This is a genomic window from Pseudomonas sp. ChxA, assembly GCF_030263855.1.
GTDB classification, from domain to species: domain Bacteria; phylum Pseudomonadota; class Gammaproteobacteria; order Pseudomonadales; family Pseudomonadaceae; genus Aquipseudomonas; species Aquipseudomonas fluorescens_CB.
Window position 1 is genome coordinate 5,507,952 of the sequence record NZ_JARPMK010000001.1, and the last position, 54,301, is coordinate 5,562,252.

Sequence of the window (54,301 nt, forward strand, 5' to 3'; positions counted from 1 at the left end):
GTCAACCCCGAGCGGCAGATGCAATACAGCGAAAAAGCCTTTTTGCTGCCCCGCGACGACGTGGCGTGGAAAAGCTATGTCGACCAGTGGCTGCACTTGAGCGTGGCCACCGGGGTGTATGACGGCATCGTCAATCAATGGCTGGCGGCGCCCTGAGCAGGAGCCGTCTACGCTGTGCTCACATCAACAATAAAGAGGGATCGGTAATGAAGGGATTGCTCCGACTCACCTGCCTGCTGCTGTTGGGTTTCAGCCAGGTGCACGCGGCCACTCAGGATGAGGACGCCCAGGCCGCCAAGGCTCTGCTGGAAAAGGCTGTGACTTACTTCCAAAGCAACGGCGACAAAGCCTTTGCCGCGTTCAGTCGCCAGGGCGAGTTTATCGACCATGATCGCTACGTGTTCGTGGTCGATACCCAGGGTGTGCTCTTGGCCAGCGGCGGGCCTTCCTCTGCATTGATCGGACGTGATGTGTCCGAGGTGCTCGGGCCAGACCTGCAAGCCTCGTTCAAACAGGCACTGACCGTGCCCGAAGGCCAAGGTATCCAACAAGCCGACTACCGCTGGCAGAACTGGAACGACGGCAAGGTTGAGCACAAGCATGTGTTTTATCAGCGCGTGGGTGAACGCATTCTCGCGGTGGGTTACTACTTGCCACGGGCCACGCCGGAGCAGGCCCGGGCGCTGCGCAACAAGGCAGTGGAGGCGTTGAACAAGGATGAAGCGGGCACGCTCAAGGCGATCAATTCATTGCAGGGCGGGTTTCTGCAGGATGATTTGTATGTGTTTGTGGTCGATCTGAACACTGGGCGCTATGTGGCGCATGGAACAAACTTGCGACTGGTCAATACCGACTTTCGCAAGATCAAGGACCCGGATGGCAAGCCGGTGGGTGAGCCGATCCTGAAGCTGATGGCCGAGCAGGATCAGGGCGAATACAAGTACCGCTGGAAGAACCCGGTGACCGACAAGGTTGAAAACAAGCATGCGTACGTGCGCAAGGCCGGGCATTTCATGGTGGCGGTTGGGTACTACAGCCCCTGATCTAAGTTGCAATGCCATCCATTGTGGGAGCTGGCTTGCCTGCGATAGCGGTGGGTCAGCTTGCCTATATGAAACTGAGACACTGCTATCGCAGGCAAGCCAGCTCCCACAGTTTGATCATCGTTGTGTCAGTTAACGTGCTTTGTCTTCACGGCCGCGCAGCACACGATTGGGCATCGCAATCGCCGCCGCCAACCCCAGCAACGACACCGCCGCACTGATCATCAACAGATGCCGGAATGTCACCGCCAGTTCCCCGCGCAAGGCATCCTGCGCAGGCCCTGGCGCGGCGTTCAGGCCATCGAGCAACACATTGCCGGAACTGCCTTCAGCGCCCAGCGCACCGCTGGCCAAATGCGCAAAACTTGAATCTTGTAACAACGCCAGCAGCAACGCCGACATGCACGCCACACCGACCGCCCCACCCAACGAGCGGAACAGGTTAGTGGTGCTGGTCGCCACGCCAATGTCGCGCTGTTCCACCGAGTTCTGCGTGCCGACCAGGGACGTCGGAAACTGCATCCCCGCCGCAATCCCGCACAGCAGCATAAACACCGCCGTGAGTTCCACCGCCTGCGGCGCGCTGTAGGCCATGCCAAGAATCGCCAGCGGGCTCAAGAACGCGCCGGTCAGAATCATCGGTTTATAACGCCCGGTCACCGAGGTCATGCGCCCGGCGAAATAGGCGCCCATCGGCAAGCCCATAGCCAACGGCAGCAAGTGCAAGGCGGCGCTGTCAGCCCCCGAGCCGGTCACCGTCTGATAACGCAACGGCATCAACACCGTCAGGGAAATCGCCTGGAAGCTGGTGAAGAAAATCGTGCACCAGCACAGCACCGCGCTGCGATTGGCGAACAGGTGCATCGGCAACAACGGCTCGCGCGCCCGGCGTTCGTGCCACACGAACACCGTCAAGGCCACCAACGCGCAGGCCAGCAACCCCAGCACTTGCTCGTCACGCCAATGATAACCCTGGCCGATTTCGGTGATGCCCAGCAGCAAGGCGGTCAGGCCGATGATCATCAGCACGGTGCCGAGGTAATCGATAATCGGCTTGCGCTGCGGCACCGGCAGGCCCACCAGTGTGCGGTGCGCCACGTACCAGGCGCCGGCACCCAGCGGCAGGTTGATCAAAAACACCCAGCGCCACGACAGGTATTCGGTCATGTAGCCGCCCAGCACCGGCCCGGCCACGCTGGCCACCGCGTACATGCTGCTGAAATAGCCCTGGTAACGTCCACGCTCACGGGGCGGGATGATGTCGCCAATGATAGCCTGGCTGACCGAGATCATCCCGCCAGCACCGATGCCCTGAAGAATCCGCGCCAGCACCAACTGCTCCATGCTTTGCGCCATGCCGCAAAACAGCGAGGCCAGGGTGAACACACCCATGCCGATCAGCATCATTGGCCGGCGCCCGTACAGGTCGCCGAGCTTGCCGTAGATCGGCACAGCCACGGTCATCGCCACCATATAGCCGGAGATCACCCAGGCCAGCAGGTTTACATCGTGAAACTGCGCGGAAATCGCCGGCATCGACACCGCGACAATGGTCTGGTCCAGGGCGCCCAGGAAGATCGCCAGCATCAAGGCGGCGAGCACACTGCGAACGGCAGGAACGGGCTGAGCGGGTTGGTTGAGGCTGGTCACGGCAGAACCTTCGAGCAAGGCCCGCAGGCAAGGAAGGGCCTGCGGGAATGCTGGATACGATAGCAGGCTACTCGATAGCTTCGTAAGGAAGCCCGACGTAATTTTCTGCGATGGTTTTGCGCCCCGCCTGCGAGTGAATGAAATACTCCAGCTCGCTCTGCGCAATGCGCTGGCTGAAGCCGTCGGCGTCCGGGAACTGGTGCAACATCGAGGTCATCCACCAGGAAAACCGCTCGGCCTTCCACACCCGGCGCAGGCAGATGGCCGAGTATTTTTCCAGCAGGTCCACGCGGCCCTCGCGGTACACCTTGAGCATGATCCGAAACAACGTGCTCACATCACTGGCCGCCAGGTTCAAGCCTTTGGCGCCGGTGGGCGGCACGATATGCGCGGCGTCACCGAGCAGGAACAGGCGCCCGTACTGCATCGGCTCCACCACAAAACTGCGCAGCGGCGCGATGCTTTTTTCGATTGAAGGCCCAGTGACCAATTGCTCAGCCAACTGGCTGGGCAGGCGGGTTTTCAGCTCGGCCCAGAAACGCTCATCCGACCATTCTTCCAGCGGCTCATCGACCGGCACCTGCAGGTAATAGCGGCTGCGGGTCGACGAACGCATGCTGCACAACGCAAAGCCACGCGAATGTTTGGCATACACCAGCTCGTCATGTACCGGCGGCGTATCGGCGAGGATGCCCAGCCAGCCGAACGGATAGACACGCTCGAACACCTGCAATGACTGCGCGGGAATCGACTGGCGCGCCACCCCGTGAAAACCGTCGCACCCGGCGATGTAGTCGCAGTCCAGGCGCACGTGTTCGCCGTCATGTTCGAAGGTGAGCCAGGGCCGATCAGTTTTAAGGTCATGGGGCTGCACGTCGCGCGCTTCGTACAGGGTCACAGCGCCGGCAGCTTCGCGGGCGGCCATCAGGTCGCGGGTGACTTCGGTCTGGCCGTAGATCATCACCGACTGGCCGCCGGTCAAGCCTTTGAGGTCGATATGGGTCAGTTGGCCATCGAGTGCCAACTCAAAGCCGTCGTGTACCAGGCCTTCGGCATCCATGCGTCGGCTCACGCCCGCCTCGCGCAGCAGGTCGACCATGCCTTGTTCCAACACCCCGGCGCGGATGCGGCCTTGCACGTAGTCGGCGCTCTGGCGCTCTAGAATAAGGGTCTGGATACCGGCGTTGTGCAGCAGTTGACCGAGCAGCAATCCGGAGGGACCGGCGCCAATAATGGCGACTTGGGTTTTAAGCGTTTTCATTATTTTTATGGCCCGCAAGCTCCACCCGAACGGATCAGGTGAAAGAGTTGTCATTCATCTTGTTGCTGATCATTTTTCACTTGAGTGGCCGCCATAAGAAGGTGAAAACTGAGACAAAGCCTGCGCTTTTTGCCAATTGGGGCGATTACCGCACCACTATCCTGAGTATCGGATTGAAACCATGACCAAAACTGCCAGTACCGCGATTCCGGTCTTCAAGCTTTACGGAGAAAGCCAGCAATGGCCGACCCCGGATTTGTTGCACTGTGAAACCATTTCCCGACGGAGCCGGGAATACCAGTGGGAAATCCAACCCCACCGGCACGCGGATCTGTGCCAATTGCTGTACGTACACAGAGGCCAGGCGCAGCTGGAAATCGAAGGCCAGCGCACCACGCTCAGCGAAGCCACCTTGCAGGTGCTGCCGCCTTTGTGTGTGCACGGGTTTCGGTTTTCTGAAGATGTGGAAGGTTTTATCGTGACGCTGGCCGCGCCGCTGGTCAGCCATTTGCAGACACAGCTGGGCGCGACGGTGGACGGTTTGGGCAATTACCCGGCCGGCAAGGACAGCGACTACCTCAACAGCCTGTTCGCCCGCCTGCAGGATGAGTACGCCGATGAACAACCGGCCCGCGACATGATGATGCACGCCTTGGTCAGCGTGCTGCTGGTGTGGATCAGCCGCCAGGCGATCCAGCGCCGCCATCCGCGCGCGCCGCGTGGGCGTGAATATTTTCGGCGCTTTACGCAGTTGGTCGAGCAGCATTACCGCGAACACCCGAAGATTGAAGACCTGGCCCACAAGCTGGGTATCTCGGTCTCACACCTGAACGGTACGTGTCGGGAATTGGGTGGGCAGCCTGCCTTGCAGATCATGCATGACCGCCAGTTGCTGGAAGCCAAGCGCTTGCTGACCTATACCAGCATGACCATCAATGAGATGTCGGAGGTGTTAGGGTTTTCCGACCCGACCAACTTCTCCCGGCTGTTCCGTCGCCGGGTGGGGTTTTCGCCCAAGGCGTTTCGCGAGCAACTGAAGGCCGATTGACGCAGGACGCAGGACGCGGAGCGTCCCGGGCTGCATTCCCACGCAGAGCGTGGGAACGATCATCCCACGCGGAGCATGGGAACGATCATCTGAGCGCGCTGAAGCTGCCGGTACGCGGCACACACAGATCCTGATGGCAACTGATCGCAAAGGTCGGTTGCATACGGGTCTGTTCGACCCGGTAGGCGGCCGTGCCGTACAGCGCGGTGGCCAACGCGGACAGGATGAAAATCATCAGGTACTTTCTAATTTTTAGGGTCATGGCACACCTCTGAATAGATCGACTCGGTGCTGTTTAAAGCATAGGTCAGTCAGGGCGAGTTGCCATTATTGGGCGTCATTCAACATCTTTATGTCGGCTTTACAGACCGATATCCCACACCGGTTCTTCCGGGAACCGCAGCACCAGAAAATCCAGCAGGCTGCGCAGCGCCAACGGCATGTGTTTGCGCGAGGCATACACGGCGTAGACATTCATTTGCTGCGGCTCGGCTTCAGGCAGCAGCCGGATCAATTCGCCACTGCGGATGTAATCCCCCGCCTGATAACTGGGCAAGCGCGCCACTCCGGCGCCCGCCAGCGTTACCCGCAACAGCGTGGTGGCCTCGTTGGCGGTGATATTGCCCTGCACCGCCACCGACACTGGCTCGCCGTTCTCGGTGAAGTGCCACAGGCTTTTGCCGAAGTAAGAATGCGTCAGGCAGTTGTGCTCTACCAGGTCGTGGACTTGCCGGGGCTGCGGATGCTCCAGCAGGTACGCCGGTGACGCGCAGATCACCGAACGACACAGCGTGAGCTTGCGCGCGATCAGGTTGGGGTCCAGCTCAAAGCTGGTGCGGATGGCCAGGTCGATACGCTCATCCACCAGGTTCACCGTGCGGTCCAGCATCTGCAGGTCGATGCTGACCAACGGGAAGCGCTTGACGTATTCGGCCACGGCGTCCGCCAGTTGCGCCTGGCCGAAAGAGCTGCTGACACTCAGGCGCAACTGCCCGCGTGGGGCTTCATCCGGCTCACTGACGGCCGCCTGCATGTCACTGCACAGTTCGAGCATTTGCCGGCAGCGCGGCAGCGTTTCACTGCCGGCGGCTGTGAGGCTGAGCTTGCGCGTGGTGCGATGCATCAAGCGCGCACCGACCCAATCCTCAAGTTCAGCCAGGTAGCGCGAGACCACCGGCCGCGACAGGTCCAACTGATCAGCGGCGGCGGACTGGCTGCCCAGGTCAACTACCGTGACAAACACCCGCATTGCTTGAAGACGATCCATGATTTGCACGCTTTTAGAAACAAACTATGTCCAAGCATCGCATTTTTTGTTGTGTTTGGTGCAACTAAGCTCTGTGCATCACTTACCTGCTGCTGGAGCTGCACATGATCTCGGTACTTAAACGATTTGCCCTGGCTTCGGCCGCTCTGGCGTTCGCCGCCCATGCTGCGGCTGCCGACCTGAAGCTGGATGCCTACAACCCTGGCAACTCGGCCATGATGCCGGTCAGCTCGGTGCTGGTCAGCGGTGAAAAAGACCTCATCCTGGTCAACGCCCAGTTCGGCAAGACCCAAGCCGAGCAACTGGTGCAGAAAATCCGCAGCAGCGGCAAACACCTCACCACCATCTACGTCAGCGACGGCGACCCGGACTTCTACTTCGGCCTCGACACCCTGACCGCCGCGTTCCCCGACGCCAAAGTGCTGGCGACCCAGCCTGTGGTGGACCATATCAAGGCCACCGTCGAGCAAAAAATCGCGTTCTGGAGCCCGAAACTCGGCGCCGACAAGCCAAGCAAAGCCGTGATCCCGCAGGTGTTGCAGGGCCATACCCTGACACTGGAAGGCAAAAGCCTGGAAGTGATCGGCCTGGACGGTCCGCAGCCGGAGCGCACCTTTGTGTGGATCCCGTCGATCAAGGCGGTCGTCGGTGGCGTCGTGGTGTTTGAAAACACCCACGTGTGGATGGCCGATACGCAAACCGCCAAATCCCACACCGATTGGCTGGCCACCTTGCAACGTATCCAGGACCTGAAACCGGCCACTGTGATCCCTGGCCACTACCTGGGCACACCGACCGTGCAGTCCGTGGCCTTTACCGCCGACTACATCAAGGCCTTCGATATCGAGACCGCCAAGGCCAAGGACTCGGCTGCGATGATCGCGGCAATGAAAAAGCGTTACCCGAACCTTGAAGACGAAAGCAGCCTGGAACTGGGTGCCAAAGTCGCCAAGGGCGAAATGAAGTGGTGATTGGTTTTAAACCCTAACGTACTGGAGAACGTCATGAGCAAGATTGCAATCATTGGTGCCACCGGCCGTGCCGGCAGCCAACTGCTGGAAGAAGCGCTGCGTCGTGGGCATACCGTTACTGCCATTGCGCGTAATACCGACAAGCTGGCTGCACGCCCAGGCCTTACCGTTAAAAAGGTCGACGCCCTTGATGCGGCTGCCTTGCAGCAAGCGGTGAGCGGCAACGACGTGGTGATCAGCGCGGCGCACTTCGCCACCCTGCCCGCCAGCGCCGTGATCGGCCCGGTGAAAAAAGCCGGCGTAAAACGCCTGCTGGTGGTAGGCGGTGCGGGTTCGTTGTTGTTGCCAGGTGGCGGTCGAGTGATCGACAGCGAGGGTTTCCCGGCTGAATACAAAGCCGAAGCCAGCGCCGGTGCTGAGTTTCTCGACGTGCTGCGTCAGGAAAAAGAACTGGATTGGACCTTTCTATCGCCGTCGGCGGAGTTTGTTGAAACCGAGCGCACCGGCAAATTCCGTCTGGGCCAGGACGATCTGCTGGTGAGCGCCGAAGGCCGTAGCTGGATCAGTTTTGCTGACTTTGCCATCGCCCTGATCGACGAAGTGGAATCGCCGAAGCACTCGCGCCAACGCTTCACCGTCGGTTACTGACTCTGAGGGAACTGGCTTGTGTGGGAGCTGGCTTGCCTGCGATGGCATCAACTCGGTTTAACCGATAGACCGAGTTGCCCGCATCGCAGGCAAGCCAGCTCCCACACAAGCCCGGTTCCCACAGTTGGATACTCAGTGTTAAGACTGGTGTGCCTCGCTCACCAGCCACGCCATCAACGCTTGCAACCCAGCCGAAGGCTCTGTCCCCGGCGGGTACACCAGGTAATAGCCCATCCCCGTCGGCACCCGCAGTTCAAACGGCGTCGCCAGCCGCCCGGCTTTCACATCCTCGCCAATCAGCGCACTGTCGCCAATCGCCACGCCCGAGCCTTGGGACGCCACCGTCATGGCTAAGTCGAGCGTTTCGAAATGATGCCCCTGGGCCAAGTTGCTCAACCGCGTATTCGCCGCTTTTAACCACAACGCCCAATCCCGCTCGTCCCGCGTGGGGTGCAGCAGCACCTGTTGCTGCAAGTCTGCCGGCGTGTGCAAACCGCCGAGTAACGCCGGTGCGCAGACCGGCGTGAGTTGCTCATCAAACAGGTGCCGTGCCTCGGCCGACTGCTCGGCGATGGGCGCATAGATCACCGCCGCGTCAAATTGCTCTCGGCGAAAGTCCACGGTATAGGCCACCGTGGTGGTGAGTTCCACCGGCACCTCCGGGCGTTCCTTTTGCCATTGCATCAGGCGCGGCAGCAGCCAGCGCATCACACAGGTGGAGGCCTTGAGTTGCAGGGTCGCGCGGCGGCTGCCGATCTGCTCCACCGCGTCACCGATCAGGCCGAATACTTGCTGCGCACGCAACGACCATTCACGGCCTTCTTCGGTCAGGCTCAAGCCCCGTGCCTGGCGTTGAAACAGGGCATAACCCAGATGGCTTTCCAGCCCCGCAATTTGACGGCTCACTGCGCCTTGGGTGATGTGCAGTTGCTCGGCGGCGCGGGTGAAGTTGCAGCACTGGGCGGTGACCCAAAACGTGTGCAGCGCGGGCAGTGGTGGAAGGCGTTTCATCGGGGTAAGCCATGACGTGGGAACATGGCTAGTATGACTTTTTATCGATTGTTGCCGCTACGGGCCAGCCGCTCCAATAGCGCCTCGAATCCATAACAAGAGCGACATGTATGGCGACCTGCGGCGAAGTATTGGTCAACCTCCTGGAAAGCTACGGCGTGGACCAGGTGTTCGGCATTCCCGGCGTACACACCGTTGAACTGTATCGCGGCCTGGCGCGTTCCAGCATTCGCCATGTCACCCCGCGCCACGAACAGGGCGCCGGTTTCATGGCCGACGGGTATGCGCGCACCAGCGGCAAACCCGGCGTGTGCTTCATCATCACCGGCCCGGGCATGACCAATATCACCACCGCCATGGGCCAGGCCTACGCCGACTCGATTCCGATGCTGGTGATTTCCAGCGTGCAGTCGCGCAGCCAATTGGGCGGCGGGCGCGGTAAATTGCATGAGCTTCCGAACCAGAGCGCGATGATCGCCGGTGTGGCGGCGTTCTCCCACACCTTGATGTCGGCGGCAGAGTTGCCTGGCGTGTTGGCGCGGGCGTTTGCGTTGTTCCAGGCCGGGCGACCGCGCCCGGTGCATATCGAAATCCCGCTGGATGTGCTGGTGGAGAATGCCGATGCATTGCTGGGCAGCGAACCGGTCAGCGTCGCCCGCGCAGGCGCGGCGCCGTCGGCGGTCAAGCAGATGAGCCAGTTGCTCGCAGCGGCCAAACGCCCGCTGATCCTGGCCGGTGGCGGTGCCATCGACGCCGCGCCGCAGCTGACGCGCCTGGCCGACACCCTCGGCGCACCGGTGGCGCTGACCATCAATGCCAAAGGCATGCTGGCATCGACCCACCCGCTGCTGATCGGCTCGACGCAAACCCTGCTCGCCACGCGTGCGCTGGTTGCTGAAGCCGACGTAGTGCTGGCCATTGGCACCGAGCTTGCGGAAACCGACTACGACGTGACCTTCGCCGGCGGCTTCGAGATCCCCGGCGCACTGCTGCGCATCGACATCGACCCCGACCAGACTGTGCGCAACTACCCGCCGCACGTGGCATTGGTGGCGGATGCGCAAATAGCCGCCGAAGCCTTGCTGGCCGAATTGGACAAAACCCCATTGCCTGCCCGCAACGGCGATTGGGGTGCTGAACGAGTCGCACGTTTGTGGGCCGAACTGGCGCCCAACTGGGACGCGGCCACGCGCGCGCAAACCCTGTTCCTCAACACCGTGCTGCAAGCGCTGCCCAACGCTGTGCTGGTGGGTGACTCCACCCAGCCGGTGTACAGCGGCAACCTGACCCTGAACCTTGACCACCCACGCCGCTGGTTCAACTCGTCCACCGGCTACGGCACCTTGGGCTACGCCCTGCCCGCTGCGATCGGTGCCTGGCTGGGCCGAGGTGACGGCCAGCCGGTGGTGTGCCTGATCGGCGACGGCGGCCTGCAATTTTCCTTGCCGGAACTGGCCAGCGCGGTAGAGGCGCAGGTGCCAGTGATTGTGCTGCTGTGGAATAACCAGGGCTATGAAGAGATCAAGAAATACATGCTCAACCGCGCCATCGAACCGGTCGGTGTGGACATCTACACCCCGGACTTTATCGGCGTAGCCAAGGCCTTGGGTTGCGCCGCAGAACGTATCCAGGGCATCGAGCCTTTGCGCAGCGCGTTGCGCGCCGCCGCGGATCGCCAAGGGCCGACACTGATTGAAATCGACCAAGGGCTGTGGATGCGGGAGGTAGCCGTATGAACGCAGTCTTGAACGGTGTGTTTATCAATGGCCAATGGCAGGCGGGCCATGCGGTGCTGGAGGTGATCAACCCGGCCACCGAAGCGACCTTGGCCCACGTCAGCGTGGGCGATGCCTCGGCAGTGCAGCTGGCGGTCGACGCGGCCAGCGTGGCCTTTATCGATTGGTCGAAAAGCAGCGGCCGTGATCGCGGCGCCCTGTTGCGCAAGGTCGCCCAAGGTGTGAGCGAGCAGCGTGAACAGCTGATGCAATTGCAGTCGAGCAACAACGGCAAGCCACTGTTTGAAGCGGGTATTGATGTGGATGACGTGATCGCCACCTTCGAATACTACGCTGGCCTTTGCGACGCGATGGACGCAGGACAAGACTGCAAGGTGACATTGCCCAGCGACGATTTCAGCGCACGCCTGCGCCGTGAACCGTGCGGCGTGGTGGGCCTGATTGTGCCGTGGAACTTCCCGATGGTGACCACCGCCTGGAAGCTTGCTCCCGCGTTGGCGGCCGGTTGCTGCGTGGTGCTTAAACCGTCGGAAATCACGCCCCTGGCGGAGCTGCAGTTGGCGCGGATTATTGCCGAGGCCGGCTTCCCGGCAGGGGTGTTTAACCTGGTATGTGGCACCGGCCTTGCGGTCGGTGCACCGCTGGCGGCGGACCGCCGTGTGGCGAAAATTTCCTTCACCGGCAGCAATGCGGTGGGCGTGCAGGTGATGCAGCGCGCCGCCGAAACCATCAAGGGTGTAAGCCTGGAACTGGGCGGCAAATCCTCGTTGCTGGTGCTGGCCGATGCCGACCTTGACCTGGCGGTGGAGCTGGCCTGTGGCGGTGGTTTTTTCAACGCGGGGCAGATCTGTTCGGCCACCAGTCGCGTGTTGGTGGCCGACAACCTCGCGGATGAATTCCTGCGGCGTTTGCAGGTGCGGGCTGAAGGGATTCGCGTGGCGGACCCGTTTGCCGAAGATGTGGAGATGGGCGCGCTGATCAACCATGCGCAGTACCAGCGGGTGCTGGGGCATATTCAGCGCGGCATCGATGAGGGCGCGCGGCTGTTGTGTGGCGGCGCCCGCCCGGCGAACCTGGAAAAAGGCTTTTTCATTCGCCCAACGGTGTTTACCGACGTGCCATTGGGCAGCGCCTTATGGAATGAAGAGATCTTTGGCCCGGTGCTGTGTGTACGACGTTTTGCCACTGAAGCCGAGGCCATCGCGTTGGCCAACGACAGCGATTTCGGCCTGGTCGCCAGTGTGGTGAGCGCCAACGCCGAAGCCGCCGAGCGCGTGGCGAATGCCTTGCAGGCAGGCCTGGTGTGGATCAACGCACCGCAGGTGATCTTCCCGCAGACGGCGTGGGGCGGTTACAAGCAAAGCAGCATCGGCCGCGAGCTGGGGCCGTGGGGGTTGGCGGCGTTTCAGGAGATCAAGCATGTGATTCGCGCCGTTTAACGATCGTAATGATCGTTCCCACGCTCCGCGTGGGAATGCCTCAATGGACGCTCCGCGTCCACTCTTGGGACGCGGAGCGTCCTGGGCTGCGTTCCCACGCGGAGCGTGGGAACGATCAGTCATGCGCAATTTTTAGATAGCCCCAGCGACTTTCTGATTTGCCCCGCTACCCCGCCCATGGCCTGATTCGCCCTTGTTCACTCAAGGCCCACCCATGGAAAACGTTCAGGCAAAACCCACCACCGCCGTGTGGCTGATGATCAGCGTGGTGCTGGTCGCGCTTAACCTGCGCCCGTCAATGGCCGCCGTCGGCCCGCTGTTGTCGTCGATTCGCGGTGATGTGCCGTTGAGTTTCAGCAGCGCGGCCTTGCTGACCATGCTGCCGGTCATGGCCATGGGCCTGGCGATGTTTTTTGGCATGGCCCTGGCCAAGCGGTTTGGCGAGCACCGCAGCATTGTGGTGTCGCTGGTGGTGATCGGCCTGGCCACTCTATCGCGGTTGTTTGTGGATTCGGCGCTGGAGCTGATCGTCAGCGCAATGGCGGCCGGTGTGGGTATCGCGCTGATCCAGGCGTTGATGCCGGCGCTGATCAAGTCGCGCTTCAGTGACAATGTTTCGCTGTTCATGGGCCTGTACGTCACCGCAATCATGGGCGGCGCAGCGCTGGCGGCGTCGTTCGCACCATTCGTGCAAGTGCAGACCGGCAGCTGGCGCATCGGGCTGGCGATCTGGGCAGTACTGGCATTGCTTGCCCTGGTGTTCTGGTACGCCCAGCGCGCGGCGCTGCCGCCATTGCCCCAAGCCGGGCCCGGCAAACAGGCGTCGTTTTTCGGCAACCGCCGCGCCTGGTTGCTGGCGGTCTTTTTTGGCCTGGGTACGGCGTCCTACACCTGTGTGTTGGCGTGGCTGGCGCCGTACTACGTGGAGCAAGGCTGGAGCGAACAGAACGCCGGTTTACTGCTCGGTTTTCTGACCGCAATGGAAGTGGTCTCCGGCCTGATTACCCCGGCCATCGCTAACCGCCGCCAGGATAAACGTGGGGTGGTCGCCGTGTTGCTGGTGTTGATCATCTTCGGCTTCTGCGGCCTCATTCTCAGCCCGCAACACCTCAGCCTGCTGTGGCCGTGCCTGCTCGGCCTGGGCATCGGCGGCCTGTTCCCGATGAGCCTGATCCTGTCCCTTGACCACCTGGACAACCCGCGCCGCGCCGGCGGCCTGACTGCCTTTGTGCAAGGCATCGGCTACCTGATTGCTGGCCCGTCGCCACTAATTGCCGGCATGATCCGCGATCAACTCGGCAGCTTCGAATGGGCCTGGTGGTCACTCACCGGTGTGATTGTGCTGATGCTGCTGATCGTTACACGCTTCAATCCAAAGCATTACAGCCGACATATTCAGTAACGTCGTGTTGCCAACATTTTATGTCCCACACCAAACATAGAAACGCCCTACGGCGCTTTCTATTGGCACGACCGTTCCGTTAAGCTTTTGCCAGTCTTGTACTGAGTTCGGTACAAAGGGTTTACGGACGAAACCGATGCTAAACAGTAACTTGCTCAGAAAGCTCGATATGCAGGACTTGATGGTGTTTATTGCCGTCTATGACCAGAGCAGCGTTACCGAGGTGTCCGAGACGCTGTTCGTCAGTCAGTCAACCGTGAGCTACAGCCTGAAGAAGCTGCGCACCAGTTTTGAGGATGAGCTGTTTATCAATACGCGGGCCGGCATGCGCCCGACGTACAAGGCCACCACCATGTACGAACACGTGCGCAAGATCCTTGAAAGCATCAACCTGTGCCATGCCGGCAGCCAGGCCTTCGACCCGACGCAGAAGGCGGTGACCTTCAACGTCTGTGCCCCGGAATACTTCGAACAACTGATTTTGCCGCGCCTGTTGAAGCACTTCGACCGGGCCGACTTGCCGGTGATCGTCAATGTGCGAAAGCTGGAAACCGAACTGCCCGCCGACGACCTGCGCGAAGGCCGCCTCGACCTGGTGATTTGTTTCGGCCCGCACTTTCACCGTGCCCACAAAGATTTCAAGACCCAGATGCTGCTGGAAGACGATTTGGTGTGTGTGTTCGATAAACGTTCGAGCCCGCGCGAGCCGGCTTTCAGCTTGCAATCGTTTGTCGAACGGCGCCACGTGTTCCCCACGCCCTGGACCTCCGACACCAACATGATCGACGGCTGGCTGGCGCGCCAAGCCCATAAGCGCCAGGTGATTGCCCGTGCCAACAGCTACAGCGCCGCCTTGAAAATGATCAGCGGCACCGACTGTATTGTCACCCTGCCCCGCCGTGTGCAAAAGCTGCTGGCACCGGCCACCGTGTTCGGCTATTGCGAAGCGCCGAACGGGTTACCGGGGTTTACGCTGGACATGCAGTGGAATGAAACCAGTGGCCAGGACAGCGCCAATACCTGGTTTCGGGAGCAGATCGTCAAGGTGTGCGCCGATCAGGGCTTGTTGTAACCCTCAGCCAATAGCAACTTTGCTGTAGGAATCACGATCCATGTCCAGCAACTGGACACTGAGCTGAACCTGCAGATCGGTCGGCCACTCGGCCGCGTCCTGCAGGGCCGCCAACAAGCTTTCCGACAACTGCTGCTTGACCTGGGGTGAGCGCCCGCTGAGCAGCGACAGCTTCACCGCAATAAAACCGCGCGGGCTGAGGGAGGTGCCCACCTGGAAACTCTCGACCTTGATTGCGCGGCTCTTGATATCGAACTCGGAACCGAACTGTCCGGACGCCATCAGCACGTTGTTCAGGCGCAGCAGGGTTTTCTCGACGGCAAGGCCAGTCAGGTTGGCGGTGTATTCCAAGTGCAGGTGCGGCATGAAAAGCTCCGAGTGGGCTTGAAAAGAAACCTACATATAGCACGCAGTTGAACGAAGTCAGATCGATTTCAATGTGAAACTTCGGTCAGCCCTCGCAACGAACGACTTTCCCAGCAGGCCACGATCACCAGCACCGCCGTGGTCAACGCCCCTAGCGCCAGCGCCGAAAACATCTGTTGCAACCCCAGCGGCAACAGCACCAGCAACATCAGCAACCCGCCAAGATGCGAGAGCGGTGGCAGCGGCCGGTCACTCATCACCCACTTGAACATCGCACTGCCCAGCAAAAACAAAAACGGCCCGGCAATCATCGCCACGATGCCCGCTTGGCTGGCGTGCCCCGGATGCACCAGCACCAACTCGTCGGCCACCGCGCTGACGATGATCCCGGCGACGATCAGCACATGCAGGTAGGTGTAGGCGATCCGCGCCTGGCGGCCAGGGTCGGCGGAGCTGGCAATCCGGTGGTGGGCGCGCTCGGCGCCGCTGTCGAAATAGATCCACCACAGCGCAATGCTGCCCACCACGGCCACCAGGAAAGCCCCCAGGCCTTCGACGCTCCAGGGCAACTCGGCGAACGTGGCACCGGTCACCAGCAAGGATTCACCGAGGGCGATAATCACAAACAGGCCGCAACGCTCGGCCATGTGGTTGCCTTCGACATTCCAGTCCGCCAGGGTCGAGCGCCCAAGCCCTGGCACCCAGAAATACACCGACGGCGATATCAGTTCTATGAGCAGCGCCAACGCCCAGAAGGCCAGGCGCTGCTCGCCTTCGACCAACGCGCCACTGATCCAGAACACCCCGGAACACAGCATCCACGCGAGGATCCGCTGAAAGTTGCGGGTCATGTTCAGCGACTCACCGCGCACGGCCCACAACGCGAACAGCGTGCGACCCACCTGCATAAAGACGTAGGCACCGGCGAACAACAGGCCGCGATCGGTGAAGGCTTTGGGGATTGATGAGGACAGCAACAGGCCGGCCACCATCAAGCCGAACAGGCCGATACGGATGGGGATTTTTTCCGGGTCGAGCCAGTTGGTGATCCATGAGGTGAAGATCCACACCCACCACACCGCGACCATCATCAGCGCCACCTGCACGGCACCGCCGAGGGTCAGGTGGGCCAGCAGCGAGTGGGACAACTGGGTCACGGCGAACACAAACACCAGGTCGAAAAACAGCTCGACCATCCCCACCTTGCCGCTGTCATGACTGCCGCGCCCACGCAGCAAAGAACGGGATAACGTCATCGGTGGATCTCCCTGAAGGCTTATCTCAAGATTTTTCTGCGAGTACCGGCAGCCTGTCGCGTTCACTCATGAACGCCTCCAAGCGTGAACGCATCCAGCGTTCGGCAGGGTCCGTGTCGACGTGGCTGAGCCAGACCATGGACAGGTCCAGGGTTGGGGTTTCGAACGGGAACGGCTCACAGAACAGGTTGCCGCCAGCGGCCATGGCATGGGCGGTGTAATCCGGCAGGCTGGCGATCATGTCGGTGCCGGCGAGCAGCGCCGGCAATGCACTGTATTGGGGTACAGACAGCACCACATGCCGTTTGCGACCGATCTCGGCCAGCCACTCATCGGCAAACCCGGACACGTTGGCGGTGTGAGACACCAGCACATGGGGACGGGCGCAATATTCGTCGAGAGTCAGCGGTGTAGCCGAGGCATCGGCACGCAACAGGCAGGGGCGGATATGCCGCAACAACTTGCGCTTGGCATTGGCTGGCAGGCCACGAGTCTGGGTGATGCCCACGGTGATATCGCCGGAAGCCAGCAGGTCGGGGATACGCCAGTAATCGACGTGCTGCACCACGAACACCACCAACGGCGCTTCCTGGCGCAAGGCCCGCAACAGCGGCGGCAGCAAGCCGAACTCGACGTCATCGGACAAGCCGATGCGAAAGGTCATGGTGCTTTGGGTCGGGTCGAAATCGTGGGTCAGGCTCAAGGCTGACGACAATGAGTCGAGGGCCGGCGACAGGTGCTGGATGATCTCCTCGGCCCGCGCAGTCGGCTCCATGCGGTGGCCGACGCGAATAAACAGTGGGTCGTTGAACAACGTGCGCAAGCGGTTGAGGGCCGAACTGATGGTCGGCTGGCCAAGAAACAGCTTCTCTGCCACCCGTGTCACATTGCGCTCGAGCATCAGTGCTTCGAAGACCACCATCAGGTTGATGTCGGCCTTGCGTAATTCATTGCGATTCATCGGCGCCTGCCCCTTTCCCCAAGACAAGCCGCAGTTTAGAAAGCCCGGCGGGCTGCGTCTATGTGAACACTGTTCATCCGGCGCCTTTGGGACTATAAATCAGCGCTTGAAGATCAAAGGATCGCTATCGTGCTGGTCATTATTGCCTTGGCCATGGTCGTGGCCGGGCTTTGCCTCTGGGTCGTCCGGTTCATTGCCAACCCCACCGTCAGGACGCTGATGCGGGTGTTTATTGGCTTATGCCTGGCGGCGGCGATCGCTTATTGGGTGCTGGCGTGGGGTTTGCCTATCTCCGTGCTGGCTTCATAAACGGTAACTTTTTCAGCAAGGACTGCTTATCTTGAAATTCGCCTACACCATTATCTATGTGCCCGACGTTGCCGCGTCGCTGGCATTCTTTGAAACAGCCTTCGGTTTCAGTCGCCGTTATTTGCATGAATCCGGCACTTATGGCGAGTTGGAAACGGGTGACACCACGCTGTCGTTCGCCGCGCATGAGTTGGGCGAACTGAACTTCGACGGCGGGCACGTCGAGGCGCACGCCTCCCGAAAGCCGCTGGGGATGGAGGTGGGGTTTGTCACTGAGGATGTATTCGTCGCCCATGCCAAGGCGCTGCTGCACGGCGCGAAGGAGCTGTCGCCACCGAGCACCAAGCCTTGGGGGCAAGTGGTGTCGTATGTGCGTTGCCCGGATGGCACGCTGGTGGAGTTGTGTACGCCGATAGTGGGCTGAACACAGAAACATTGTGGGAGGCCCCGCCACCTCTTCGATGTAGCGCTGTCGCGCATCAAACTGGTTCATCGTAAGGTTGAAGAACGCGGGCGGGGCAAAGGCCGTAACCAGCACTGGTGTGACAGCACCCGAGTGGGAGAGTGGCCTGCACGGTATCGGCGTGGAGTCATTGTCGGCACAGCTAGCTGTGACCACGTATAAGAGAGTGAATCCGCTCGCCACCGTGTACCCCGCCCGCGTCATTCAATCCTGCGAGGAATTGTCATGACGCGCAAGAACCAAAAACGGTTTGAAGTTATTCACCCTGACTGCGCTGCCGTTGATGTTGGCGGCGGTGAACATTTGGCTGCCGTTGATCCGACGAAATGCGATGACCCGGTTAAAAGGTTTTCAACCTTCACCGACGATTTGCACGCCATGGCCGATTGGTTTGAGTCCATGGGCGTCAAGATGGTGGCGATGGAGGCGACCGGCGTTTATTGGATCCCGCTTTTCGAAATATTGGATAGACGAGGCTTTGAGGTCTATCTCGTTAACTCCCGCGCGACTCGGCAAATCACCGGGCGAAAGTCCGATGTACTGGATTGCCAGTGGATTCTTCAGCTCATGACGCACGGCCTGTTGAGAGGCGCTTTTCGGCCCTCGGACGAAGTGTGCTCACTGCGCTCACTGGTCCGTCAGCGTGGCAATAAGGTGCGTGACCAAGCCAAAGCGCTTAATCGGATGCAAAAGGCGCTGGTCCAAATGAACATCCAGCTGGCTCAGGTCATCAGCAACATTGCCGGGGTGACGGGCATGAGCATTTTGCGAGCAATCGTTAAAGGCGAACGGGACCCCGAAGTACTCGCCATGCTCAGAGACAAGCGCGTCAAAGCCGACCAGGCTACTGTCGCCCGCAGCTTACGAGGTAATTGGCGAGCCGAGCATTTGCATGCTCTGGGTCAGGAGTTGGCAGCTTATGATTTTCTGGAAAAACAGATTGGCGAGTGTGATCAAGCCATTGCGCAGGCACTGGAGCGACTACCCGTTCTTCAGGCGGATGTTGTTCCGCCCAGCAAAACACTGCGCAACCCACACCGCTCAAATGAGCAGCAACTGATTTTGCATCGCGCGCTGAACAAGGTCATGGGCGTGGATTTGACCGCAATCCCAACCATCGGAATCGACACGGCGTTGGTTTTGGCCAGTGAATTGGGGGCGGATTTATCACGCTTTCCGACTTCGCAGCACTTCTGTTCGTGGCTAGGCCTTGCACCGCCGACGAGAATTTCGGGAGGAAAACCCCTTCCTGGAAAGACGGTGAAAGTGATTAATCGAGCTGCGCAAGCGCTGAAGCAAGCTGCCTCTATTGCACGCAACGATAAAAGTTTTATCGGTGCCAGCCACCGAGCGCGCCTGACCCGGATGGACACCTGTTGTGCCATCAAGGCGACAGCTCATCAACTGGCACGGCTGATCTACGCGATGCTGACCAAAGGTCAGCCTTATGTTGAGAAGGGAATGGAGGAATTTGAAGAACGTAGCCGAGACCGACAACTGCGCGCCCTGGAACGCAAGGCACGTAAGTTGGGATTGCAGCTGATTAAAGCGGCTTGATTTTTAAGAGCAAAAACAATGAGTTATTTTTTGTTTGATAAGAGCTGGCTTGCCAGCTCCCACAATTTGATCATTATCGCCTGGGAATTCACGGCTTGAGCGGGCGCTCCTGATCACGCTCGGACAGCTCGGTGCCGTCGTCCGGATGCTTCCAGGTCTGCGGCTTTTCTTCTTCGCGTTGCCGCTGGGGCTGCTCGTGCTCCGGTTTGTCCTGGCGTTCGTACTCGTTACCCATACGCACCTCCCATCCGTAAGAATTGGTCACCTGTGAAGCATAGAACAGCAGTGAGATTTTGGCGGATGCGCCGATTGATAGCCAAGACGCATTAATCTATCCAAATTACTCACTTATCATTTCTAAATGTGTCAGCCACTATCCGCGGTCTTAAGCGAAACAAGCACTTTAAAAAGAACGCTGGAGACACAAAACCATGACTAGCCCTTCCCGGCCCGACTCTGCCCGCTCGAAAGTTGGTGCGGTATTCCGCGTTACTTCGGGCAACTTCCTCGAACAGTTCGACTTCTTTCTGTTCGGTTTCTACGCCACCTACATCGCTGCCGCGTTCTTCCCCGCCGCTAATGAGTTTGCGTCATTAATGATGACCTTCGCCGTGTTCGGTGCAGGCTTCCTGATGCGACCCCTGGGCGCAATTATCCTGGGTGCCTATATCGATGATGTCGGCCGTCGCAAAGGCTTGATCGTGACCCTGTCGATCATGGCCAGCGGTACGCTGCTGATCGTGCTGGTGCCGGGTTATCAGACCATTGGCCTGTGGGCGCCGTTGTTGGTGCTGCTGGGCCGCCTGCTGCAAGGCTTCTCGGCTGGCGCAGAACTGGGCGGTGTGTCGGTTTACCTGTCTGAAATGGCTACGCCAGGCCGTAAAGGCTTCTACACCAGCTGGCAGTCGGGCAGCCAACAGATCTCCATCGTGGTGGCCGCCGCACTGGGCTACGGCCTGAATGTGTGGATGGAACCGTCGGTCGTTGCCGATTGGGGCTGGCGCATTCCGTTCGCCCTCGGCTGCGTGATCATCCCGTTCATCTTCGTGCTGCGTCGCAACTTGCAGGAAACCGAAGAGTTCGCCAACCGCAAGCATCGTCCGACCATGCGTGAAGTGCTGGCAACCCTGGTGAAAAACTGGAGCGTGGTGATCGGCGGCATGCTGATGGTGGCCATGACCACCACCGCGTTCTACCTGATCACGGTGTACGCGCCGACGTTCGGCAAGACCGTGCTGCACCTGAGCACCTCGGACGCCCTGCTGGTGACCTTGCTGGTGGCCGTGTCGAACTTTGTCTGGCTGCCGATCGGCGGCACCCTGAGTGACCGTTTCGGGCGCAAGCCGGTACTGGTAGTGATGACTGCCCTGACCGTGATCACCGCCTACCCGGCGCTGTCGTTCGTGGTCAACGCGCCGAGCTTTGCGCATATGCTCGAAACCCTGCTGTGGTTCTCGTTCCTGTACGGCATGTACAACGGCGCGATGATCCCGGCGCTGACCGAAATCATGCCGGTGGAAGTGCGCGTGGCGGGCTTCTCCCTGGCCTATAGCCTGGCAACGGCGATCTTCGGTGGCTTCACACCGGCGATCTCCACATGGTTCATTCACATCACCGAAGACAAAGCCTCGCCGGCCTATTGGATGATGTTTGCCGCGGCGTGCGCGCTGTGCTCGACCCTGGCGCTGTACCGTCGTGCCAACACGCGTGGCCAGGTCATGCAGGGGGCGGTGTAATGAAGACGCTCTTGAAAACCCTGACGGCCCTGGCCCTCGGCGCCCTGGCACTGACGGCCCAGGCCGAACAGCTCAAAGTGATGACCTCCGGCGGTTTCACCGCCGCCTATAAACTGCTCGGCCCGCAATATGCCCAGCACAGCGGTGACACCCTGGACACCATCCTCGGCCCGTCGATGGGCAAGGCGCCGGAAGCGATTCCCAACCGCCTGGCCCGTGGCGAACATGCGGACGTGGTGATCATGGTCGGCTATGCCTTGGATGACTTGATCAAACAAGGCAAGGTCGACCCGGCGTCCCGTGTGGAACTGGCGGATTCGCGCATCGGCCTGGTGGTCAAAGCGGGCGCAGCCAAACCTGCGATCGGCACCGATGCCGAGCTGAAGGCAGTGCTGAGCCAGGCCAAGTCCGTGGCGTATTCGGACAGCGCCAGCGGTGTGTATGTCGAGAAGGAGCTGTTCAAGAAGCTCGGCATGCCTGCCAAGGGCAGCATGATCGAACGCATCCCGGTGGCGTCTGTGGTTGCCAAGGGTGACTACGAGGTGGGCCTGCAGCAGGTGGCCGAATTGTTGCCGGTGCCAGGCGTAACGTACGTGGGCAAAATCCCGGAAGACGTGCAATCGGTGACGCGCTTTGCGGCGGGCATTCCGGTTAACGCCGAACACCCGGCGCAGGCCAAGGCATTGCTGCAATTCCTGGCCTCGCCCGAGGCGCAACCGGTGGTGCAATCCACCGGCCTGGACTCGGTGTCACACTGACCGAAACGGCATTTCGCGCACCAACCGCTCCAACTCCAGCGCCGCTGGCGGCAATGTCCGCCCGCGGCGTTTTATCAAGCCCACATGGCGCATCACCTGCGGCTCGACCAGCGGCACACTCACCAGAATCGGGTGTTCGCACGCCGGCATCGCAATCGACGGCACCATCGCCACGCCCAGCCCGGCCTCCACCAGCCCGATCATGGTGGTCACGTGGTGGGTCTCGCAGATACTCGGTTTTTTCACCCGTACACCCCGCAACGCCTGGTCCAGCAGGAAGCGGTTGCCCGAGGTTTTGTCCACGGTGATGTAGTCGTGCTCATAGGCCTCGGCCCAGGTCACGCTGTCGCGCTCGGCCAATAGATGGTCACGGCGGCAGGCCAGCACATAGCGCTCCTGGAACAACAACTCGAACTCCACCTCATCGGCCAGGCTGCCGCTGAAACTCACGCCGAAATCCGCCTCGCCGCTTTCCACCGCATTGCACACCTCGCCGGCGCTGGCATCCAGCACGCGCAGGCGAATCTTCGGGTACAGCTTGTGGAACTCGGAGATTACGTGGGGCATGAAGTAATACGCAGTGGACGGCACACAGGCGATGGTGACGTTGCCCATGCGCGTGGAGGCGACGTTACTGATCCCCATCAAGGCGATATCAAGGTCGTCGAGGATGCGCTCCACCTGAGGCAGGAACGCGCGCCCGACCATGGTCAGGCTGACCCGCCGTGTGGTGCGCTCGAACAGTTTGACGTCGAGGGCGGATTCGAGCTTTTCGATACGTCGGCTCAGGGCCGGCTGCGAGATGCGGATGGCCTCGGCGGCGCCGCGAAAACTGCCCTTGTCTACCACGGCGCGAAAGGCTTGGAGGTCGTTGAGGTCGAAGTTGATGATCACGGGGATGGGCCAGTGTGGTCGATTTGGGGGGCATTATCGTATGGCCGGTGGTAAGGCGCCATGCGTGCCGGGGCGGTTGGCGTTAATAACCCTGCTACAAATATGAAGTCATACATATCAGTGCGTTATTGGCTGAGCGGCGCCACGCAATCGCTAAAAAGCGTCAATACTTGCAACCTGAGTTATTCAACAGGAGAGAGAAACGCTCATGGAAACCTGCCAGAACCCCTACCTATTTTGGATCGACGATGAGATGCCGGACACCGACATCGGTCAGTTGCTCCTTGCAACACGCCAATGGTCGAGTAGGATTGAATCCTACCCACTGCCCGCGGGCTTCGACATGCGCTCAACCCAGCAAATGAGTATTACCTTGCCACTCGAAATGGCCGCCCTGGTCAAAGCCAAGGTCACCTCCGGTGAATATGCGAGCGAAAGTGAAGTGATACGCGACGGCCTCAGGGCGCTGATGGCCCGTGATCGCGCCATGGAAGACTGGTTGCGCGACCAGGTGATCCCCGCCGCCGCCGCTCTCGAGGCAGCCCCTGGCCGAGCGCTCTCCACCGAGCAGGTTCGCGAACACATGGCAGCCAAACACCAGCGAACCGGTACAGAAAAACCGTGAGCTATACGGTAGCCTTTGCGCCTGAGGCGTTAGCCCAACTGGACGCCCTTGAAGACTACATCAGCAAAACCGAAGCCCCCGATGTTGCAGCACGTTTTATCGACAACATCATCAGCTGCTGCGACAGCCTTAGCGTGTTTCCATTGCGCGGTAAATGCCGTAACGACCTGCTGCCCGCCTTGCGCATCACCCATTACCGGCACACCACCGCCATCGCATTCAGCGTGGCCGCCGAGACTGAAACCGTGTCGATCCTGGGCGTGTTTTACGGCGGCCAGGATTACGCCGCTCAATTTCAGAATCACGGGTGAGAGCAGGCCTCACGCCCACCGATGGCGTGCCCAAAAACAAGGAAGAACAAATGACTGACACCCCAAACCCGCGTCGACCTTTGCGCTGGGGGTTAAGCCTGACCGGCTTACTGGCTGTTGCGACCCTGGGCTTTTTCGCCTGGCAAAGCTTCTACCCCGTCAGCGCTGCCACTGGCTGGAGCGTGCAAACCGTGCACAGTGACGTGCCCAAAGCCGCTTCGTTGATGCCTATGCCGGATGGCTCGCTGATGATCAGCCAGGAACTCAATGACGCCAAAGGCAGCATCGTACGTATCCACCCCGACGGGCGACGTGACGTGGTGGTGGGCAGCCTGTCCAAGCCCGATGGCATGTTCGCCACCCATGGCGGCTGGGTGTTCAGCCAGGAAACCGGCGACGCCCCGGTCAGCTTTCTCAAGGACGGCGTGGTGACCGAGCTGTTTCGCGGCGAAAACGTGCAAGGCCTGTGGGTTGAGGGCGACGACCTCTACGCCATCGAGGACCGTAAGGATAACGGGCGGCTATTGCGTTATCGCTGGAGCGATCAAACGCTGACCGTGGTGCGCGACAAGCTGCACGAAGGTGAATCCATCACCCGTTGCACCGATGGCCGAATGCTCTACACCGAGAAGAAAAAAGGCGTGGTGCGCGAGCTGACCGATGACGGCAGCGATCCGGTGGTGCTGGCAGGCCTGAACAAACCCACGTTCTTGATGTGCGATGAGCGCGGGTTATGGGTCAATGAAGATTCGACGCACCGGGCAAGGTTGTTGCTGATTGATAAACAGGGGCGGCAACAGACGATTTTGTCGTTCCTGAAGGCGCCGCAGTCGGTTGTGCCAACCAATCGTGGCACCTACCTGGTAGCGGAAGGTGGCAGGAATCGGGTATTGGAGCTGACGCCTGAGACTCGCACGCTGTCGCCTTAAAAAATTTTGCAGTACGGGCCAATTTGAACGCTCGCAAACCTGTCATAAATTGAACAGGACACTTCTTTTGCAACACCACCTCTCGTCAGAGTGGGTTGGTGTTGCGAGAGCGGCAGGTCGTCACCTATGAACGGGTAAGAGGATGGAGGAACCGACGCTGAATCAGCGCTTCCAGGCCTGCGGGCTGCGAAAAAACGCCTGCGCATTACTGTCCAGCGTCTCCAGGTGATACCCACCTTCCTGCACGATCACACTCGGCAGCCCCAACGCCCGAATGCACTCGCCCAACCGCGCAAACCCTTCGCGGGTCACCGCGACTTTGCTTTGCGGGTCCAGCTCGTAAATATCAAAGCCCAGGGACAACACCAACACCTCCGCCGAAAACGCCTTCACCGCCGCCAGGGCCAGTTCGAGCTTCTCAAAAAAAACCGCTTCACTGGAACCGTGGGCCATCGGCAGGTTGAGGTTGAACCCTTCACCGGCAGCGCTGCCGCGCTCGTCGGTAAAACCTGCAACGCCAGGGTAGAAGTTGGTGGGATCACCGTGGATAGACACATACAACACGTCATCCCGCTGGTAGAAAATCTCCTGGATACCTTGGCCGTGGTGCATGTCGGTATCAAGCACCGCAACGCGCTGGAAACCTTCGCGTAACACCTGCGCCGCCACCGCTGCATTGTTGATATAGCAAAAACCACCCGCCGCATCGAAACGCGCGTGGTGACCCGGCGGGCGACACAACGCGTAGGCGGCCGGTGCGCCGTCGAGGATGTCCTTGGCGGCGGCGACAGCACTTTGCGCCGACCAATAAGCCGAGCGCCACGTGAGCTCGCCAATCGGGCAGCTGCCATCCGCCAGGTAACGCGCCGCCTGGGCAAGGATGCCGCGTAGGGCATTGGGTTCGCGCACAAAGATGTTGGACATGACCTCGTCGCCCCAGTCTTCGGGGATTTCCTTCCAGCGCTGGTGGGCTTCCTGAAGGAAGGTCAGGTAAGGCGCAGCGTGTACGGCGAGCAGTGGATCGAGGCCATGATCCGACGGTTGCTGAATTTCAAAGCCCAAAGTCTGCGCGGCCACCAGCAAGTTGCGGGCACGTTCGGGGACTTCCTGCGGTGTACGCATCTGACCACGAGAGTAATAACTGCGCGGGTGGTGCAAGAGCTGTTCGGGATGGAAAAAGGTCTTCATGCAGTACTCCTGACTGAACACGGAACCTGTGGGAGCTGGCTTGCCTGCGATGGCAATTTATCAGTACCAGAGATGTCGGCTGATAGTCCGCTATCGCAGGCAAGCCAGCTCCCACTTTTGTATCCGGTGTGGCTAGTAAATGTGAGTCGTCAATTGGTGCGGCCAGCGCGTTGCAGCACGGCGTTAAGCAATACGGAACCTGTGGGAGCTGGCTTGCCTGCGATGGCAATTTATAAGTGCCAGAGATGTCGGCTGATAGTCCGCTATCGCAGGCAGCCAGCTCCCACTTTTGTATCCGGTGTGGCTAGTAAATGTGAGTCGTCAATTGGTGCGGCCCGCGCGTTGCAGCACGGCGTTAAGCAATACATCGGTGCCTTGGCGCACGTCCTCAGGCAATACGTCTTCGGCTTCATTGTGGCTAAGGCCACCGACACACGGGATGAAAATCATCGCCGTCGGGCAATAACGCGCCAGGTGAATTGCATCGTGACCGGCGCCACTGACAATGCGTTGCTGGCTGTAACCCAAGGCATCCACCGACGACTGCACACAGGCGACACACTCGGTATCGAATGGTGTGGCCGGGCTGATCCAGTGAGGGCTGATAGTGACCGTCAGGCCACGCTTCTCGCCAATCGCCTGCAAGCGAGCACGCACTTCTTGCTCCATGGCCTCAATGTCGGCATCGCGATGATGGCGCAAGTCGACGGTGAAGTTCAGCAAGCCGGGAATAGTGTTGCGCGAGGATTTGGCAATGCTCAACTCGCCGACGGTGGTCAGCCCTTCAGGGGCGAAATCCGTCGCCAGGTTTTCCAGGGCCTGGATCATTTTCGCGGTGCCATACAGGGCGTCTTTACGCAACGGCATCGGCGTGGTGCCAGCGTGCGCGGCCATGCCTTCGACCCGTACATCGAGCCAGCGAATCGCCTGGCCACCCGTGACCACGCCGATGCTCTTGGCATTGTCTTCCAAGATCGGACCTTGCTCGATATGCGCCTCGAAATACGCATCCACCGCTCCACCCAAAGCGCGCTCACCGTTGTAGCCGGTGGTGCGCAACGCTTCGGCCACGCTGACGCCGTCGACATCTACCGTGGCCAGCGCCTGTTCCAGCGCCAAAGTGCCGGTGAATACCGCCGAACCGAGCATCGCCGGCGTGAATCGGGCGCCCTCCTCGTTGGTCCACACGGCAATTTCCAGTGGTTTACGGGTCTGAATGCCATGGTCATCAAGGCTGCGGATCACTTCCAGACCAGCCAGTACGCCATACACGCCATCGAAGCGCCCGCCTTCGGGCTGGGTGTCGAGGTGGCTGCCCATCAATACCGGGGCCGCGTCCGGGTCGGTGCCGGCGCGACGGGCGAACAGGTTGCCGATGGCGTCCACGCTCAGGCTCAGCCCGGCGGCGGTGCACCAGTGGCTGAACAGCTCGCGCCCGGCCCTGTCTTCGGCACTCAAGGCCAGCCGGCAACTGCCGCCACGCGCCGTGGCACCGATCTCGGCCATGTCCATCAGGCTGGCCCACAGGCGCTGGCCATTAATCTTCAACATTGCAAAACCTCCCTCAAATGCCGTGTGCCATTTCAAGCCGGTGAGCGCTGGCATGGCGGCGTGACAATGCCAGCACGCACACCAACGAGACCGCCGCGATCAGGCTGTAAAACACTGCCATCGGCCACCATTGGCCTTGGTATTCATGGGCCAGCCAGGTGCCAATCAATGGCGTCAAGCCACCGGCCAGCGCACCACACACCTGGTAGGCCAACGAGATCGCGGTGTAGCGCACGCGCGTCTCGAACAGCCCGCTGACAAAACCTGCGATCACTGCATAAAACGACGCCATGCACACCACCGCCAAGGCGATACCGAGAATAATCAACGGCGCCTGGCCACTGCTGACCAGCACGAACATCGGGTACGGCGAGGCCATCGCCAGCACCGTCATGGCGCAGAGAAAACGCGTAGCGCCGACCTTCTCGGCGGCCCAGGCGGCCAGTGGCTGCACACAGAATTGGATGATGGCGACAACGAACAGACATTCCAGAATCAGCGAGCGCGGTAGGCCCAATTGCTGAGTGCTGTAGGCAATCATGAAGGTGTTGGTGAAATACACACCGGCGATGCCCAGGGTATTGGCACCGATGCACAACAGCAGTGGGCGCCAGGCAGTTCTCAGCACTTCGATGACGGGCGCCTGGTCTTTCTTGATCGCCCGCGCCTTTTCGGCGATGGCTTTGTCTTCCAGGAACTCGGGGGATTCATTTACACCCAGGCGAATCGCCAAGCCGACGATCAGCAACAGCGCACTGGCCAGGAATGGCAAACGCCAGCCCCAACTGAGCAGGTCTTCTTCCGGCAACCGGGTGACCGCACTGAAGGCCAGCAGCGACAGAATCAAACCTGCCGGGCTGCCGAGCTGTGCAAAGGAGGCGAAGAAATTGCGCCGGCCTTTAGGCGCATGTTCGCCAGCCATCAACACCGCCCCGCCCCACTCGCCACCGACGGCGATGCCTTGCACCACGCGCAGCAGAACCAGCAGCACCGGTGCCGCGACGCCGATCTGTGCATAGGTAGGCAACAGGCCGATACACACGGTGACCACGCCCATCATCACCAAGGTGATCACCAGGGATTTTTTACGCCCGATACGGTCACCGATATGCCCAAACACAATGCCGCCCAGCGGCCGTGCGAAGAAGCCCACTGCAAAGGTGCCGAAGGCGGCCATGGTGCTGAACAGTTTGTCTTCGGAGGGAAAAAACAGTTGGCCGAACACCAGCGCAGCGGCGATAGCGTAGATGTAAAAGTCGTACCACTCGATCATGGTGCCGATAAAAGCGGCGGCCGCAGCACGGCGCGGCTGCGGCGAAGCGGATGGCTTCATGGGGCGGGCTCCTTTGGTTATTTTTTTGGCAGGAGAAAGTCAAACCGATGCGCTCTAGGGGCGCTTGTTAAGGTAATTTATCGTCGCGGGGCTATGATTAGTCAATTTTCTATTTATTATTCAAATTATAAATCCTGCTTATTATCGAGCGATTGCATGCCCGAGACGCGCCGCGACATTCACCCGCTGCTCAACGACCGCCTGGACTGGAACCTGCTGCGCACCTTCCGCGTGATCGGCCAGGAACTGAGCATCAGCCGCGCCGCCGCGCGCCTGCACTTGACCCAACCGGCGATCAGCCAGGCGCTCAAACGCCTTGAAGAACAGCTCGACTGCCAACTCATCGCCCGCCGTGGCCCGCGTTTTGTACTCACCGAAGCCGGTGAGCAGATTTTCGCCATTGCCGGCGAGATCTATGGCCAGGTTTCGCAGATGAGCAACGCCCTGCAAAAGCCTGGCGATGAAGTGATCGGCAAGGTGCGCCTGCTGATGATCAGCCGCATCAACTCGGACACCTTCGACGACTTCCTCGCAGGCTTTCACCGCGAGCACCCACGGGTGGACCTTGAAGTGGAGGTGATGCGCAGTTCGGACATCGTCGCTGCCCTGCTGGAAAAAACCGCGACCCTGGGCTTGAGCCTCAACCGTCGGCCACAACCACGCCTGGAACAGCACCTGTTTTTGCGCCAGCGCTATGCGTTTTTTTGCGGCAAACACCATCCACTGTTCGGCCGCACCGGGTTGGCCGAGGGCGATTTGCAGTCGGAGAACTTCGTCAGTTTTACCAGTGACCAGATCGGCGGCATGTTGTCGCCGCTGACGATCTTTCGAGACCAGCAAGGCTTTAGTGGGCGCATCGTGGCGTCATCATCAAGCCTTGAAGAAGTGCGCCGGCTGGTGATTGCGGGCTACGGCCTGGGCTGCCTGCCGATCCATGTGGTGGCAGACGATGTGAAGCAGGGGCTGCTATGGCGGCTGCCGCCGGATGAAGGGATTGCGGATGTGGATATTCATCTGCTGTGGAATCGGGAGCAGAAGATGAGCCGGGCGGAAACGGTGTTTACAGAGTGTCTTTTGGCTCGATTGGCGCATTAAAAACGCCTACTGGGTACTTAGAGATTTGCCTGACGTTCTTACCAGACGGGTCCTTCAGTGAAGACCTTGAAGGAGTGCCTAAACAGCACATACAGTCTTGTGAGCCAGCGCATCGAGGCGCTGTTTGATCAGTAATCACTATTCACTTAAGCTGGACGCCATGAACACACATCCTTCGGAGGCTCCGATGGCCACCACCAAAAAAGTCGACAAGTCGCGCAAAAAGGCCGTCAGCGAAGAGCTGACATTCCTTGATGTCCGGCAAGCCGCGCGTGATGGTCAAAAAGTCTTCGACACCTATGTGATCAGCGGCAAGCTTCCAATCTCCAAGTAGGATTGAATGCCCGCCGTCAAAATTTCCCCACTGTTTCTAGCAATCAATCGCTGGGAAAATTTCGCCGCGCACTTTTTTAACTACAAAGTGTGCGGCGAACTCCCCTCCATCTTTGGCCGAGATGAAAGTCTCGACCTTAGCGACATGCACCATATCCACTTGGCCGGCACCGCTCCAACGCAAGCCCGATGGGTCAAGATCAAGCGTCAGTACTACCGCACAAATACCCTGAATGACCCAGAGAACGACTTCTGGTTTATTTACGCCTATGACGATTACTGTGACAGTTACCTTCTACTAACCATTATGGGCCCGGATGCGCACAGTCGTACCGAGTGGGGATCGTTTCTGCGGACAATCCATAACGATGTAGTGACACCGTGGATTTTGGGGCGCATCGCCTTTCCAGATCTTGAAGACTACTGACAAACTAAATGGCGCCTTTTGCAAGTCACTTGGCGCCTTCCTGCTAGTGCCTTAAAAACCGCCATCGACCATCCTTCGTTCACTGGCTGCAACAGCCATCCCACACGAAGAGGTGTTCACATGTCCAAAATCTGGTTTATTACCGGCAGTTCCCGTGGCCTTGGCCGCGCCATCACCGAGGCCGCCCTGCGCGCCGGTGATCGTGTGGTTGCCACTGCACGCAACCCGCACCAGCTGGATAATCTGGTCGCCGAATTCGGTGATGCGGTTTACCCGCAGGCTTTGGATGTGACCAACCACCAGCAGGTGGTGCAGGCCGTCGACGCCGCTGTGGCGCACTTTGGTCGCTTGGATGTGGTGGTCAACAATGCGGGTTACGGTGACCTGGCCTCGGTTGAGGATGTGACCCTGGAAGATTTCAAGGCACAGATCGATACCAACTTTTACGGTGTGGTGTATGTGAGCAAGGCCGTGGTGCCGGTGCTGCGTGCCCAGGGCAGCGGGCATATCTTTCAGGTATCGTCACTGGGCGGGCGGATTGGCATGGCGGGCCTGGCGGCTTACCAGAGTGCGAAATGGGCGGTCGGAGGGTTTTCAACCGTCCTGGCACAGGAGGTCAATCCGTTCGGCGTGCAGGTGACGGTGCTGGAGCCGGGCGGCATGCGCACAGATTGGTCAGGCAGTTCCATGACCATCCCGACCATCAGCGCGCCTTACCAGCAAAGCGTCGGAGCGCTGGTTGAACTGCTCAACTCCCCCGGTATTCTGCCGACGGGTCCTGCGCGGGTTGCCGAGATTGTGCTGGAGCTGGCCCTGAGCAAGGACGCGCCGTTGCGCCTGCTGATCGGCAGTGATGCGGTGCAGTACGCAGCGCACGCAGCGGCCGACCTGGCGGCCAGTGACGAAAAATGGCATGACCTGAGTGTGTCGGCCTCGGATTAATTAGAGATAGGTGCTGCATGCCTGACGCACGCCAACCCCGGTTCAATATCCCGGACGTTTTCTGGCACGCCCTGCGAACGATCGGGCTGGAACCTGCGACGGTGTTGCGTCAGGCACGCCTGCCCGTAACGCTCAACCTTCGTGAGCGTCGCGATAGGCGCCAGGTCAATACCGAGGAATTCTTCCGTTTGTGGGAGGCCGTGGGCGTGCTTAACCACGACCCGGCGGCGGCCGTGCGAATGGTCACCCAACTGGACAGCAGTACCCTGCCGCCTTCCAGCTTTGCGGCGTTTATTGCCCGCGACTTTCGCGATGGCCTGCACCGTCTCGCACGCTTCAAACAACTGTGCACACCCGAGCGTGTGCGGGTAATCGAAGACGGCGCTTACTGCACCGTCACTGTCGACTGGCTGCGCACCCAGCAGCACTCACCCACGTTGTTGATCGATGCGGCCTTTGCCACGTTTGTGGAGTTGGGCCGGCGCGGCTCAGGGGTACACATCACGCCGCGCAGTGTCGAGTTGGCCCGGCCTGCGCCGGACAATCACGCTCTGTCTGACTTTTTTGGCTGTGCTGTGCACTTTGGTGCCGAGCGTAACGCAATGGTGTTCGACATCGCCGATCTGGAACGGCCGTTCGCCAGTCACAACCCCGAACTGCTCGACCTGTTGAACCCGGCCCTGGTCGCGGCCTTGGCCGAAGCGACGGCAACGGCCACGATCAGCCAACAGGTCAAGGGCGCCCTCAAGCGCATCCTGGCCAGCGGTCGCCCGGAGATGGTCGAAGTGGCCCGCGAACTGGGCATGAGCGAACGCACGTTGCAGCGGCGTATCACCGAAGAAGGCAGTAGTTTTCGCCAACTGATGCTGGAGACGCGCCAGGAGGTTGTGCGCCATTTGCTGAGCGAGCCAAGCATCGAAATTGAGGAGATTGCCTGCCTGCTCGGCTATGAAGACACCAATTCGTTTTACCGCGCCTTTCGCACCTGGGAAGGCACCACGCCGGCGCGCTGGCGAGCACAGCAGATGACTCACTGAGGTCAGGCCGGCAAACGCCGCTCGACGCTACTGGCCAGGTGCTGCAAATCCTCAACCGGGTTTCTCCCAATCAGCATGAAAGCATGCGCAGGATTGGCCCAATACACCACGTTCATGCCTCGCCGCTGCTCGGTGGCCAGTGGCTGCACGCCCTTTTTACTGGCGGTGATGCACAGTGCCAAAGGCCCATGGCGTGGGTCGAGGTAGGTGAGCTGGCCAATCAACACGCCGTCATAGTCGAGGATCTGCGCCCGTCGGAACTCGGCGCCAGGCAGACTCACGGACTCAGGCGATAACGACACGCCCAGTTGTGCGCCCACGGCGGTCAACTGGGCCACGTGGGAGGCCGGGTCAAGGCTGAGATTTTCCAGAGTGTCTGGCGTGTACAAGGCCATGTATTCGGCCACCGAGGCGCGCCAGCCTTGGCCGGGTTCAGCACGCTGCCACCCTATGAACAGGCGATCGGCCGCCACGCCGGCCACCGCGAAGCTCGCGGCGACGGCAAGGAAACGCCGACGGGTCCAGGCTTGGGGCGGCGCGGGTGGCAAGGCGTTGAGCATCGCGTGCAGGCGCTCAGTCGGGGCGTGTTCCAGCACCGAGTCGAAGACGGCCTTGAACGGCAAATCGGCGCAGCGCAATGTGTGCAGGCGTGCGGCAAGCGCCGGGTCGGCGCTGGCCTGGTCGGCGATCCGTTGATGCTGGTCGGTGCTCAGTTCGCCGTCCAGATAGGCCACCAGTTGCTCATCGGACGGTGTGTCGGTGTGGCTCATCGCCGTTCTCCGTTGGCTTTATCCTGCTGGGCTGTTGGGGAGGCGGCTTCGGCCAGCTTAATGCGGGCGGCCGCCAACCGGCTCATCACCGTGCCCATAGGTATCTGCAGGATTTCGGCAATTTCCTTGTATGAAAGCCCTTCGACATACGCCAGAAATACCGTTTCGCGCTGCGCTTCGGGCAAGCCGTTAACCCGCTTGATCACTTGCGCAGCCAGGATTTGCTGCTGTGCCTGGCTTTCACCATCAAACGACAATGCCTGTTCGGCATCGACAAACCCCTGCCCTTGGCGCACCCGTTGCGAGCGCAGTTCGTTGAGCCAGATCGAGTGCATGATCGCCAGCAACCAGCGATCCAGGCGCGTGCCGGCCACAAATTGCCCGGCACGCTCCAACGCCCTTACGCAGGTGGCCTGCACCAAATCTTCGGCCAAGTGCTTTTGTCGCGACAACACCCACCCATATCGCCATAACCGGGGCAACAACTGGCCCAACTCGCGGCGAAACTCAGCGTCCCGAACGATGGCTGCCTCCTGCGGACAGGTTCATGGCGTTCAAACCTGTGGCGCTGCGGCGATGGCGGCAGCCAGGTCTTCGTATTCTTCGCAGGTGGTACTGCACAAGGCTTTGATTTTCACCAGTTGCTCTTGCGCCAGGTCGACCCGGCCTTTGATCACATAGGCCTCGCCCAGGTACTCGCGAACCTGCGCGTAGTTGGGGTCGAGTGCAACCGACTTGAGGTAATAACTGATGCCTTCATCGGTGCGCCCCAGCTTGCGCGTGGCGTAGCCGCGATAGTTGAGGGCCTTGGCGGTGTTGGGATTTTGCAGGGTGTCGAGCAAGGCCAGCGCCTCATCAAAGCGCCCGTCCTTGGCCAGGCGGTAGGCGTAATCGGTGCGGTCGGTATCGGAGGTGGCCTTGCTGGTTTGCAGCACGCACTTACCGGTCTTGGTGTCCCAAACCTGGCCTTTGGGGCAGTTGGGCTTGGGCGGGGCCGACTCATCGCCGGAGGCGTAGGCCTGGCCTGCGAGCAAAGCGGCGGCCAGGCAAGCGCCGAAGAACAGCGCGGTGCGGTAGGTAACGGGGTGTTGGTGGCGAGCCTTCATGGTTGTCTTACTCCGTAACGATAGGGAGGAAACATCACTGTCAAAGCGCATTGCGTGAGCCCGGCAGCATGCGGCACAACGTGCTGTCGCCCAGCACGTAGTGATGCCAGAGCGCAGCAACGGCATGCACGCCTGCCAGCAGGATGATCGCCCAGGCCACATTGTTATGCAGGCCGCCCAAGGTGCCCCGCCAGGCATGATCGATCACAAAAGGCGCGGGCACGGTAAACAGTCCAAAAAAATTGAAAGGCTCACCTTGAGCCCAGCGAAACAGGAAGCCCAACACAATCTGCGACACCAGCAACAGGTACAGGCAACCATGCGCCAATTTCGCCAGCAGGTTAAGTGCTGAGTGACTGTCGGCCTTGGGCCGAGTGCCGCCGAACACACGCCACACAATTCGTGCGGCAACCAGCAGCGCCATGGCGATGCCCAAGGAGATATGCACCGATTGCAGGCTCTTGCGCAGCGGTGTGCCCTTCTCCAGGTTTTCCCAGATATGTGCACTGGCAAACATGAAGATCACCACGGCGGCGGTCAGCCAGTGGAAGCTGCGGGTGAGACGGTCATAGCGGTCGGATGCTGTGTTCATGGGCGTTTCCTGGGTGGCCTGTGGAGTGAACACCGCAGTGGTAGAAGTTATTCGGTGAGGGGCGAATAATTTTTGCTGATCGGGAAACGAAGAAGCCCCGAGGTCTATTGGGCCACGGGGCTTTTGGGGTTAATGCCTTAGCCATCTATACAAGGTGTCAGCAGTAGCCACTGTTATAAAAACGCCTCCTCCAATAGTCATGCCCTGAAATAGATGTTTGAGACCGCGAGGAAAATTCTGCACCTGCTGCCGATCCACGATACCGCGTTTTATGTTCCACCATGGCATCGCAACTGTAGCCATGACGGAGCACAGTCGAATCATTCTTCCGCGTAATGAATTGCCCCAGTATTGTTTGTTAAACGTAACAAGGCTGCATTTATTTAAAAGCCCCTCCATTTCATCTAACCGTCGACACACCAGGAAAAGACTACTCACATTGAACATTAGCGCCACCATCATGATTCCCGCATCAAACCAGAACTTCAGAGGATGATTGAATAAATAGTCAATACTCATAGATTTTCTCCCCTAAGTACTCACCGAATGCCCCCCCATAACTGCCGCCAATTGCGCCGACGGTTCCACCCGCGATTAATAAGCAACTCAATGCGCCCGGCCCGGTAGTAGGGCCTAATACGACGACACATAATGCTGTTGCCATAGCCCCACCTGCCATCCCGCCCAAAACGCCTCCACCCAGCTTGCTCACCTCCACATACTTCGCCTTCATGCATTGCTCCTCCCGCCCCGTTGAGCATGCCTCCTTGATCTCCAACGCGGTGGACGCAGTGCTCAAAACAACCCCCAACGGCGTGCCCGTCTTAAGCACCTTCGCCGTCTTGGCGATGTGCGAAACCCTTTCGGCATAGCGATTGATTTCCCCGGTGTACAGGTAACTCCTGGTGGAAATCCCCAGCATTTTCTTGATCGAACCCTCATTGCGCAAACCCGAGCCATAATGGGCGAACCCGCGCATCTGCGCTTCTAGTTTAGCGAACAGCGTTTGACGGCGGGCCAGGAAGTCACCCCGCACTACGCCACCGCCCTGCCGCAGGGATTGTTTATGCAATGCATCAATCTCATCAAGCGTTTTACCAATTCCCTGCAGATGCCGGCTCCAGGCATCACCGGCGGTACCGACCCCAAGTGAGGCATAACCGAGTATTTTTTGTAGCAGGTCGTAGTTGTGCAACGCAAAAGCATCGTATCCGCTCCACGAACCCCACATTCCAAACGAATAGCTGACAGCTGATGCTGTGCTCCCGATTTCCCTCAGGAGCCCGCAACCATGATGCGTCCCGACGCCAAGGTCGAAAAAGTCTATCTCTACCCCAAACCTGTCGACTTCCGAAAATCCATCGACGGCCTCGCCGCCTTGGTCGAATTGGATATCAAAGTGGCGGTGTTCGACCCCGTGCTTTTTGTTTTTCTGAATCGCCCCCGTAATCGGGTGAAAATACTTTATTGGGAGCGCAACGGCTTCTGCCTTTGGCTCAAGCGCCTCGAATCCGAACGATTCAAAACGTCCCCTGACGATACGGATGAAGCCATTGTCCTGACGGTTCAGGAACTGAACTGGCTGCTCGACGGTTTTGATCTCTGGCGCAACCGTCCGCATCAGGTTTTGACGCCGCGATTCGTCGCTTGATTGGGTATAATCCGGGCCATGATTTCCATGCCCGACGACCTCCCCGATGATCCGGTTCTGCTCAAGCAAATGCTTGTGCAGATGCTCAGTGAGCGTCAGGTGGACAAAGACCAGATTGTTGATCTGAAAGAACAGATCCGGCTATGGCGTGAACGTTTTTTCGGGCGTAAATCAGAACAAACCGTCGATCCGCAGACGCCACAGCTCGCGCTCTTTAATGAACCTGAAAGTCTCGCTGTTCCGGTCTGCGACGAGTCTGACGAAGAAGCCGTTGCGCCTACCAAGCGCCGTGGCAAGCGCAAGCCGTTGTCGACTGACTTGCCGCGCATCGAAGTTATCCACGAACTTCCAGAGCACGAACTGACCTGCGCCTGCGGCTGTCGCAAACACGTCATTGGCGAAGAAACCAGCGAACAGCTGGAGATCGTGCCGATGCAGATCCGCGTACTCAAACACATCCGCAAAGTGTACGGTTGCCGCAGTTGTGAAACCGCGCCGGTCACCGCTGACAAACCCGCTCAGATAATCGAAAAGAGCATGGCCAGCCCCAGTGTGCTGGCGATGTTGTTGACCACCAAGTATGTCGATGGTCTGCCGCTGCATCGTTTTGAAAGTGTACTGAGTCGACACGGCGTCGATATTCCACGGCAAACCCTGGCGCGTTGGGTGATCCAGTGCAGTGAACACTTTCAGCCACTGCTGAACCTGATGCGTGATCGATTACTGGAAAGTCCGGTGATCCACTGCGACGAAACCCGCGTCCAGGTACTCAAGGAACCGGATCGAGACCCGACCAGCCAATCCTGGATGTGGGTGCAAGCCAGCGGCCCGCCAGAGCGGCCAGTGATCCTTTTTGACTACACCACCAGCCGAGCGCAGGAGGTGCCGTTGCGCCTGCTCGGCGACTATCGCGGCTACGTGATGACCGATGATTATGCGGGTTACAACGCATTGGCGTTGCAACCCGGAGTTGAGCGTTTGGCGTGTATGGTCCATGCGCGACGCAAGTTCGTCGAAGCGCAGAAGGTACAGCCCAAGGGCAAGACCGGTCGCGCCGATATCGTGCTGGCGATGATGAGCAAGTTGTATGGCATCGAACGCGAGCTCAAGGATGCTTGCGATGAACAGCGGTTTATCGGTCGGCAGGAGAGAAGCTTGCCGGTACTCGCCGAGTTGAAAAGTTGGCTGGAGAAAACACAGTCCCAAGTCACGCCGCAAAGTGTGCTGGGCAAGGCGGTGAATTACCTGGCGAACAACTGGAGCCGGTTGGAGCGCTATGTGGAGGCCGGCCATTTGCCGATCGATAACAACTTGGCGGAGCGTGCGATAAAGCCGTTTGTTATTGGGCGCAAGGCGTGGCTGTTCAGTGACACGCCTAAAGGCGCCACGGCCAGTGCGCAGATCTACAGTTTGGTCGAGACAGCCAAGGTCAACGGCCAAGAGCCCTATACGTGGCTGCGCCACGTACTGGAGCGATTGCCGCACGCCTCGTCAGTAGAAGATTACGAAGCGCTGCTGCCGTGGAACTGCTCGCCACAGATGCCACGGTAAACCGAGGTTACATCTTGTGGTAGGTGGGGTTTGTGGATCGCACTCAAAGCATCTCCACCTTCGGCCATTACGTCATGCCGTATTTCCCACGCGACTTGCATCAGGCGAGACTCCTCAAGCGTACAAGCAGCGGTAGAATCATCACCGATGATCACCAGTTGCCCTGGCAACACCACGACATTGCGTATATGAGAGTTAAGCACATCAAACTTAGCGTCAGCGTGTTTACCCAAGTTCAGTCTTGCCTTAAGTTCCACCGACGTTTGCTGCCGATCATTGATAAAAGCATAAGGCTGAGGCATCAGAAGGCCCTCAGCCGTTCAGACAAAGCGGAGTGGCGATAACGTGCCATACATGCATTCCTGATTAAATAAAAATGACGTCAAAATATAAAGGACTGCACCTTATTAGGTGCAGCTATCACCAAATGTATTTGACAGCATTGATTAATTTGGGAAATAGACTACACGGCATCAGCTTGTTTCCTTCAAAGCTATCGGCTCTTTGCCTACCGCCCAATCGCCTCGTTAGAAATTACGCTCCGGTAGTGCCCGGAGTTGGCCCCCGGACACCTACGAAACGCCTTTAGGAACAAACTTGTGTCAGCAAGCCCACGTGGTAATACAACCACCAGGACAACGAGTTCTTTTCATGAGGATCACGAACGTCTTCCTCGGTAACCCGTGGAAACCTTTTTATGGGCTGGCGGTTTTTTAGGGCTTAACTGCCACGCTCTTTGTTGGCTTGAGAAAGGACTGATGCCGCCAGGGACTTGGTGTCCTCACTGTATTTATCACTTTGAAGGGCTTTGCCGGCTGTTTCCTCCATGTGCGCGCTGGTTTGCTTATCGGTACCGGTCTGGGACAGCGCTGACGCGGCCAGGCTTTTGGCGATGGCCGAGGCGTTTGGATTATTCAAGGTTTCGGCGGCCAACGTCGCCAGGATGCTGGAGGTCTTTTTTGTGTTTTTGCTCATGGTGCATTTCCTTTGCGTTTGAGGAGAAAGCCTACGAGTGAACGACTCGTGGTCAGAAGATAGTGAGTTAAATATTCCTGCGCAACGAACTGGCTGTAGCCTTTGTTTTTAAAACATGTAAGAAATATTCCAGAGTTATGTAGTACCCACCCGGTTCGATGTTTGACGCAATGATAATGTTTGAAAAGTCGCCTTCTTTTCATTAGATTTTCGCCCGGCCAGTGACAGCGACTTCGCTGACGCGCGGTTCTCTAATAACCTTCAAGGATGACCTGTATGTCCCAACCTGTACTCAACGACAACATCGTCACATGGACATTTCAAAACTACGCCGCCATCGTCGGGCTGCTCAGTGGCCTGGCAATATGTGCGCTGGTTTTATACATCTACTCGCGCTCAGGCTCGTTGATATTTCTGCGTGACTTGATGTGGCGGTTTTTTGGTGGCTCGACCACGTTTGAAAACCCAAAATATGAAGCCACCCGCAAAAATCTGCGCGAAGTTGAATATTATCGATTCGAATTCAATATCCCCGCGCAAAGCCTGGAACACGCGCGGCAGGCCGATCAGTGGATCACTGACAACAACTTAAGTTATAACGATGTGGCCAGGGTCAGAAAGTACATTGACTGGAAAGACTTCACTCAGTTGTCGCTTAAAGAGGCAATGATCACACCCTTCAAACGTAATTGGTTTTTGGGGTTGGGCGCATTCTTCCTGGCGATCATCAGCATCACGCCGCCATTGGCTGATTCCAGCTACCTGATGGTGTCTTTGAAAAAAGCCGCGGATGTACCGTCTTTTTATCTTTCGGAAAACAACGCCAAATTTCACTTCTGGCCCAGCGAGACATTATCGGTCGATGAGTGCAAATCACCGACGGCACTGGAAAAGTTCTATAACGAGGACTTCTCCGAAAGCACCATCAATACCATTTGCACACTATTTCTTTCGCCCACCTACGCTGAAAACGTAAAAACCGGATTGAAAGAGCAAAAAGGCTTTTTGCTGTTCATCGCCTGCCTGTCGATATTTGCGGTCTTCTGCATCTTGACCAAGCTCTCGCGTTTGGGCGTTGCCAAAAAACTCCATGACCAAATGGCCGCGCAGAGTACAAATACGCCCGCAGAGACTGCCGCTCAACCGTAAACACTATCACTGTGGCAAGCAGGCCTGTTGTAGCAGCCTTGATATAGCAAGCAGGCTTGTATTGGCGAGCAGTCTTGTAGTGGCGAACTGGCTTGTAGTGGCGAGCAGGCTTGCCCTGCGTTGGGCGGCGAAGCCGCCCCATCCCAGGCGCCCAGTGCCTGGAGGAAGATCGCGGTGACAGGTTTTAGGGCCGCTACGCAGCCCAACGCAGGGCAAGCCTGCTCGCCACAGCAAGCCTGCTCGCCACAAGGCTACCGCCATAGCAAGCTGGCTCACCGGCCATAAACCCCGCCCCAGAGCGTCGAATCGATTGCACTGATGGTTATTATCGAAACGAGCGCCTGTGTGATTGCCAGCACCGGTTCCTATAATCGCCTCCACTTTCCCTCCCCTCCGCCTGGCTTCAGGCGACATTCCTTCTGGAACCCAACACCATGCCAAGCCCCAGCCAGGCCCACAGCGGCCGTCCCGAACATAATCAACAAAGTGTCAAACAGCAGTGGCTGGCGATTCTCTCGGTCGCCGTAGGTGCCTTCGCCCTGGTCACCAGTGAGTTTCTGCCGGTGGGCGTACTCAACGACGTCGCCAGCGACTTGGGCATCAGTGCCGGTCACGCTGGCCTGATGGTCACGCTGCCCGGCATCATGGCCGCCCTCGCCGCGCCGTTGCTGTCGGTGATCATCGGTGGCATGGACCGTCGTTACTTGCTGATCGGCTTGACGCTGATCATGATCATCGCCAACTCGGTGGTGGCTTACGCCAGCGACTTCAGCCTGCTGCTATTCGGCCGTGTACTGCTGGGCATCAGCATCGGCGGCTTCTGGGCCACGGCCATTGCGCTAAGCGGCCGCTTGGCGCCCAAGGGTGTGGGCGTAGCGAAGGCTACCTCGATCATCATGATGGGCGTGACCCTGGCCACCGTGCTGGGCGTACCCGTCGGCACCTGGCTCAGTGGCCTGATGGGCTGGCGCATGACCTTCCTGGTGACCGCGATTGTCGGCGTGCCAGTGTTGCTGGCGCAGGTGTTCCTGCTGCCGCGACTTACCCCGGAAAAGGCCATCCAGATCCGTGACCTGCCAGCCTTGTTTATCAACCCACAAGCGCGGGTCGGCTTGATCGCCGTACTGCTGATCGGCCTGGCGCACTTTGCTGCCTACACCTATGTCGCGCCGTTCTTTAAAAACAGTTCCGGCTTCGATGGCCCGACCATCGGCTCACTGTTGCTGCTGTATGGCGTGGCCGGCGTGATGGGCAACGTCTTTGCCGGTTTCGCCGCCAACCGCAGCGTGCGCCACACCCTGCTGCTGGTCGCGCTGATGATCGGTACCAGTACCGCGCTGTTCCCTCACTTCGCCACCGGCATGACCGGCGCCGCGATGCTCATCGCACTCTGGGGCTTCGCCTTCGGCGCCTTCCCGGCCTGCGCGAGTATCTGGATGTTTGTGGTCGCACCTAAAGACGTCGAACGCGGCATGCCGCTGTTCGTTGCCCTGTTTCAGGTGATCATCGCCCTGGGTTCATTCTTTGGCGGACGGATCGTGGACCAAATGGGCAGCGCAATGCTCTTGAGCCTGGCTACGGCGCTGGTGGGGCTTGGGTTTGTGACCGTGCTGGTGTTGGGGCGTAATGTGAGTAATAGCTTGGCGGCGCAGCCTGGCTGATACGACTCGTTAACCACTAAAAAGCCTGCTAAGCATTAAGCTCGGCAGGCTTTTTTTGTTTCAGGGGTAGAGGGTTAGTTGCCTGGTTTATTCGTTGGGGCATGACGCTCAAGTGCAGCGTCGACCAATGCCTGAGTGGTTGCCATTGATAAACGAGAGCGTGGGCAGGCTTATCGTAAAGCGGGCGAGCGTTTGAGCTAGCAGTAGATCTGACATCCTTCGCAATATTGCGCTCGGACAGAAAGCCCACGAGGGCCAAGTCAGGCTCGTTCAAATGAACCCAGTATCTGTGACAACCGCTGACTGCCCTGCATCCTTAGTCAGGATAAAGGCGCTAAACGCCAGAAAATCACCTAAATGCTGAGTGATGATTGCAACAGTGATCGGCAACTGAAGCGTTTGATACTCATGCACTGCGATATTGCGGAAACCGACCATGTTTTTCAGGTTGGTCAGCAGAGACGATTGGACCCAACCGCCTCGTGACAGCAACTCAAACACGTCTCGAGCGCCCTGAGGAACACCCAGTCGTTCACGTCGAATTAGATGCTGCCCCATATCCAGAGCGGCCTCACACGCACGCTGAATATTAAGAATCGCCGCATCCTGACGGGTGAAGTCAGTAGCGAAACTGGCGGGGTCCTTGTCGTATTCCTCGCGAGCGCGAGCGACACAACGCTCAATGCTCGACGCTTTGTTGATGAGCACATCATCGACCATGCACTTTTCCTTCCTTCTGGATATCGGTCAGCAACCCTGCCCTTGCAGTGTCCAGCTCGGTTTTTTCGCTGAGGATGTAACTCTCGAAAATACCTGCTTGGCTGTCCTTGTTCCAGAGCCTGCGCCCTGTTGTTATGACTTGATATTGCATGACGGTGGACGCCGCCCGCAGGTCGAGTAAATCAACGGGCACCGCCACAATGTCAGCAAGCTCTCCAGCTAACCGCCACAACAGCAACGGGTCCACAGAGCCCGCAGTAAGCACTGCCAAGTCCAGATCGCTGTCAGCATGTGCCTCGCCTGTCGCCTGACTGCCAAAGACATAAATCGCCATCAGATCAGGAATACCGGCCAATAAGTGAGCCAACACTTGCTCAACGTTCATGTTGCGCCCCACGTGTCATCTGATGAATGACCGTAGCAGAAATCGCCTCGACATTTCTGCCCCAAACAAAAAACCCCCAACAACATTTAAGTTATCGGGGGTTTTCGTTACTCAATAATGGCGGAGAGATAGGGATTCGAACCCTAGGTACCGGTGAAGGTACAACGGATTTCGAATCCGTCCCATTCGGCCACTCTGGCATCTCTCCAACGGCGCGCATCATAACAGTGTGTTTCGCGAAAGCAAACCAAAAAATCGATTTTTTTCCGTGCTATCAGATGCTTGCGTCGATTACAGCGGTACGCCGAGACGATTGGCGACTTCTTCGTAGGCTTCGATGACGTCACCGAGGCCCTGGCGGAAGCGGTCTTTGTCCATCTTCTTCTTGGTGGCTTTGTCCCACAGGCGGCAGCCGTCCGGGCTGAATTCGTCACCCAGGACGATGGTGCCGTCGTGGAACACGCCGAATTCGAGTTTGAAGTCGACCAGCAGCAGGCCTGCGTCGTCGAACAGCTTGCTCAGCACGTCGTTGACCTTGAGGGACAACTCCTTCATGCGTACCAGTTGCTCAGCGGTGCCCCAGCCGAATGCCACTACGTGGGATTCGTTGATGAACGGGTCGCCCTTGGCGTCGTCCTTCAGGAACAGCTCGAACGTGTAAGGGTTGAGCTTGAGGCCCTCTTCCACGCCCAGGCGCTTGACCAGGCTGCCGGCGGCGTAGTTACGCACGACGCATTCGACCGGGATCATGTCGAGCTTCTTGACCAGGCACTCGTTGTCGCCCAGCAGTTTGTCGAATTGGGTCGGAATGCCGGCCGCTTCGAGCTTTTGCATGATGAAGGCGTTGAACTTGTTGTTCACCATGCCTTTGCGATCAAGCTGTTCGATGCGCTTGCCGTCGAACGCCGAGGTGTCGTTGCGAAACAGCAGGATCAGGCGGTTGGCGTCGTCGGTCTTGTATACCGACTTGGCTTTGCCGCGGTAGAGTTCTTCACGTTTTTCCATGATGGGCTCCGCTTGCTAAATGGTGGGCTAGGCGATGTGTCGCCAGTCGAGCCCTGAATCTTGATCGGCCAGTTGCAGCCAGTCCGGGTCGCACCCAAGGGTGTCGACAAAACATTGCCGGGCCAGCTGCGGCAGGTTGTTCTTGCTGCTCAGGTGGGCCAGGACCAAGTGTTGCAAGTCTTGCCAGCCCAACTCATACACCAGGTACGCCGCCTGGTGGTTGTTCAAATGTCCCAGTTCGCCGCCTACCCGCTGCTTGAGAAAGTAGGGGTAATGACCACGCGCCAGCAGGTCGCGGCAGTGGTTGGACTCGATCATCAAGGCATCGAGGTCCCGGTAACCGTCCAGCACCCTGGAGCAGTAGGAGCCCAGGTCGGTGAGCACGCCGAAACGCCGCTGGCCGCCACTGAATACATACTGCGTCGGTTCCTGGGCGTCGTGCGCTACGGCAATTACGTCGATGCTCAATGCACCGACCTGCAGCGTCTCGCCACCGGCCAGGAAACCTGCGGGTTCTATGGGTTTGCGCATCCCGCGCAAGGTGCCGCGACTCAGGTACACCGGAAGATTGTAGCGCCGAGAAAGCAAACCCACGCCATGCACGTGGTCGGCATGTTCGTGGGTTACCACAATTGCGCTCAGCTGCGAGGGGTGAACCCCCAGGCGCAGCAGGCGCCGCTCGGTTTCTTTTAACGAGAAACCACAATCCACCAGCACATACGTGTCGTCATGTGCGACCAGCGTGCCGTTCCCTTGGCTACCGCTGCCGAGAACGGCAAAACGCATCGGATCAGCCCAGGTTGTCCTGAATCACGCCCAACACTTTGCGCGCTGTTTCAGCCGGCGCAACGGTGTTGATGTTCTTCTCGACGGTCACTTGTACGCTTTCGCCCACCTTGCTCAAACGAACCTGGTAACGCTCGGCACGGGTTTCGATCTCTTCCTTGGTCGGCTTGCTGCCGAACAATTTGCCGAAGAAACCTGGCTCGTCGTCTTTCTTCTCGGCCTTTTCCGCTACGTTGATGTAGTACAGGCCCAGGCTGCGGTTGATGTCTTCAACGCGCCATGGACCTTGCTCCAACGCACGGCCAACACTGGCCCAGGCACGGTCGAGGTCTTCACCCAGGGTGAGCACCACGTTGCCGCTGCCGTCTTCGGTGAGGCTGACGCGGTTAGGCGTGTCGAAGTTACCGGCGGCGAGCAGTGAAACCGAACCGCCCTTCTCGGAGATACGGCTCATGCTGGCCAGCATCTCGTCGACCAACGCGGCGTCTACGCCCATGTTGACCGAACGCGGGGTGAAATCGACGTTGGCAGTGCTGCCGGCAGGACGCTCGGCGCTGACCACGTAGACTTCACTGGTATTACGCTGCACGCCTGGTTCGATGCGCACACGCACACGGGCTTCGCTGTCGGGCGCTACGCCGCTCGCCTGCAGGCGCTTGGCCATGCTGGCGGAGAGTTCGCTGCCGTGCTGCCATGCCGTGGTGAACTCACCGGTTTGCGGGCGTTGTTGATCAATGCTGAAACCGTTGTCCTGGAAGAACTGCACCGCCACTGGCCAGACTTCAGCCGGTGGGCGTTGGGCCATGATCCAGCGGTTGTCGCCGCTCTTTTGCAGGCTGTAGTCGCTGGTGTCCGCCACGGCCGAGATCGGCTGCGGGCGTGGCACTACGTACTCGCCCTTGGTGGTGTCATCGGCGACGTTGCGCGGAATCGGCAGCAACGGGTCAAGGCGCTTGGCGACGTTGACGTCCGGCGGCAGTTGCATCGGTTTGGTTGCTTGTGCTTCCAGGTAATCGCTGCCGCGGTCACGGAAGTAGCCTTCCGGGCCCCATACCCAACCGCAGCCGCTGGTGCTGGAGATAATCAAGGCAAGTGCGGAAAGTCCGGCCAATCGCTTCATGCGTAGTGCTTCCTCAATTAAACCAGGACGCCGGACTGGCGCAGGGCCTGTCGCAGCGGTTCGTGACAGGCTTCGCTGAGCCGGGTGAGCGGCAGACGGATACCGTCCGGCATCAAGCCCATCTCAAACAGCGCCCATTTCACGGGAATAGGGTTGGATTCGATAAACAGTGTTTTGTTGAGCGGCATCAGTTGCTCGTGGATCGCACGGGCTTTTACGGCGTCACCGGCGATGGCGGCGGCGCACATGTCGCTCATGGCGCGCGGCGCGACGTTGGCGGTCACCGAGATATTGCCTTTGCCGCCCAGCAGGATCAGCTCGACCGCTGTGGCGTCGTCACCGGAATACACCAGGAAGTCGCTGCTCACGCCGGCCAGGATGTCCTTGGCGCGTTGCAGGTCGCCGGTGGCTTCCTTGATGCCGATGATGTTCGGCACGGTGGACAGCCGGATAACGGTCTCGGCCTTCATGTCGCAGGCCGTGCGGCCAGGGACGTTGTAGAGGATCTGCGGGATGTCGACGGCTTCGGCGATGGCCTTGAAGTGCTGGTACAAACCTTCCTGGGTCGGCTTGTTGTAGTACGGGGTTACCAGCAGGCAGGCATCGGCGCCGGCTTTCTTGGCGTTCTTGGTCAGCTCGATGGCTTCACGCGTCGAGTTGGCGCCTGTGCCTGCGATTACGGCAATGCGGCCCGCCACGCGCTTGACCACGAATTCGATGACCTGGATGTGTTCTTCCACATCAAGGGTGGCCGATTCACCTGTGGTGCCGACCGCCACGATGGCGTTGGTGCCTTCTTGCAGGTGGAAGTCCACCAGTTTGCCAAGGCTGTCCCAGTCGAGATGACCTTGTGCATCCATGGGTGTGACCAGTGCCACCATACTGCCCGCAATCATGCAACCGCTCCTGCCGGAAAAAGAGAGCCGTAATGGTACTGGCGCCAAGATGCTTGTACAAGCGAAGTACCGCCTGAGGATGCGTTCTGGGCCAACTAAACGACGGGCAATGCCATCATTAGGCCAAAGCGCGGCTTGAAGCACGCTGAAATCAGACCGATCGCGTAATGAAAACGCCACCTCCTAGCCCTTGGCGATGGTTTTCGCTACCCTTCATCCTTTGATCGATACGGCCCACACGGTATCGACCGCTCATCGCTTTAGGAAGGCTGCATGTCCACCCCCACAGTTCGCGAACAATTCCTTGTTATCAGTGCCCTCGGCGCCAACCCCATGGAGCTGACCAACGTCCTGTGCCGCGCCAGCCATGAGAACCGCTGCGCCGTCGTGACCTCCCGCCTCACCCGCCACGGTGAGTGCAGCGCGTTGGTGCTGCAGATCTCCGGCAGCTGGGACGCCCTGGCGCGCCTCGAAACCGGCTTGCCGGGCCTGGCCAAGAAGCACAACTTCACCGTCAACGTCGTGCGTAGCGCCGCCCTGGAAAACCGCCCGCAGGCGCTGCCTTATGTGGCGTATGTCAGCTCGGCCTACCGCTCGGACATCGTCAATGAGCTGTGCCAGTTTTTCATCGACCACAACGTCGAACTGGAAAACCTCACCTGCGACACCTACCAGGCACCGCAAACCGGCGGCACCATGCTCAACGCCACGTTCACCGTGACCTTGCCGGCCGGCGTGCAGATCAGCTGGCTGCGTGACCAGTTCCTGGATTTCGCCGATGCCCTGAACCTCGACGCACTGATCGAGCCATGGCGCCCACAGAACCCAATGTAAGGAAGTACCTATGCCGGTAGCCATCGACACACCCGTGGCCGATTTCGAAGCCCAGGCCACCAGCGGCCAGACGTTCAGCCTTGCCGCCCTCAAGGGCAAGCAAGTGGTGATCTACTTCTACCCCAAGGACAGCACCCCGGGTTGCACCACCGAGGGTCAGGGTTTTCGTGACCAATACGCGGCGTTCAAGGCTGCCAACACCGAAGTGTTTGGCCTGTCGCGAGACAGCGTGAAGTCCCACGAGAACTTCAAGGCCAAGCAGGAATTCCCCTTCGAGCTGATCAGCGACAAGGACGAAGCGGTTTGCCAGCTGTTTGATGTGATCAAGCTGAAGAAGCTATATGGCAAGGAATACCTGGGCGTTGACCGCAGCACTTTCCTGATCGACAAGGATGGCGTGCTGCGTCAGGAATGGCGTGGTGTGAAAGTGCCGGGCCATGTGGATGCAGTATTGGCAGCGGCACAGGCATTGAATAAAGCCTGAACCCCGCTGAGCCAGCTTACTGTGGCCAGCGAGCTTATTGTGGCCAGCGAGCTTGTTGTGGCGAGCGAGCTTGCTCGCGCTGGAGTGCAAAGCGCTCCCGCTTTTAGGGCCCGCTACGCACCCCAGCGGGAGCAAGCCCCCTCGCCACAATAAAGTTGCTGCTACAACAGCGGCGCCACCACCGGCTCTTGCCGCGGCCACGCATCCAGTACGGCCTTGAACAGCGTCGCCAGCGGGATCGCAAAGAACACACCCCAAAACCCCCACAGCCCTCCAAACAACAGCACCGCGCAGATAATCGCCACCGGGTGCAGATTGACAGCCTCCGAGAACAGCAGCGGCACCAGCACATTGCCATCCAGGGTCTGGATAATCCCGTACACCGCCATCAGGTAGATGAACTGATCGCTCCAGCCCCACTGGAACAACGCGATCAACATCACCGGCACGGTCACCACCACCGCGCCCACATAGGGCACTACCACCGATACACCCACCAGCAAGGCAAGCAGCGCCGCGTAGTTCAGCCCGAGCGCGACAAACGCGATGTAGGTGACGCCGCCACAAATCACGATCTCAATCACTTTGCCGCGAATATAGTTGGCGATCTGCCGGTTCATCTCTTCGGCCACCCGAGTAATCAGCGCCCGTTCACGTGGCAGGTAGCCACTGACCCAGCGGCCGATCATCTCGCGGTCCTTGAGGAAGAAGAACACCAGGATCGGCACCAGCACCAGGTAGATCATGATGTTGACCAAAAGCGGCAGGCTGGATAGGGAAAAAGTCAGCGCCCATTGCCCGAATTTTCCGATCTCGCCGCGCGCCACTTCGATGGCCTGCAACACTTGCTCGTCCGACACCAGGTGCGGATAGCGCTCCGGCAATAGCAGCAACAGTGATTGCCACTTGGCGAGCATGCCCGGCAACTCGTTGAACAAGGTGATCAACTGATGCCACAGCAATGGCAGCACCACCACGATAAACACCACCAACAGCCCCATGAACAGGGCAAAGACCAGCCCTACCGCCAGGCCGCCCGGCAGCCGCAAACGCTCAAGGGTAGTGACCAGGCCCTGCATCAGGTAGGCCAGCACCATGCCCGCCAGTACCGGCGCCAGCATGCCGCCCAAGGTGAGCACGGCGGTAAAGGCCAGGAACAGCAGGACGGCCAGCACCACAGCTTCTTCATCGGAAAAATAGCGCTGAATCCAGTCTCGTAACACTTTGAACATCAATCAACCTCGGGTGGTGGGGCGAACAGTTCAGGCCTTGCGCAACCAGTAACGGTACACACCGGCAGCGTCTTCTTCGTGCAGCAGCGTATGCCCGGCCAGCTTGGCAAAAGTGCGGAAATCACGCTGGGAGCCCGCGTCTGTGGCGATCACCTTGAGCACGGCACCGCTGGCCAAGCGGTTGAGTTCCAGCTTGGCTTTGAGCAGGGGCAGCGGGCAATTGAGGCCACTGGCATCGAGTTCGGCGTCAAAGGCTACAGCGTCGGTCATCGGTTTGCTCCGGGCATGCGTTTGGGGTGCTTAGAATATCTGGTCCGAAGCTCAGTGTCCGGCTACAGTAAGCTCTTTGTCGAAAGGCTTTGTGCATGACTTTTTTGCGCCCTACCCTGCTGACGCTGGCTTGCCTGCTGGCCTCCCCGGCCTTCGCTGACGACCTGCCGTCACTCGGCGACGCCAGTTCTGCCATTGTCTCACCGCAACAAGAGTTCCAATTGGGCCGCGCATGGCTGGCCTACCTGCGGGGCCAGGTCTCGCAGCTCAATGACCCGCAGCTCAAGGATTATGTCGAAACCAGCGTGTACAAGCTGGTGGAGACCAGCCAGGTGAATGACCGGCGCCTGGAATTTATCCTCATCGACAGCCCGCAGCTCAACGCCTTTGCCGCACCCGGCGGGATCGTCGGGGTTAACGGTGGCCTGTTCCTGAATGCCCAGACCGAAGGCGAATATGCCTCGGTACTCGCTCACGAATTGGCTCACTTGTCCCAACGCCACTTTGCGCGAGGCGTGGAAGCGCAATCACGCATGCAGATCCCGATGATGGCCGCTCTGCTCGGCGGCATTATCGCGGCGGCAGCGGGTGCGGGCGATGCCGGTATTGCCGCGATTGCGGGCAGCCAGGCGGCAGCTATCCAGGAGCAGCGCAGGTTCTCGCGCCAGAACGAACAAGAGGCTGACCGTATCGGCATCCTCAACCTGGAAAAAGCCGGTTACGACCCTCGCTCCATGCCGACCATGTTCGAACGCCTGATGCGCCAATACCGTTTCGACGCCAAGCCGCCTGAGTTTTTGCTGACTCACCCGGTGACCGAATCACGCATTGCCGACACCCGTAACCGCGCCGAACAAGCCAAACCCGGCGGCAAGGAAGACAGCTTGCGCTATCAGCTGATTCGCGCACGGGTGCAGTTGCAATACGAAGACACACCGGGGCTGGCCGCCAAGCGCTTCCAGGCGCAATTGGACGAGAACCCGAAAAACGACATAGCCCGTTATGGCCTGGCCATCGCGCAGATCAAGGGTACCCAGTACAAAGAGGCACGGGAAAGCTTGCAGCCGCTGCTGGCCAAGGCGCCCAACGACATTACTTACAACCTGGCGCAGATCGAGTTGGATATCGACAGCAACCGCCTGCCGGATGCCCAGCAACGTACTGATCGGATGCTGGCCCAGTACCCCGGCAGCTATCCGCTGAATCAGATACGCATCGATGTGCTGCTCAAGCAGAACCGTACGGCCGATGCTGAAAAGGCACTGGACGGGTTGCTCAAGTCGCGTCCCGACGATCCGGATGTGTGGTATCAGGTGGCAGAGACTCGCGGCCTGTCCGGCAATATCATTGGTCTGCATCAGGCGCGTGCCGAGTACTTTGCACTGGTGGGTGACTTCAAGCAGGCCATTCAGCAGCTGGACTTTGCCAAGCGCCGGGCCGGAAACAACTTCCCACTGTCCTCGCGTATCGACGCGCGCCAGCGTGAGCTGATCGAGCAGGAACGGCTGGTCAAAGGAATGATGAGCTAAAACCATCGCCCACAAAAAAGCCCCGCTTTCGTTAACCGAAAGCGGGGCTTTTTATTGAGCTAGCGGATTACTCGGCCAGTTTGAAGGTGATGAAACTTGCACGGCCCTGACGCAGCACGCGCATCGACACCGAGCGATTCTTCGGCAACGCTTTGGCGATGTCGGTGAACTCCTTGGTGGAGTTGATCGCCTGGTTGTTCAGGTGGGTGATCACGTCGCCCGGCTGCAGGCCGATCAAGGCGGCTGGGCCGTCTTGGACTTCTTTGATCACAACACCGCTCTTGAGGTCGAAGCTCTTCTTCTGCTCGTCGGTCAGCTCAACCACGGCAATGCCCAAGCGATTGCTGCTGCGCTCAGCGCCTGGCTTGGTGTTGCCCAGTGCATCCAGGGTTGCGCCCTCTTCCGGGATCGCGCCAACGGTCAGCTCAACGGTCTGGCGCTTGCCGTCACGAATCACTTCCAGCTTGGCTTTGCTGCCGGCTTTCAGAGCGCCTACCAGATGCGGCAGGTCGGCGGACATGACGATCGGCTGGCCATTCATGCTCAGGATCACGTCGCCCACTTGCAGGCCGCCTTTGGCAGCCGGGCCGTCGTCCTGGATTTGCGCGACCAGGGCGCCAGCCGGCTTGTCGAGGCCGAACGATTCAGCCAGGTCTTTGTTCACTTCCTGGATCACCACACCCAACCAGCCACGGCTGACTTTGCCGCCGCTTTTGAGCTGGTTGGAAACGTCCATGGCCACGTCGATTGGAATGGCGAAGGAGACGCCCATGAAACCACCGGAACGGGTGTAGATCTGCGAGTTGATCCCCACCACTTCGCCCGCCAGGTTGAACAGCGGACCACCGGAGTTACCCGGATTGATCGGCACGTCGGTCTGGATGAACGGCACGTAGTTTTCATTGGGCAGGCTGCGACCGATGGCGCTGACGATACCCTGGGTCACGGTATGGTCGAAGCCGAACGGCGAACCGATCGCAACCACCCACTGCCCGGCTTTAAGGTCTTGGGATTTACCCAGCTTCAGCACAGGCAGGTCTTTACCTTCGATTTTCAGCAGGGCCACGTCGGAACGCGGATCGGTGCCCACCAGCTTGGCTTTCAACTCACTGCGGTCGGCCAGGCGCACGAGAATTTCGTCAGCGTCGGCAATTACATGGTTGTTGGTGAGGATGTAGCCATCCGGCGAGATGATGAAGCCCGAGCCCAGGGACTGCGCCTCACGCTGGCCGCCACCGCCGCCACGCGGGGAACGTTGTTGCGGCATACCACGCTCAAAGAACTCGCGCAGCATCGGCGGCAAGCCTTCCAGGTCTGGCATCTGCTGGTTCGATACTTTGCGATCCGGCAGTTTCTGCGTGGTACTGATGTTCACCACGGCAGGCGAAGCCTGCTCCACCAATTGGGTGAAGTCAGGCAGCTCGGCCGCTTGCGCGGACACTGCCTGACCCAGCACCAATACCGTGGCGACTATGGTTAGGTAAGACTTCAAACGTGGTATCGACATACAGCTCCCGTTACGACGAGCAGGGTTGAGCGACAGGGTTCAAGAAACGCCGAAAACTTCGACCGGCATTTTTGTTCCGCGAACAAAATAAGGTCAGAGCCGACAAGCTCTGACCTATAAAAAACATGGGGATTTTTTGCAAGTGAAAATACTGATCCAGAAATTTCATGCTCTCAGCCCCCAACCGCGCAAAGGCTCACATTGAAAGGTCAGGATGAACATAGGATTAACGACTCATGGCTTGGCGGCGGTCTTTTCGCCGCGCACCGACAACGCGATGCGTTCGGCGGTGCCGATAGGGATTTCGCCGACAACCGTCACCATCACTTCACCATCAACTGTGTTCAGACGGCGCGACACCGCGACCGTTGGGCCAAGTTGCGTGCGTGTTTCGCTCACACTCGCACCGTCGGTGGACTCAAGAAACACTGAGAAACGTGCAAGGCCGTCGTCGTACATCAGGCTGTCGACGGTGGCTTGGGTCCGCGAGTCTTTTCGCGCGACGCTGTTGGTAAGCTGGAAGCCAGGCGGCAGCCAGTCCAGATGCCAAGCGTGCGTAGCAGCTACCTCGGGTGCTTTGGTGCTGGAAACAGCAACAGGCGAGCATTCGCTGCTGGGCTGTAAGTCACGATCCGACAGCGCAGCCGACGTGTTCAGTCGAGTGAACTGAAAGCGCTCCAACAACTGACCCTGCTCATTGAGTAACAGGGATTTGAGCGGCAGCGCGGTTTCACGATCCAGGTGTAACTCAAAGCCATATCGGTATTGATCACGGGGAGTAATCGACACAATCACCGCATTCCGACCGGCCACGCGAGATTTGCCAATGACGGCCAGTTCGTAGAATTGAGTTAGTTTTTGCGGATCCAGAGCGCGCGAAGGCGCATCAGGCGAGTTGCCAAGGCCTGCAACCAAGGTGCCACTGACACACTGCGTGCGTCCATCTACCCGCACCAGTTCCTGTGCAGAGCCGTCGAGTTGCAACAGCCGCTCGCGGACGTGACCGTCCTGGACTCGATGCCAGATGTCATGGGTAGAGAAACTGCCGTTACGCTCGTAGACGAACGTACCTGCAAAGCTTTGCTGCTGTTCTGCACGCCCAAGTCGAGTCAGCCAGTCTTGGGCTTCGTCGGCATGGGCGGATAGTGCAAAACAACCACTGAGCAAAAGCGTAAGGAGCGGTATGGCGCGCATAGGGCCCCTTAGCGGTTTAGCGGTTTTCCAGGCTGGCTGCACGAGCGTATGGCAGAGCGCTTTCAGTGCCTTTCAAGGCCGATTCCTGTGCGTGTTGGCGCAGGTAGCCTGGAAGACGCTGGTCCTGCCAGCCGGATTGCCCTTGAAGTACGCCATTGGCCATAGGGCCGGTGGCATCAGAGCTTTCCTTGTAGCCGGCCAGTACCGCTGGGCCTTTGACTTGCGGACCGGCCATGACCGGCTGCTGAGTCTGCTGGGCCAGTTC

General features: G+C 59.2%; 61 protein-coding genes and 1 tRNA gene (2 of these 62 only partly in view). 29 read left to right on the forward strand and 33 right to left on the reverse strand.

From position 1 onward, the window contains the following. Positions 1-156, forward strand: partial view of a transporter substrate-binding domain-containing protein gene (locus tag P5706_RS24755; RefSeq protein ID WP_285682414.1) — the end only. Its footprint begins 609 nt before the window's first position; 156 of the gene's 765 nt are visible here — the last part of the coding sequence; its start codon lies beyond the left edge, outside the window; its stop codon occupies positions 154-156. Between the two features lie 50 nt (positions 157-206). Continuing rightward, a complete protein-coding gene (locus tag P5706_RS24760) occupies positions 207-1,043 on the forward strand; it encodes a cache domain-containing protein (protein ID WP_200430594.1) in 837 nt (278 codons plus the stop codon). A gap of 132 nt (positions 1,044-1,175) precedes the next feature. Here P5706_RS24760 and P5706_RS24765 read toward each other — a convergent pair whose 3' ends face one another. Both P5706_RS24765 and pobA read right to left on the reverse strand, forming a co-directional pair. Continuing rightward, positions 1,176-2,693, reverse strand: a complete 1,518-nt coding sequence (locus P5706_RS24765) for an MDR family MFS transporter (protein ID WP_200430595.1) — start codon at positions 2,691-2,693, stop codon at positions 1,176-1,178. A gap of 67 nt (positions 2,694-2,760) precedes the next feature. Next, positions 2,761-3,954, reverse strand: a complete 1,194-nt coding sequence (pobA, locus tag P5706_RS24770; RefSeq protein ID WP_285682417.1) for a 4-hydroxybenzoate 3-monooxygenase — start codon at positions 3,952-3,954, stop codon at positions 2,761-2,763. 181 nt (positions 3,955-4,135) lie between these two features. On the opposite strand from pobA, the gene P5706_RS24775 reads away from it, so the two are divergent. Beyond that, positions 4,136-5,002, forward strand: a complete 867-nt coding sequence (locus tag P5706_RS24775) for a helix-turn-helix domain-containing protein (RefSeq protein WP_285682419.1) — start codon at positions 4,136-4,138, stop codon at positions 5,000-5,002. Between the two features lie 85 nt (positions 5,003-5,087). On the opposite strand, the gene P5706_RS24780 is transcribed toward P5706_RS24775, so the two are convergent. Beyond that, positions 5,088-5,264 carry a hypothetical protein gene (locus tag P5706_RS24780; protein WP_167353682.1) on the reverse strand — a complete coding sequence of 59 codons (177 nt, stop codon included), beginning with the start codon at positions 5,262-5,264 and terminating at the stop codon, positions 5,088-5,090. A gap of 99 nt (positions 5,265-5,363) precedes the next feature. Then, positions 5,364-6,269 carry a LysR family transcriptional regulator gene (locus tag P5706_RS24785; protein ID WP_200430598.1) on the reverse strand — a complete coding sequence of 302 codons (906 nt, stop codon included), beginning with the start codon at positions 6,267-6,269 and terminating at the stop codon, positions 5,364-5,366. A gap of 104 nt (positions 6,270-6,373) precedes the next feature. Between P5706_RS24785 and P5706_RS24790 the strand changes: the two genes are divergently transcribed. Both P5706_RS24790 and P5706_RS24795 read left to right on the forward strand, forming a co-directional pair. Then, complete coding sequence (locus tag P5706_RS24790) at positions 6,374-7,240, forward strand: MBL fold metallo-hydrolase (RefSeq protein ID WP_285682423.1); 867 nt, start codon at positions 6,374-6,376, stop codon at positions 7,238-7,240. 33 nt (positions 7,241-7,273) lie between these two features. Then, a complete protein-coding gene (locus P5706_RS24795; RefSeq protein WP_285682425.1) occupies positions 7,274-7,888 on the forward strand; it encodes an NAD(P)-dependent oxidoreductase in 615 nt (204 codons plus the stop codon). Between the two features lie 138 nt (positions 7,889-8,026). Here the strand turns inward: P5706_RS24795 and P5706_RS24800 are convergent, their stop codons facing one another. Next, positions 8,027-8,899: a LysR substrate-binding domain-containing protein gene (locus P5706_RS24800; protein WP_200430600.1), complete on the reverse strand. Its 873-nt coding sequence runs from the start codon at positions 8,897-8,899 to the stop codon at positions 8,027-8,029. A gap of 110 nt (positions 8,900-9,009) precedes the next feature. Here P5706_RS24800 and P5706_RS24805 point away from each other — a divergent pair, with 110 nt between their 5' ends. The 4 genes from P5706_RS24805 (at position 9,010) to P5706_RS24820 (ending at position 14,548) form a co-directional block, all read left to right on the forward strand. Beyond that, positions 9,010-10,635 (forward strand): 5-guanidino-2-oxopentanoate decarboxylase, encoded by a 1,626-nt coding sequence (locus P5706_RS24805; RefSeq protein ID WP_285682427.1) that lies wholly within the window; start codon positions 9,010-9,012, stop codon positions 10,633-10,635. Then, entirely contained in the window at positions 10,632-12,074 is a 1,443-nt protein-coding gene (locus P5706_RS24810) for an aldehyde dehydrogenase family protein (RefSeq protein WP_285682429.1), read from the forward strand. Before P5706_RS24805 ends, P5706_RS24810 begins: the two co-directional genes overlap by 4 nt. Before the next feature lie 214 nt (positions 12,075-12,288). Beyond that, the gene (locus P5706_RS24815; RefSeq protein WP_285682431.1) at positions 12,289-13,476 is read left to right on the forward strand and encodes a cyanate transporter; all 1,188 of its coding nucleotides are present in this window, start codon (positions 12,289-12,291) and stop codon (positions 13,474-13,476) included. Between the two features lie 136 nt (positions 13,477-13,612). Beyond that, the gene (locus tag P5706_RS24820; protein ID WP_285682433.1) at positions 13,613-14,548 is read left to right on the forward strand and encodes a LysR family transcriptional regulator; all 936 of its coding nucleotides are present in this window, start codon (positions 13,613-13,615) and stop codon (positions 14,546-14,548) included. A 3-nt stretch (positions 14,549-14,551) separates the two neighbouring features. Here P5706_RS24820 and P5706_RS24825 read toward each other — a convergent pair whose 3' ends face one another. From P5706_RS24825 to P5706_RS24835, 3 genes are all read right to left on the reverse strand, one after another. Further along, the gene (locus P5706_RS24825; protein WP_200430605.1) at positions 14,552-14,914 is read right to left on the reverse strand and encodes a 5-carboxymethyl-2-hydroxymuconate Delta-isomerase; all 363 of its coding nucleotides are present in this window, start codon (positions 14,912-14,914) and stop codon (positions 14,552-14,554) included. Between the two features lie 68 nt (positions 14,915-14,982). Continuing rightward, on the reverse strand, positions 14,983-16,170 hold the full coding sequence (locus tag P5706_RS24830) for a low temperature requirement protein A (protein ID WP_285682434.1): 1,188 nt from the start codon (positions 16,168-16,170) through the stop codon (positions 14,983-14,985). Positions 16,171-16,195: 25 nt separating this feature from the next. Beyond that, positions 16,196-17,131: a LysR substrate-binding domain-containing protein gene (locus P5706_RS24835; protein WP_200430607.1), complete on the reverse strand. Its 936-nt coding sequence runs from the start codon at positions 17,129-17,131 to the stop codon at positions 16,196-16,198. A 129-nt stretch (positions 17,132-17,260) separates the two neighbouring features. Here P5706_RS24835 and P5706_RS24840 point away from each other — a divergent pair, with 129 nt between their 5' ends. From P5706_RS24840 to P5706_RS24850, 3 genes are all read left to right on the forward strand, one after another. Next, on the forward strand, positions 17,261-17,440 hold the full coding sequence (locus P5706_RS24840) for a hypothetical protein (protein ID WP_200430608.1): 180 nt from the start codon (positions 17,261-17,263) through the stop codon (positions 17,438-17,440). 31 nt (positions 17,441-17,471) lie between these two features. After that, entirely contained in the window at positions 17,472-17,864 is a 393-nt protein-coding gene (locus P5706_RS24845; protein WP_285682436.1) for a VOC family protein, read from the forward strand. A gap of 264 nt (positions 17,865-18,128) precedes the next feature. Further along, on the forward strand, positions 18,129-19,460 hold the full coding sequence (locus P5706_RS24850; RefSeq protein WP_285679620.1) for an IS110 family RNA-guided transposase: 1,332 nt from the start codon (positions 18,129-18,131) through the stop codon (positions 19,458-19,460). A gap of 88 nt (positions 19,461-19,548) precedes the next feature. On the opposite strand, the gene P5706_RS24855 is transcribed toward P5706_RS24850, so the two are convergent. After that, positions 19,549-19,695 carry a hypothetical protein gene (locus P5706_RS24855; RefSeq protein WP_200430610.1) on the reverse strand — a complete coding sequence of 49 codons (147 nt, stop codon included), beginning with the start codon at positions 19,693-19,695 and terminating at the stop codon, positions 19,549-19,551. Between the two features lie 196 nt (positions 19,696-19,891). Here P5706_RS24855 and P5706_RS24860 point away from each other — a divergent pair, with 196 nt between their 5' ends. Together P5706_RS24860 and P5706_RS24865 are read left to right on the forward strand one after the other, a co-directional pair. Beyond that, positions 19,892-21,196, forward strand: a complete 1,305-nt coding sequence (locus P5706_RS24860) for an MFS transporter (protein ID WP_285682438.1) — start codon at positions 19,892-19,894, stop codon at positions 21,194-21,196. Next, entirely contained in the window at positions 21,196-21,954 is a 759-nt protein-coding gene (locus P5706_RS24865) for a substrate-binding domain-containing protein (protein ID WP_285682440.1), read from the forward strand. Before P5706_RS24860 ends, P5706_RS24865 begins: the two co-directional genes overlap by 1 nt. Here the strand turns inward: P5706_RS24865 and P5706_RS24870 are convergent. Beyond that, positions 21,946-22,848 carry a LysR family transcriptional regulator gene (locus P5706_RS24870; RefSeq protein WP_200430613.1) on the reverse strand — a complete coding sequence of 301 codons (903 nt, stop codon included), beginning with the start codon at positions 22,846-22,848 and terminating at the stop codon, positions 21,946-21,948. The genes P5706_RS24865 and P5706_RS24870 overlap by 9 nt on opposite strands. Before the next feature lie 208 nt (positions 22,849-23,056). On the opposite strand from P5706_RS24870, the gene P5706_RS24875 reads away from it, so the two are divergent. From P5706_RS24875 to P5706_RS24885, 3 genes are read left to right on the forward strand one after another with little or no spacing between them, the layout of a single operon-like run. Then, on the forward strand, positions 23,057-23,473 hold the full coding sequence (locus tag P5706_RS24875) for a ribbon-helix-helix domain-containing protein (RefSeq protein WP_285682443.1): 417 nt from the start codon (positions 23,057-23,059) through the stop codon (positions 23,471-23,473). Then, positions 23,470-23,784, forward strand: a complete 315-nt coding sequence (locus P5706_RS24880) for a type II toxin-antitoxin system RelE/ParE family toxin (protein WP_285682444.1) — start codon at positions 23,470-23,472, stop codon at positions 23,782-23,784. The genes P5706_RS24875 and P5706_RS24880 overlap by 4 nt, the downstream gene beginning before the upstream one ends. Before the next feature lie 50 nt (positions 23,785-23,834). Continuing rightward, complete coding sequence (locus P5706_RS24885) at positions 23,835-24,713, forward strand: SMP-30/gluconolactonase/LRE family protein (protein WP_200430615.1); 879 nt, start codon at positions 23,835-23,837, stop codon at positions 24,711-24,713. Positions 24,714-24,875: 162 nt separating this feature from the next. Here the strand turns inward: P5706_RS24885 and P5706_RS24890 are convergent, their stop codons facing one another. From P5706_RS24890 to P5706_RS24900, 3 genes are all read right to left on the reverse strand, one after another. After that, positions 24,876-25,901 carry a histone deacetylase family protein gene (locus P5706_RS24890; RefSeq protein WP_285682446.1) on the reverse strand — a complete coding sequence of 342 codons (1,026 nt, stop codon included), beginning with the start codon at positions 25,899-25,901 and terminating at the stop codon, positions 24,876-24,878. Positions 25,902-26,222: 321 nt separating this feature from the next. Then, positions 26,223-27,452 carry a Zn-dependent hydrolase gene (locus P5706_RS24895; protein ID WP_285682448.1) on the reverse strand — a complete coding sequence of 410 codons (1,230 nt, stop codon included), beginning with the start codon at positions 27,450-27,452 and terminating at the stop codon, positions 26,223-26,225. Between the two features lie 13 nt (positions 27,453-27,465). Continuing rightward, a complete protein-coding gene (locus P5706_RS24900; protein WP_285682450.1) occupies positions 27,466-28,785 on the reverse strand; it encodes an MFS transporter in 1,320 nt (439 codons plus the stop codon). A gap of 156 nt (positions 28,786-28,941) precedes the next feature. Here P5706_RS24900 and P5706_RS24905 point away from each other — a divergent pair, with 156 nt between their 5' ends. The 5 genes from P5706_RS24905 to P5706_RS24925 all read left to right on the forward strand — a co-directional run bounded on the left by P5706_RS24905 (position 28,942) and on the right by P5706_RS24925 (position 32,619). Continuing rightward, on the forward strand, positions 28,942-29,880 hold the full coding sequence (locus tag P5706_RS24905) for a LysR family transcriptional regulator (protein WP_285682452.1): 939 nt from the start codon (positions 28,942-28,944) through the stop codon (positions 29,878-29,880). 187 nt (positions 29,881-30,067) lie between these two features. Continuing rightward, complete coding sequence (locus tag P5706_RS24910) at positions 30,068-30,214, forward strand: hypothetical protein (protein WP_200430620.1); 147 nt, start codon at positions 30,068-30,070, stop codon at positions 30,212-30,214. Between the two features lie 6 nt (positions 30,215-30,220). Beyond that, complete coding sequence (locus P5706_RS24915) at positions 30,221-30,640, forward strand: type II toxin-antitoxin system YafO family toxin (RefSeq protein WP_200430621.1); 420 nt, start codon at positions 30,221-30,223, stop codon at positions 30,638-30,640. A 120-nt stretch (positions 30,641-30,760) separates the two neighbouring features. Next, positions 30,761-31,582: an SDR family NAD(P)-dependent oxidoreductase gene (locus P5706_RS24920; protein ID WP_285682454.1), complete on the forward strand. Its 822-nt coding sequence runs from the start codon at positions 30,761-30,763 to the stop codon at positions 31,580-31,582. Between the two features lie 17 nt (positions 31,583-31,599). Next, positions 31,600-32,619, forward strand: a complete 1,020-nt coding sequence (locus tag P5706_RS24925) for an AraC family transcriptional regulator (RefSeq protein WP_285682456.1) — start codon at positions 31,600-31,602, stop codon at positions 32,617-32,619. A 2-nt stretch (positions 32,620-32,621) separates the two neighbouring features. Here P5706_RS24925 and P5706_RS24930 read toward each other — a convergent pair whose 3' ends face one another. The 6 genes from P5706_RS24930 to P5706_RS24955 form a co-directional block, all read right to left on the reverse strand. Further along, positions 32,622-33,389, reverse strand: a complete 768-nt coding sequence (locus tag P5706_RS24930) for an anti-sigma factor family protein (protein WP_285682458.1) — start codon at positions 33,387-33,389, stop codon at positions 32,622-32,624. Further along, positions 33,386-33,883 (reverse strand): RNA polymerase sigma factor, encoded by a 498-nt coding sequence (locus tag P5706_RS24935; RefSeq protein WP_285682460.1) that lies wholly within the window; start codon positions 33,881-33,883, stop codon positions 33,386-33,388. The genes P5706_RS24930 and P5706_RS24935 overlap by 4 nt, the downstream gene beginning before the upstream one ends. A gap of 60 nt (positions 33,884-33,943) precedes the next feature. Continuing rightward, positions 33,944-34,495, reverse strand: a complete 552-nt coding sequence (locus tag P5706_RS24940) for a tetratricopeptide repeat protein (protein WP_285682462.1) — start codon at positions 34,493-34,495, stop codon at positions 33,944-33,946. A 40-nt stretch (positions 34,496-34,535) separates the two neighbouring features. Next, positions 34,536-35,087: a cytochrome b gene (locus tag P5706_RS24945; RefSeq protein WP_285682464.1), complete on the reverse strand. Its 552-nt coding sequence runs from the start codon at positions 35,085-35,087 to the stop codon at positions 34,536-34,538. A gap of 129 nt (positions 35,088-35,216) precedes the next feature. Beyond that, positions 35,217-35,606: a hypothetical protein gene (locus P5706_RS24950; RefSeq protein WP_200430628.1), complete on the reverse strand. Its 390-nt coding sequence runs from the start codon at positions 35,604-35,606 to the stop codon at positions 35,217-35,219. Continuing rightward, positions 35,596-36,282 (reverse strand): hypothetical protein, encoded by a 687-nt coding sequence (locus P5706_RS24955; RefSeq protein WP_285682466.1) that lies wholly within the window; start codon positions 36,280-36,282, stop codon positions 35,596-35,598. Before P5706_RS24955 ends, P5706_RS24950 begins: the two co-directional genes overlap by 11 nt. Before the next feature lie 96 nt (positions 36,283-36,378). On the opposite strand from P5706_RS24955, the gene tnpB reads away from it, so the two are divergent. Both tnpB and tnpC read left to right on the forward strand, forming a co-directional pair. After that, positions 36,379-36,738, forward strand: coding sequence for an IS66 family insertion sequence element accessory protein TnpB (tnpB, locus tag P5706_RS24960; protein ID WP_060766773.1), 360 nt, complete (start codon positions 36,379-36,381; stop codon positions 36,736-36,738). Between the two features lie 18 nt (positions 36,739-36,756). Then, positions 36,757-38,289: an IS66 family transposase gene (tnpC, locus tag P5706_RS24965; RefSeq protein ID WP_060766772.1), complete on the forward strand. Its 1,533-nt coding sequence runs from the start codon at positions 36,757-36,759 to the stop codon at positions 38,287-38,289. Here the strand turns inward: tnpC and P5706_RS24970 are convergent. Further along, complete coding sequence (locus P5706_RS24970) at positions 38,241-38,591, reverse strand: hypothetical protein (protein WP_352231426.1); 351 nt, start codon at positions 38,589-38,591, stop codon at positions 38,241-38,243. The genes tnpC and P5706_RS24970 overlap by 49 nt on opposite strands. 418 nt (positions 38,592-39,009) lie before the next feature. Then, entirely contained in the window at positions 39,010-39,264 is a 255-nt protein-coding gene (locus tag P5706_RS24975; RefSeq protein WP_285682468.1) for a hypothetical protein, read from the reverse strand. Between the two features lie 276 nt (positions 39,265-39,540). On the opposite strand from P5706_RS24975, the gene P5706_RS24980 reads away from it, so the two are divergent. Together P5706_RS24980 and P5706_RS24985 are read left to right on the forward strand one after the other, a co-directional pair. Further along, entirely contained in the window at positions 39,541-40,413 is an 873-nt protein-coding gene (locus P5706_RS24980; protein ID WP_285682470.1) for a DUF6216 family protein, read from the forward strand. A gap of 434 nt (positions 40,414-40,847) precedes the next feature. Beyond that, entirely contained in the window at positions 40,848-42,074 is a 1,227-nt protein-coding gene (locus tag P5706_RS24985; protein WP_069788564.1) for an MFS transporter, read from the forward strand. Between the two features lie 270 nt (positions 42,075-42,344). On the opposite strand, the gene hepT is transcribed toward P5706_RS24985, so the two are convergent. The 7 genes from hepT to dapA all read right to left on the reverse strand — a co-directional run bounded on the left by hepT (position 42,345) and on the right by dapA (position 46,986). After that, the gene (hepT, locus tag P5706_RS24990) at positions 42,345-42,794 is read right to left on the reverse strand and encodes a type VII toxin-antitoxin system HepT family RNase toxin (RefSeq protein WP_200430632.1); all 450 of its coding nucleotides are present in this window, start codon (positions 42,792-42,794) and stop codon (positions 42,345-42,347) included. Then, positions 42,784-43,179 carry a type VII toxin-antitoxin system MntA family adenylyltransferase antitoxin gene (mntA, locus tag P5706_RS24995; protein ID WP_200430633.1) on the reverse strand — a complete coding sequence of 132 codons (396 nt, stop codon included), beginning with the start codon at positions 43,177-43,179 and terminating at the stop codon, positions 42,784-42,786. Before mntA ends, hepT begins: the two co-directional genes overlap by 11 nt. 118 nt (positions 43,180-43,297) lie before the next feature. Further along, positions 43,298-43,387, reverse strand: a tRNA-Ser gene (locus P5706_RS25000). A gap of 83 nt (positions 43,388-43,470) precedes the next feature. Further along, on the reverse strand, positions 43,471-44,184 hold the full coding sequence (gene purC / locus P5706_RS25005; RefSeq protein ID WP_017137340.1) for a phosphoribosylaminoimidazolesuccinocarboxamide synthase: 714 nt from the start codon (positions 44,182-44,184) through the stop codon (positions 43,471-43,473). A 27-nt stretch (positions 44,185-44,211) separates the two neighbouring features. Then, complete coding sequence (locus P5706_RS25010; protein ID WP_200430687.1) at positions 44,212-44,970, reverse strand: MBL fold metallo-hydrolase; 759 nt, start codon at positions 44,968-44,970, stop codon at positions 44,212-44,214. Between the two features lie 4 nt (positions 44,971-44,974). After that, complete coding sequence (bamC, locus tag P5706_RS25015) at positions 44,975-46,090, reverse strand: NlpB/DapX family lipoprotein (RefSeq protein WP_017137338.1); 1,116 nt, start codon at positions 46,088-46,090, stop codon at positions 44,975-44,977. A 17-nt stretch (positions 46,091-46,107) separates the two neighbouring features. Beyond that, positions 46,108-46,986 carry a 4-hydroxy-tetrahydrodipicolinate synthase gene (gene dapA / locus P5706_RS25020; RefSeq protein ID WP_017137337.1) on the reverse strand — a complete coding sequence of 293 codons (879 nt, stop codon included), beginning with the start codon at positions 46,984-46,986 and terminating at the stop codon, positions 46,108-46,110. Between the two features lie 273 nt (positions 46,987-47,259). Here dapA and P5706_RS25025 point away from each other — a divergent pair, with 273 nt between their 5' ends. Next, a complete protein-coding gene (locus P5706_RS25025; RefSeq protein WP_017137336.1) occupies positions 47,260-47,820 on the forward strand; it encodes a glycine cleavage system transcriptional repressor in 561 nt (186 codons plus the stop codon). A 10-nt stretch (positions 47,821-47,830) separates the two neighbouring features. Then, positions 47,831-48,304, forward strand: coding sequence for a peroxiredoxin (locus tag P5706_RS25030; RefSeq protein WP_200430688.1), 474 nt, complete (start codon positions 47,831-47,833; stop codon positions 48,302-48,304). A gap of 161 nt (positions 48,305-48,465) precedes the next feature. Here the strand turns inward: P5706_RS25030 and P5706_RS25035 are convergent, their stop codons facing one another. Then, positions 48,466-49,536 carry an AI-2E family transporter gene (locus tag P5706_RS25035; RefSeq protein WP_200430689.1) on the reverse strand — a complete coding sequence of 357 codons (1,071 nt, stop codon included), beginning with the start codon at positions 49,534-49,536 and terminating at the stop codon, positions 48,466-48,468. 30 nt (positions 49,537-49,566) lie between these two features. Then, the gene (locus P5706_RS25040; RefSeq protein WP_010212198.1) at positions 49,567-49,806 is read right to left on the reverse strand and encodes a sulfurtransferase TusA family protein; all 240 of its coding nucleotides are present in this window, start codon (positions 49,804-49,806) and stop codon (positions 49,567-49,569) included. Between the two features lie 95 nt (positions 49,807-49,901). Here P5706_RS25040 and P5706_RS25045 point away from each other — a divergent pair, with 95 nt between their 5' ends. Beyond that, positions 49,902-51,335: a M48 family metalloprotease gene (locus P5706_RS25045; protein ID WP_200430690.1), complete on the forward strand. Its 1,434-nt coding sequence runs from the start codon at positions 49,902-49,904 to the stop codon at positions 51,333-51,335. A 67-nt stretch (positions 51,336-51,402) separates the two neighbouring features. Here the strand turns inward: P5706_RS25045 and P5706_RS25050 are convergent, their stop codons facing one another. The 3 genes from P5706_RS25050 to P5706_RS25060 all read right to left on the reverse strand — a co-directional run. Beyond that, entirely contained in the window at positions 51,403-52,842 is a 1,440-nt protein-coding gene (locus P5706_RS25050) for a DegQ family serine endoprotease (protein WP_200430691.1), read from the reverse strand. A gap of 234 nt (positions 52,843-53,076) precedes the next feature. Beyond that, positions 53,077-54,036, reverse strand: coding sequence for a MucB/RseB C-terminal domain-containing protein (locus tag P5706_RS25055; protein ID WP_285682480.1), 960 nt, complete (start codon positions 54,034-54,036; stop codon positions 53,077-53,079). Between the two features lie 16 nt (positions 54,037-54,052). After that, positions 54,053-54,301: the final stretch of a sigma-E factor negative regulatory protein gene (locus P5706_RS25060; protein ID WP_034096393.1), read on the reverse strand. 339 nt of this gene lie beyond the right edge of the window; the window shows 249 of its 588 coding nt (coding positions 340-588); its start codon lies off the right edge, out of view — the gene reads right to left on this strand; its stop codon occupies positions 54,053-54,055.

Bases quoted from the DNA above. Each gene is read 5' to 3' on its own strand.
- P5706_RS24760 (WP_200430594.1), top strand. From the start codon at position 207: ATGAAGGGATTGCTCCGACTCACCTGCCTGCTGCTGTTGGGTTTCAGC.
- pobA (WP_285682417.1), bottom strand. From the start codon at position 3,954: ATGAAAACGCTTAAAACCCAAGTCGCCATTATTGGCGCCGGTCCCTCC.
- P5706_RS24775 (WP_285682419.1), top strand. From the start codon at position 4,136: ATGACCAAAACTGCCAGTACCGCGATTCCGGTCTTCAAGCTTTACGGA.
- P5706_RS24780 (WP_167353682.1), bottom strand. From the start codon at position 5,264: ATGACCCTAAAAATTAGAAAGTACCTGATGATTTTCATCCTGTCCGCG.
- P5706_RS24785 (WP_200430598.1), bottom strand. From the start codon at position 6,269: ATGGATCGTCTTCAAGCAATGCGGGTGTTTGTCACGGTAGTTGACCTG.
- P5706_RS24790 (WP_285682423.1), top strand. From the start codon at position 6,374: ATGATCTCGGTACTTAAACGATTTGCCCTGGCTTCGGCCGCTCTGGCG.
- P5706_RS24795 (WP_285682425.1), top strand. From the start codon at position 7,274: ATGAGCAAGATTGCAATCATTGGTGCCACCGGCCGTGCCGGCAGCCAA.
- P5706_RS24800 (WP_200430600.1), bottom strand. From the start codon at position 8,899: ATGAAACGCCTTCCACCACTGCCCGCGCTGCACACGTTTTGGGTCACC.
- P5706_RS24805 (WP_285682427.1), top strand. From the start codon at position 9,010: ATGGCGACCTGCGGCGAAGTATTGGTCAACCTCCTGGAAAGCTACGGC.
- P5706_RS24810 (WP_285682429.1), top strand. From the start codon at position 10,632: ATGAACGCAGTCTTGAACGGTGTGTTTATCAATGGCCAATGGCAGGCG.
- P5706_RS24815 (WP_285682431.1), top strand. From the start codon at position 12,289: ATGGAAAACGTTCAGGCAAAACCCACCACCGCCGTGTGGCTGATGATC.
- P5706_RS24820 (WP_285682433.1), top strand. From the start codon at position 13,613: ATGCTAAACAGTAACTTGCTCAGAAAGCTCGATATGCAGGACTTGATG.
- P5706_RS24825 (WP_200430605.1), bottom strand. From the start codon at position 14,914: ATGCCGCACCTGCACTTGGAATACACCGCCAACCTGACTGGCCTTGCC.
- P5706_RS24830 (WP_285682434.1), bottom strand. From the start codon at position 16,170: ATGACGTTATCCCGTTCTTTGCTGCGTGGGCGCGGCAGTCATGACAGC.
- P5706_RS24835 (WP_200430607.1), bottom strand. From the start codon at position 17,131: ATGAATCGCAATGAATTACGCAAGGCCGACATCAACCTGATGGTGGTC.
- P5706_RS24850 (WP_285679620.1), top strand. From the start codon at position 18,129: ATGACGCGCAAGAACCAAAAACGGTTTGAAGTTATTCACCCTGACTGC.
- P5706_RS24855 (WP_200430610.1), bottom strand. From the start codon at position 19,695: ATGGGTAACGAGTACGAACGCCAGGACAAACCGGAGCACGAGCAGCCC.
- P5706_RS24860 (WP_285682438.1), top strand. From the start codon at position 19,892: ATGACTAGCCCTTCCCGGCCCGACTCTGCCCGCTCGAAAGTTGGTGCG.
- P5706_RS24865 (WP_285682440.1), top strand. From the start codon at position 21,196: ATGAAGACGCTCTTGAAAACCCTGACGGCCCTGGCCCTCGGCGCCCTG.
- P5706_RS24875 (WP_285682443.1), top strand. From the start codon at position 23,057: ATGGAAACCTGCCAGAACCCCTACCTATTTTGGATCGACGATGAGATG.
- P5706_RS24885 (WP_200430615.1), top strand. From the start codon at position 23,835: ATGACTGACACCCCAAACCCGCGTCGACCTTTGCGCTGGGGGTTAAGC.
- P5706_RS24890 (WP_285682446.1), bottom strand. From the start codon at position 25,901: ATGAAGACCTTTTTCCATCCCGAACAGCTCTTGCACCACCCGCGCAGT.
- P5706_RS24895 (WP_285682448.1), bottom strand. From the start codon at position 27,452: ATGTTGAAGATTAATGGCCAGCGCCTGTGGGCCAGCCTGATGGACATG.
- P5706_RS24900 (WP_285682450.1), bottom strand. From the start codon at position 28,785: ATGAAGCCATCCGCTTCGCCGCAGCCGCGCCGTGCTGCGGCCGCCGCT.
- P5706_RS24905 (WP_285682452.1), top strand. From the start codon at position 28,942: ATGCCCGAGACGCGCCGCGACATTCACCCGCTGCTCAACGACCGCCTG.
- P5706_RS24910 (WP_200430620.1), top strand. From the start codon at position 30,068: ATGGCCACCACCAAAAAAGTCGACAAGTCGCGCAAAAAGGCCGTCAGC.
- P5706_RS24915 (WP_200430621.1), top strand. From the start codon at position 30,221: ATGCCCGCCGTCAAAATTTCCCCACTGTTTCTAGCAATCAATCGCTGG.
- P5706_RS24920 (WP_285682454.1), top strand. From the start codon at position 30,761: ATGTCCAAAATCTGGTTTATTACCGGCAGTTCCCGTGGCCTTGGCCGC.
- P5706_RS24925 (WP_285682456.1), top strand. From the start codon at position 31,600: ATGCCTGACGCACGCCAACCCCGGTTCAATATCCCGGACGTTTTCTGG.
- P5706_RS24930 (WP_285682458.1), bottom strand. From the start codon at position 33,389: ATGAGCCACACCGACACACCGTCCGATGAGCAACTGGTGGCCTATCTG.
- P5706_RS24940 (WP_285682462.1), bottom strand. From the start codon at position 34,495: ATGAAGGCTCGCCACCAACACCCCGTTACCTACCGCACCGCGCTGTTC.
- P5706_RS24945 (WP_285682464.1), bottom strand. From the start codon at position 35,087: ATGAACACAGCATCCGACCGCTATGACCGTCTCACCCGCAGCTTCCAC.
- P5706_RS24950 (WP_200430628.1), bottom strand. From the start codon at position 35,606: ATGAGTATTGACTATTTATTCAATCATCCTCTGAAGTTCTGGTTTGAT.
- tnpB (WP_060766773.1), top strand. From the start codon at position 36,379: ATGATGCGTCCCGACGCCAAGGTCGAAAAAGTCTATCTCTACCCCAAA.
- tnpC (WP_060766772.1), top strand. From the start codon at position 36,757: ATGATTTCCATGCCCGACGACCTCCCCGATGATCCGGTTCTGCTCAAG.
- P5706_RS24970 (WP_352231426.1), bottom strand. From the start codon at position 38,591: ATGCCTCAGCCTTATGCTTTTATCAATGATCGGCAGCAAACGTCGGTG.
- P5706_RS24975 (WP_285682468.1), bottom strand. From the start codon at position 39,264: ATGAGCAAAAACACAAAAAAGACCTCCAGCATCCTGGCGACGTTGGCC.
- P5706_RS24980 (WP_285682470.1), top strand. From the start codon at position 39,541: ATGTCCCAACCTGTACTCAACGACAACATCGTCACATGGACATTTCAA.
- P5706_RS24985 (WP_069788564.1), top strand. From the start codon at position 40,848: ATGCCAAGCCCCAGCCAGGCCCACAGCGGCCGTCCCGAACATAATCAA.
- hepT (WP_200430632.1), bottom strand. From the start codon at position 42,794: ATGGTCGATGATGTGCTCATCAACAAAGCGTCGAGCATTGAGCGTTGT.
- mntA (WP_200430633.1), bottom strand. From the start codon at position 43,179: ATGAACGTTGAGCAAGTGTTGGCTCACTTATTGGCCGGTATTCCTGAT.
- purC (WP_017137340.1), bottom strand. From the start codon at position 44,184: ATGGAAAAACGTGAAGAACTCTACCGCGGCAAAGCCAAGTCGGTATAC.
- P5706_RS25010 (WP_200430687.1), bottom strand. From the start codon at position 44,970: ATGCGTTTTGCCGTTCTCGGCAGCGGTAGCCAAGGGAACGGCACGCTG.
- bamC (WP_017137338.1), bottom strand. From the start codon at position 46,090: ATGAAGCGATTGGCCGGACTTTCCGCACTTGCCTTGATTATCTCCAGC.
- dapA (WP_017137337.1), bottom strand. From the start codon at position 46,986: ATGATTGCGGGCAGTATGGTGGCACTGGTCACACCCATGGATGCACAA.
- P5706_RS25025 (WP_017137336.1), top strand. From the start codon at position 47,260: ATGTCCACCCCCACAGTTCGCGAACAATTCCTTGTTATCAGTGCCCTC.
- P5706_RS25030 (WP_200430688.1), top strand. From the start codon at position 47,831: ATGCCGGTAGCCATCGACACACCCGTGGCCGATTTCGAAGCCCAGGCC.
- P5706_RS25035 (WP_200430689.1), bottom strand. From the start codon at position 49,536: ATGTTCAAAGTGTTACGAGACTGGATTCAGCGCTATTTTTCCGATGAA.
- P5706_RS25040 (WP_010212198.1), bottom strand. From the start codon at position 49,806: ATGACCGACGCTGTAGCCTTTGACGCCGAACTCGATGCCAGTGGCCTC.
- P5706_RS25045 (WP_200430690.1), top strand. From the start codon at position 49,902: ATGACTTTTTTGCGCCCTACCCTGCTGACGCTGGCTTGCCTGCTGGCC.
- P5706_RS25050 (WP_200430691.1), bottom strand. From the start codon at position 52,842: ATGTCGATACCACGTTTGAAGTCTTACCTAACCATAGTCGCCACGGTA.
- P5706_RS25055 (WP_285682480.1), bottom strand. From the start codon at position 54,036: ATGCGCGCCATACCGCTCCTTACGCTTTTGCTCAGTGGTTGTTTTGCA.